This window comes from Streptomyces sp. NPDC005775 (assembly GCF_042871565.1).
In the GTDB taxonomy this organism is placed as follows: domain Bacteria; phylum Actinomycetota; class Actinomycetes; order Streptomycetales; family Streptomycetaceae; genus Streptomyces.
In genome coordinates this window covers 1-57,671 of record NZ_JBIAIU010000013.1, presented here as the reverse complement: position 1 = coordinate 57,671, position 57,671 = coordinate 1, and the positions used below count along the sequence as shown (strand labels likewise).

The 57,671-nt window shown below is 69.6% G+C and carries 47 protein-coding genes and 1 tRNA gene (1 of these 48 running past the window's edge); 29 read left to right on the top strand and 19 right to left on the bottom strand.

The window, feature by feature from the left end:
• Window positions 1-342, bottom strand: partial view of a P1 family peptidase gene (locus ACFYPA_RS27355; protein ID WP_389134734.1) — the start only. The gene continues 744 nt to the left of window position 1, outside the view; 342 of the gene's 1,086 nt are visible here — the first part of the coding sequence; its start codon is at window positions 340-342; its stop codon lies beyond the left edge, outside the window.
• Window positions 343-582: 240 nt separating this feature from the next.
• On the opposite strand from ACFYPA_RS27355, the gene ACFYPA_RS27350 reads away from it, so the two are divergent.
• The 6 genes from ACFYPA_RS27350 (at window position 583) to ACFYPA_RS27325 (ending at window position 6,070) form a co-directional block, all read left to right on the top strand.
• Window positions 583-1,728: an MFS transporter gene (locus ACFYPA_RS27350; RefSeq protein ID WP_389134731.1), complete on the top strand. Its 1,146-nt coding sequence runs from the start codon at window positions 583-585 to the stop codon at window positions 1,726-1,728.
• Window positions 1,725-4,049, top strand: a complete 2,325-nt coding sequence (locus tag ACFYPA_RS27345; protein ID WP_359086449.1) for a molybdopterin oxidoreductase family protein — start codon at window positions 1,725-1,727, stop codon at window positions 4,047-4,049. The genes ACFYPA_RS27350 and ACFYPA_RS27345 overlap by 4 nt, the downstream gene beginning before the upstream one ends.
• Before the next feature lie 7 nt (window positions 4,050-4,056).
• Window positions 4,057-4,659 carry a 4Fe-4S dicluster domain-containing protein gene (locus ACFYPA_RS27340; protein WP_359086450.1) on the top strand — a complete coding sequence of 201 codons (603 nt, stop codon included), beginning with the start codon at window positions 4,057-4,059 and terminating at the stop codon, window positions 4,657-4,659.
• Window positions 4,656-5,408 (top strand): Rieske (2Fe-2S) protein, encoded by a 753-nt coding sequence (locus tag ACFYPA_RS27335; protein WP_359086452.1) that lies wholly within the window; start codon window positions 4,656-4,658, stop codon window positions 5,406-5,408. The genes ACFYPA_RS27340 and ACFYPA_RS27335 overlap by 4 nt, the downstream gene beginning before the upstream one ends.
• Window positions 5,405-5,782, top strand: coding sequence for a hypothetical protein (locus tag ACFYPA_RS27330; RefSeq protein ID WP_359086453.1), 378 nt, complete (start codon window positions 5,405-5,407; stop codon window positions 5,780-5,782). The genes ACFYPA_RS27335 and ACFYPA_RS27330 overlap by 4 nt, the downstream gene beginning before the upstream one ends.
• A 78-nt stretch (window positions 5,783-5,860) precedes the next feature.
• Window positions 5,861-6,070, top strand: a complete 210-nt coding sequence (locus ACFYPA_RS27325) for a hypothetical protein (protein ID WP_359086454.1) — start codon at window positions 5,861-5,863, stop codon at window positions 6,068-6,070.
• A gap of 10 nt (window positions 6,071-6,080) precedes the next feature.
• On the opposite strand, the gene ACFYPA_RS27320 is transcribed toward ACFYPA_RS27325, so the two are convergent.
• The 6 genes from ACFYPA_RS27320 to ACFYPA_RS27295 all read right to left on the bottom strand — a co-directional run bounded on the left by ACFYPA_RS27320 (window position 6,081) and on the right by ACFYPA_RS27295 (window position 12,213).
• Entirely contained in the window at window positions 6,081-6,593 is a 513-nt protein-coding gene (locus tag ACFYPA_RS27320; protein WP_359086456.1) for an MscL family protein, read from the bottom strand.
• A 123-nt stretch (window positions 6,594-6,716) separates the two neighbouring features.
• Window positions 6,717-7,184, bottom strand: a complete 468-nt coding sequence (locus ACFYPA_RS27315; RefSeq protein WP_359086458.1) for a hypothetical protein — start codon at window positions 7,182-7,184, stop codon at window positions 6,717-6,719.
• A gap of 361 nt (window positions 7,185-7,545) precedes the next feature.
• Window positions 7,546-8,379 (bottom strand): S-methyl-5'-thioadenosine phosphorylase, encoded by an 834-nt coding sequence (locus ACFYPA_RS27310; protein ID WP_359086460.1) that lies wholly within the window; start codon window positions 8,377-8,379, stop codon window positions 7,546-7,548.
• Window positions 8,380-8,578: 199 nt separating this feature from the next.
• Window positions 8,579-8,935: an FmdB family zinc ribbon protein gene (locus ACFYPA_RS27305; protein ID WP_359086462.1), complete on the bottom strand. Its 357-nt coding sequence runs from the start codon at window positions 8,933-8,935 to the stop codon at window positions 8,579-8,581.
• A 66-nt stretch (window positions 8,936-9,001) separates the two neighbouring features.
• Entirely contained in the window at window positions 9,002-10,285 is a 1,284-nt protein-coding gene (locus ACFYPA_RS27300; RefSeq protein WP_389134725.1) for an MFS transporter, read from the bottom strand.
• A gap of 335 nt (window positions 10,286-10,620) precedes the next feature.
• Window positions 10,621-12,213, bottom strand: coding sequence for a potassium/proton antiporter (locus ACFYPA_RS27295; RefSeq protein WP_389134723.1), 1,593 nt, complete (start codon window positions 12,211-12,213; stop codon window positions 10,621-10,623).
• Between the two features lie 277 nt (window positions 12,214-12,490).
• On the opposite strand from ACFYPA_RS27295, the gene ACFYPA_RS27290 reads away from it, so the two are divergent.
• Window positions 12,491-15,241, top strand: a complete 2,751-nt coding sequence (locus ACFYPA_RS27290; RefSeq protein ID WP_389134720.1) for a penicillin acylase family protein — start codon at window positions 12,491-12,493, stop codon at window positions 15,239-15,241.
• Between the two features lie 18 nt (window positions 15,242-15,259).
• On the opposite strand, the gene ACFYPA_RS27285 is transcribed toward ACFYPA_RS27290, so the two are convergent.
• Window positions 15,260-15,844, bottom strand: a complete 585-nt coding sequence (locus ACFYPA_RS27285; RefSeq protein ID WP_359355366.1) for a 5-formyltetrahydrofolate cyclo-ligase — start codon at window positions 15,842-15,844, stop codon at window positions 15,260-15,262.
• Window positions 15,845-15,951: 107 nt separating this feature from the next.
• Here ACFYPA_RS27285 and galU point away from each other — a divergent pair, with 107 nt between their 5' ends.
• The 7 genes from galU to ACFYPA_RS27250 all read left to right on the top strand — a co-directional run bounded on the left by galU (window position 15,952) and on the right by ACFYPA_RS27250 (window position 21,491).
• On the top strand, window positions 15,952-16,854 hold the full coding sequence (gene galU, locus ACFYPA_RS27280) for a UTP--glucose-1-phosphate uridylyltransferase GalU (protein WP_359315241.1): 903 nt from the start codon (window positions 15,952-15,954) through the stop codon (window positions 16,852-16,854).
• 4 nt (window positions 16,855-16,858) lie between these two features.
• Window positions 16,859-18,169, top strand: coding sequence for a gephyrin-like molybdotransferase Glp (glp, locus tag ACFYPA_RS27275; RefSeq protein WP_359086472.1), 1,311 nt, complete (start codon window positions 16,859-16,861; stop codon window positions 18,167-18,169).
• Window positions 18,170-18,291: 122 nt separating this feature from the next.
• Entirely contained in the window at window positions 18,292-18,798 is a 507-nt protein-coding gene (gene moaC / locus ACFYPA_RS27270; RefSeq protein WP_359086474.1) for a cyclic pyranopterin monophosphate synthase MoaC, read from the top strand.
• On the top strand, window positions 18,795-19,313 hold the full coding sequence (locus ACFYPA_RS27265; protein ID WP_389134715.1) for a molybdenum cofactor biosynthesis protein B: 519 nt from the start codon (window positions 18,795-18,797) through the stop codon (window positions 19,311-19,313). The genes moaC and ACFYPA_RS27265 overlap by 4 nt, the downstream gene beginning before the upstream one ends.
• A 17-nt stretch (window positions 19,314-19,330) precedes the next feature.
• Window positions 19,331-19,942: a GNAT family protein gene (locus tag ACFYPA_RS27260; protein ID WP_359315234.1), complete on the top strand. Its 612-nt coding sequence runs from the start codon at window positions 19,331-19,333 to the stop codon at window positions 19,940-19,942.
• Between the two features lie 213 nt (window positions 19,943-20,155).
• On the top strand, window positions 20,156-21,319 hold the full coding sequence (gene glpR, locus ACFYPA_RS27255) for a gephyrin-like molybdotransferase receptor GlpR (protein ID WP_359086479.1): 1,164 nt from the start codon (window positions 20,156-20,158) through the stop codon (window positions 21,317-21,319).
• Window positions 21,320-21,417: 98 nt separating this feature from the next.
• Window positions 21,418-21,491: transfer RNA gene (locus tag ACFYPA_RS27250), tRNA-Ala, on the top strand.
• Between the two features lie 256 nt (window positions 21,492-21,747).
• Here the strand turns inward: ACFYPA_RS27250 and ACFYPA_RS27245 are convergent.
• Together ACFYPA_RS27245 and ACFYPA_RS27240 are read right to left on the bottom strand one after the other, a co-directional pair.
• On the bottom strand, window positions 21,748-23,424 hold the full coding sequence (locus ACFYPA_RS27245) for a hypothetical protein (protein WP_389134711.1): 1,677 nt from the start codon (window positions 23,422-23,424) through the stop codon (window positions 21,748-21,750).
• An 83-nt stretch (window positions 23,425-23,507) separates the two neighbouring features.
• The gene (locus ACFYPA_RS27240; RefSeq protein WP_389134709.1) at window positions 23,508-24,419 is read right to left on the bottom strand and encodes a hypothetical protein; all 912 of its coding nucleotides are present in this window, start codon (window positions 24,417-24,419) and stop codon (window positions 23,508-23,510) included.
• Between the two features lie 30 nt (window positions 24,420-24,449).
• Between ACFYPA_RS27240 and ACFYPA_RS27235 the strand changes: the two genes are divergently transcribed.
• Window positions 24,450-24,830, top strand: coding sequence for a helix-turn-helix domain-containing protein (locus ACFYPA_RS27235; protein WP_364650064.1), 381 nt, complete (start codon window positions 24,450-24,452; stop codon window positions 24,828-24,830).
• A gap of 223 nt (window positions 24,831-25,053) precedes the next feature.
• Here the strand turns inward: ACFYPA_RS27235 and ACFYPA_RS27230 are convergent, their stop codons facing one another.
• Entirely contained in the window at window positions 25,054-25,572 is a 519-nt protein-coding gene (locus tag ACFYPA_RS27230) for a hypothetical protein (RefSeq protein ID WP_389134706.1), read from the bottom strand.
• A 330-nt stretch (window positions 25,573-25,902) separates the two neighbouring features.
• Window positions 25,903-26,025 carry a hypothetical protein gene (locus ACFYPA_RS27225; RefSeq protein ID WP_389134704.1) on the bottom strand — a complete coding sequence of 41 codons (123 nt, stop codon included), beginning with the start codon at window positions 26,023-26,025 and terminating at the stop codon, window positions 25,903-25,905.
• Between the two features lie 909 nt (window positions 26,026-26,934).
• Between ACFYPA_RS27225 and pglW the strand changes: the two genes are divergently transcribed.
• From pglW to pglX, 5 genes are all read left to right on the top strand, one after another.
• Entirely contained in the window at window positions 26,935-31,344 is a 4,410-nt protein-coding gene (gene pglW, locus ACFYPA_RS27220) for a BREX system serine/threonine kinase PglW (RefSeq protein WP_389134701.1), read from the top strand.
• A 307-nt stretch (window positions 31,345-31,651) separates the two neighbouring features.
• On the top strand, window positions 31,652-32,128 hold the full coding sequence (locus tag ACFYPA_RS27215; protein ID WP_389134699.1) for a hypothetical protein: 477 nt from the start codon (window positions 31,652-31,654) through the stop codon (window positions 32,126-32,128).
• Complete coding sequence (locus ACFYPA_RS27210; protein ID WP_389134696.1) at window positions 32,125-33,519, top strand: KGGVGR-motif variant AAA ATPase; 1,395 nt, start codon at window positions 32,125-32,127, stop codon at window positions 33,517-33,519. The genes ACFYPA_RS27215 and ACFYPA_RS27210 overlap by 4 nt, the downstream gene beginning before the upstream one ends.
• Window positions 33,516-34,985: a hypothetical protein gene (locus ACFYPA_RS27205; RefSeq protein ID WP_389134693.1), complete on the top strand. Its 1,470-nt coding sequence runs from the start codon at window positions 33,516-33,518 to the stop codon at window positions 34,983-34,985. Before ACFYPA_RS27210 ends, ACFYPA_RS27205 begins: the two co-directional genes overlap by 4 nt.
• A gap of 143 nt (window positions 34,986-35,128) precedes the next feature.
• The gene (gene pglX, locus ACFYPA_RS27200; protein ID WP_389134690.1) at window positions 35,129-38,857 is read left to right on the top strand and encodes a BREX-2 system adenine-specific DNA-methyltransferase PglX; all 3,729 of its coding nucleotides are present in this window, start codon (window positions 35,129-35,131) and stop codon (window positions 38,855-38,857) included.
• A gap of 65 nt (window positions 38,858-38,922) precedes the next feature.
• Here pglX and ACFYPA_RS27195 read toward each other — a convergent pair whose 3' ends face one another.
• The 3 genes from ACFYPA_RS27195 to ACFYPA_RS27185 form a co-directional block, all read right to left on the bottom strand.
• Window positions 38,923-39,129, bottom strand: a complete 207-nt coding sequence (locus tag ACFYPA_RS27195) for a DUF397 domain-containing protein (RefSeq protein WP_389134688.1) — start codon at window positions 39,127-39,129, stop codon at window positions 38,923-38,925.
• Window positions 39,126-39,965: a Scr1 family TA system antitoxin-like transcriptional regulator gene (locus ACFYPA_RS27190; RefSeq protein WP_389134685.1), complete on the bottom strand. Its 840-nt coding sequence runs from the start codon at window positions 39,963-39,965 to the stop codon at window positions 39,126-39,128. Before ACFYPA_RS27190 ends, ACFYPA_RS27195 begins: the two co-directional genes overlap by 4 nt.
• Window positions 39,966-40,199: 234 nt before the next feature.
• The gene (locus tag ACFYPA_RS27185) at window positions 40,200-40,739 is read right to left on the bottom strand and encodes a hypothetical protein (RefSeq protein ID WP_389134682.1); all 540 of its coding nucleotides are present in this window, start codon (window positions 40,737-40,739) and stop codon (window positions 40,200-40,202) included.
• A 248-nt stretch (window positions 40,740-40,987) separates the two neighbouring features.
• Here ACFYPA_RS27185 and ACFYPA_RS27180 point away from each other — a divergent pair, with 248 nt between their 5' ends.
• The 4 genes from ACFYPA_RS27180 to ACFYPA_RS27165 all read left to right on the top strand — a co-directional run bounded on the left by ACFYPA_RS27180 (window position 40,988) and on the right by ACFYPA_RS27165 (window position 43,379).
• Window positions 40,988-41,434 carry an ATP-binding protein gene (locus ACFYPA_RS27180; RefSeq protein ID WP_389134679.1) on the top strand — a complete coding sequence of 149 codons (447 nt, stop codon included), beginning with the start codon at window positions 40,988-40,990 and terminating at the stop codon, window positions 41,432-41,434.
• Window positions 41,431-41,610, top strand: coding sequence for a hypothetical protein (locus ACFYPA_RS27175; protein WP_389134676.1), 180 nt, complete (start codon window positions 41,431-41,433; stop codon window positions 41,608-41,610). The genes ACFYPA_RS27180 and ACFYPA_RS27175 overlap by 4 nt, the downstream gene beginning before the upstream one ends.
• Window positions 41,611-41,673: 63 nt before the next feature.
• On the top strand, window positions 41,674-43,038 hold the full coding sequence (locus ACFYPA_RS27170; RefSeq protein WP_389134674.1) for a hypothetical protein: 1,365 nt from the start codon (window positions 41,674-41,676) through the stop codon (window positions 43,036-43,038).
• Window positions 43,035-43,379 (top strand): hypothetical protein, encoded by a 345-nt coding sequence (locus ACFYPA_RS27165; RefSeq protein WP_389134671.1) that lies wholly within the window; start codon window positions 43,035-43,037, stop codon window positions 43,377-43,379. The genes ACFYPA_RS27170 and ACFYPA_RS27165 overlap by 4 nt, the downstream gene beginning before the upstream one ends.
• A 121-nt stretch (window positions 43,380-43,500) precedes the next feature.
• On the opposite strand, the gene ACFYPA_RS27160 is transcribed toward ACFYPA_RS27165, so the two are convergent.
• Both ACFYPA_RS27160 and ACFYPA_RS27155 read right to left on the bottom strand, forming a co-directional pair.
• Window positions 43,501-43,830, bottom strand: a complete 330-nt coding sequence (locus ACFYPA_RS27160; protein WP_389134668.1) for a hypothetical protein — start codon at window positions 43,828-43,830, stop codon at window positions 43,501-43,503.
• A 290-nt stretch (window positions 43,831-44,120) separates the two neighbouring features.
• Window positions 44,121-44,351 (bottom strand): hypothetical protein, encoded by a 231-nt coding sequence (locus ACFYPA_RS27155; RefSeq protein ID WP_389134665.1) that lies wholly within the window; start codon window positions 44,349-44,351, stop codon window positions 44,121-44,123.
• Window positions 44,352-44,441: 90 nt separating this feature from the next.
• Between ACFYPA_RS27155 and ACFYPA_RS27150 the strand changes: the two genes are divergently transcribed.
• From ACFYPA_RS27150 to ACFYPA_RS27130, 5 genes are all read left to right on the top strand, one after another.
• Window positions 44,442-46,529 (top strand): hypothetical protein, encoded by a 2,088-nt coding sequence (locus tag ACFYPA_RS27150; RefSeq protein ID WP_389134662.1) that lies wholly within the window; start codon window positions 44,442-44,444, stop codon window positions 46,527-46,529.
• 146 nt (window positions 46,530-46,675) lie between these two features.
• Window positions 46,676-50,563: a hypothetical protein gene (locus tag ACFYPA_RS27145; protein WP_389134660.1), complete on the top strand. Its 3,888-nt coding sequence runs from the start codon at window positions 46,676-46,678 to the stop codon at window positions 50,561-50,563.
• The gene (gene pglZ / locus ACFYPA_RS27140; protein WP_389134658.1) at window positions 50,563-53,298 is read left to right on the top strand and encodes a BREX-2 system phosphatase PglZ; all 2,736 of its coding nucleotides are present in this window, start codon (window positions 50,563-50,565) and stop codon (window positions 53,296-53,298) included. Before ACFYPA_RS27145 ends, pglZ begins: the two co-directional genes overlap by 1 nt.
• A complete protein-coding gene (gene brxD, locus ACFYPA_RS27135; RefSeq protein WP_389134655.1) occupies window positions 53,295-54,626 on the top strand; it encodes a BREX system ATP-binding protein BrxD in 1,332 nt (443 codons plus the stop codon). Before pglZ ends, brxD begins: the two co-directional genes overlap by 4 nt.
• A complete protein-coding gene (locus tag ACFYPA_RS27130; protein WP_389134916.1) occupies window positions 54,626-56,767 on the top strand; it encodes a DEAD/DEAH box helicase in 2,142 nt (713 codons plus the stop codon). The genes brxD and ACFYPA_RS27130 overlap by 1 nt, the downstream gene beginning before the upstream one ends.
• Before the next feature lie 41 nt (window positions 56,768-56,808).
• Here ACFYPA_RS27130 and ACFYPA_RS27125 read toward each other — a convergent pair whose 3' ends face one another.
• Both ACFYPA_RS27125 and ACFYPA_RS27120 read right to left on the bottom strand, forming a co-directional pair.
• Window positions 56,809-57,207 (bottom strand): hypothetical protein, encoded by a 399-nt coding sequence (locus ACFYPA_RS27125; protein WP_389134652.1) that lies wholly within the window; start codon window positions 57,205-57,207, stop codon window positions 56,809-56,811.
• Entirely contained in the window at window positions 57,204-57,569 is a 366-nt protein-coding gene (locus ACFYPA_RS27120; protein WP_389134650.1) for a hypothetical protein, read from the bottom strand. Before ACFYPA_RS27120 ends, ACFYPA_RS27125 begins: the two co-directional genes overlap by 4 nt.
• Window positions 57,570-57,671: the final 102 nt, after the last annotated feature.

Sequence of the window (57,671 nt, the reverse complement as noted above, 5' to 3'; positions counted from 1 at the left end):
GGCCCCGACCCGCACGCCGCGCCCCTGCTCCTCCAGCCATGCCATCACCCCGGACGCCGCGTCCAGGCCGAACGCGCTGCCGCCGGTGAGCACCACGGCGTCGATGCGCTGCACCAGGTTGCGCGGATCCAGCGCGTCCGTCTCACGGGTGCCCGGCCCGCCGCCGCGTACGTCGACGGCCGCGACCGCACCGCCCTCGGGCGCGAGGATCACGGTGGTGCCGCTGAGCGCGCCCTCGCCCTCGACCCGCGCATGCCCGACGCGCAATCCGGCGACGTCGGTCAGCGCGTCCCGCCGGCGGGGCGACGGGGGCGGGGGCGGCGGGGTGTCCTGGCCTGTCATCCGGTGCTCCTCGAGGTGCGGGTGGCTGACTGCTGGGCCGTTCACGGTGAACGTACCCGGGGGTGGGCAGGGGCCCACTCGGGACTTCGCCCACCGCCTCGCCGGTCTCGGTAAGCAGACGCACGTCCGCTGTGAGCCATCCGTCCGACGCGTCGCGCGGAAACCGGCGGGCCGCGACGCGCTCACTCCGTAAGGCCGTAAAACAGGACTAATACCCCCATACGAACCTACGCTGACGGGGTGACCGAGCCACCAGAAGCCTCTGCCGCGGCAGCGCAACCCGGACCCGGTGCCAGCACCGATGCCGCCGGCGCGGCCATCGTCCCGCCGCCGGACGGCGAGCCCGCCCGCGCCACCGTCCCCCGGTCCGTCAACGCGCGCGCGACGGCGGCCGGTGTGATCGTCTCCCTGGTGCTGATCGTGGCCATCGTGCTCGGCAGCAGATTCCTGGAGAACTTCGACTCCGCGCTCCTGCCGTACGCCGTCGCCACGGTCTTCCTCGCCTTCGGTGTCGCCTACCGTTACACGGTCTGGGTCTCCGCACCGGGAGCCAGGCGGTTGTTCAAGAAGGGCTGGGGGAGTCTGTTCTCGGCCGAGAACTTCCGCCAGGCGCCCACCGCCCTGCCGAAGATGATCGCCACCTACCTCGGCTTCCAGAAGTTCCTGGGTGCCCGCTCCCACGCCCGCTGGGCCGCCCACCAGCTGATCTTCTGGGGCTGCATCCTCGCTTCCCTGATCACCTTCCCGCTGACCTGGGGCTGGTTCACCTTCACCTCCGGCAGCGGTTCCGGACCCGGCTACGAGATGCGTATCTGGGGCTTCAAGATCATCGGATTCGATTCCCTGGACGTCCTCGGCTGGCTGATGTTCCACGGCCTGGACATCGCCGCGGTCCTCGTCATCCCCGGCGCCTCCTACTTCCTCTGGCGCCGGATGAAGGACCGCGGCGCCATCACCGGCCAGCGGTTCGGCTACGACCTGGTGCCGCTGATCGCGCTGATCGTCATCTCCGTGACGGGTCTGCTCCTCACCTTCTCGTCGATCTTCCTGCACGGCGGCGGATACGAGTTCCTGGCGATCCTGCACATGGTGTCGGTGGTCTTCACCCTCATCTACATCCCGTTCGGGAAGTTCTTCCACATCGTCCAGCGCCCCGCCGCCGTCGGCATGCAGCTGTTCAAGTACACCGGCCGACAGGACCAGGAGGTCTTCAGCTGCCGGCGCTGCGAGGAACCCATCGACACCGCTCCGTACGTCGAGAACCTCCGCGGCACCATGCGCGACCTCAGGCTCGATTTCGACGAGTGGGCCGAATACTGCCCGCGCTGCAAGCGGGTACTGCGCGGCAACGCCTATCTCTCCCAGGTCAAGAAAGGCTTCAAGTGACCGCGGACCCGCGAGCAGCCGACACCCGTGCGGTCGTTCCCCTCGACCCCTCCCTCGCCCCGCCCGGTACCCGCGCCTTCCGCGACGCCGGCGGCATCCCGGCCGACAAGTGGCACGCCGACCAGAACGGCGAGACGCTCGTCCCCACCCACTGCTGCTTCTGCGGGGTGCAGTGCGGGATGTATCTGCGCGTCGACCGCGGCGGCAAGGTCTTCGGCGTCGAACCCCGCAACCACGACATCAACCGGATGCGCCTGTGCCCCAAGGGCATCAACGCCTACCAGCAGGTCAACCACCCCGACCGGCTCACCGCCCCGCTGATGCGCCGCTCCCGGGACGAGGAGTTCCGTGAGGTCTCCTGGGACGAGGCGCTCGACTTCACCGTCGCCGAGATCAAGCGCATCCAGCAGACCTACGGGAACGACGCCTTCGGGCTGCTCGGCGGGGCGAGCCTCTTCTCCGAGAAGACCTATCTGGTCGGCAAGTTCGCCCGGGTCGCCCTCAAGACCCGGCACGTCGACTACAACGGCCGGCTCTGCATGGTCAGTGCGGCGGGCGCCAACAAGCTCGCCTTCGGCATCGACCGGGCCGGCAACCCCTTCTCCGACATCCTGCTCACCGACTGCCTGCTCATCGCGGGCTCCAACGTCGGCGAGTGCTTCCCCGTGATGACCCAGTACGTGTGGGGTGCCCGGGACCGCGGCGCCAGCCTGATCGTCATCGACCCGCGCGAGACGGCCATCGCGCGGACCGCCGACATCCATGTCGCCCTCAAGCCCGGGACCGACGCGGCGTTCTTCAACTCCGTGCTTCACGTGATCATCGAGGAGGGCCTCACCGACGAGGCGTACCTCGCCGACCACGCCACCGGCTGGGAGGAGGTGAAGGCCAAGGTCGCGGAGTACCCGCCGTCCCGGGCCGCCGAGATCTGCGGAATCCCCGCCGAACAGGTCGTGCAGGTCGCCCGCACCTTCGCCCGCGCGCCCAAGGCCATGGCCTGGCACGCCCGCGGCATCGAGCACCACTCGCAGGGCGTCGAGAACTGCCTCACCGTGATCAACCTCTGCACCGCCACCGGACACATCGGCAAACCCGGTGCCGGCTACGGCACCATCACCGGCCAGGGCAACGGGCAGGGCGGCCGCGAGCACGGCCAGAAGTCCGATCTCCTGCCCGGCGGCCGCTCGATCATGAACGAGGAGCACCGCCGTCAGATCTGCGAGATCTGGGGCATCGAGGAGTCCGAACTCCCGCCCGCCGGGACCTCGATGATGGAAATGGTCTGGCAGATGCAGCGCCGCGAGATCCGCGGACTGATCGGCATCTGCAACAACCCCTTCGTCTCCCTGCCGAACTACAAGGTGGTCAAGGAGGGGTACGACGCCGCTGAGTTCCACGCGCAATTCGACTTCTTCCTCTCCGAGACCGCGGCCAACGCGCATGTGGTCTTCCCTGTCACCACCTGGGCCGAGGACGACGGTGTGATGGCCAACGCCGAAGCCCGGGTGGTCAAGCACAACAAGGCCCAGGACCCGCCCCCCGGCGTACGGACCGACACCTGGGTGATGTGCGAACTCGCCCGACGCCTCGGCGCGGGCGACAAGTTCGCCTTCGCCGATTCCCGCGAGGTCTTCGACGAACTCCGGATCGCCTCCGCCGGAACCGTCAACGACTACTACGGCATCACCTACGAACGACTGGAGGAGACCGGCGGCATCGCCTGGCCCTGCCCCTCCACCGATCACCCCGGCACCCCCCGGCTCTTCGAGGACGGCCGGACCTACCACCCGGACGGCAAGATCCATATGCAGGTCGTCGAATGGCACCTGCCGATGGACCCGTACGACGACGACCACCCCATGTCCCTCACCACCGGCCGCACCGTCGCGCACTTCCTCTCCGGCAACCAGACCCGCCGCCTGGGCGCCCTCGTCGAACAGACCCCGCGCCCCTGGGCCGAGGTCCACCCCTCCCACGGCTTCCGCAACGGCGAACCGGTCCGCGTCGTCACCCGGCGCGGCAGCGAGGTCTTCCCCGCCCTGGTCACCGAGGCGATCCGCCCCGACACCGTCTTCATCCCGTACCACTGGCCGGTCCCCACCGCGGCCAACGCGCTGACCATCGACGCCCTGGACCCCCGCTCCAAGATCCCGGAGTACAAGGTGTGCGCCTGCCGCATCGAGCACGCCGAGAAGATCGACGAGGTGCCCGCGCCTCCGGTCCCACCGGGCCATGTCGCCTACCCGGAGACCCAGGTCTCCCGCACCGACCCGCTGCCGCCCACCGCCCCGCAGGGCCGCGGCACCTCGGAAAGGAGCTGATGGCCCCATGATGGGCAGAACGATCTTCATCGACCCGGGGCGGTGCATCGGCTGCCAGGCCTGCGTCTCCGCCTGCCGGGAATGCGATTCGCACCGCGGCAAGTCGATGATCCACCTCGACTACACCGACGAGGGCCAGTCCGTCGCCTCCCTTCCCACGGTCTGCATGCACTGCGAGGACCCCGTCGCCCCCTGTGCCGAGGTCTGCCCCGCCGACGCGATCCTGGTGACCGCCGACGGTGTGGTGCAGCAGGCCGACACCACCCGCTGCATCGGCTGCGCCAACTGCGTCAACGCCTGCCCCTTCGGCGTACCGAAGATCGACCTCCAGGCGAAGCTGCAGCTGAAGTGCAACCTCTGCTACGACCGCACCGCCTACGGTCTCGCCCCCATGTGCGCCACCGTCTGCCCGACCGGGGCGCTCTTCTACGGAACGGTCGAGGAACTCCAGGCCGAACGGCCCGGCGTCCAGGTCGCCGACACCTTCGTCTTCGGTGAGACCGAGGTCCGCACCGGCGTCGCCATGGTCGTCCCCGCCGACCGGGTCCAGTGGCCCGTGCCCGGCGGTCTGCCCGTCGTGGAGATCAACGGGAAGGACGTCCGCCGATGACCGTCACCGAACAGCCGTCCCCCGGCGACCCGCGACAGCCGTCCTCAGGGGATCCGCGCGAGGCCCTGCACGACCGGATCGCCGCGGACTCCCTCACCACCCGCCGCGACTACCTCCGCATCGTCGCCACCGTCTCCGGCGGGCTCGCGATCGGCGGGCTCGGCGTCGCGGGCGGCATGCTGCCGCGCCACGGCGACCCCGAGGACGACAAGGCGCCCGCGCCCAGGAGGATCGTCTCGCAGCTGCTGCCCGGCGAGTCCCTCGCCTTCAGTTACCCGGACGAGGAGGACAAGGCGGTCGCCGTCCGGCTGGACGACGGCACCCTCGTCGGATACTCGGCGATCTGCACCCACCTCGCCTGCGCCGTCCTGTGGCGGAAGGACCGGGGCTCCGAGGGCGAGCTGTACTGCCCGTGCCACGAGGGTGTCTTCGACGCCCGCACCGGTGAGGTCACCGCGGGACCCCCGCCGCGCGGGCTGCCGAAGGTGATCCTCACCGAGCAGACGGACGGCAGCATCTGGGCCGTCGGCACGACCCGCTCCGGCGAGAGCATCGAGCAGGGGCTCTGCCGCCAGCTCGGCGACGACCGCCCGGACCTCGCCTCCCGGATCGGCTGCCCCGGTGTCCGCAGGGGCGCCGAAGCCCCCCAGGCCGCCGGCGACTCCCGTCCCGGGACCGCTGCCCCCGAGCCTTCCGGCGTCGCCCGCACCAGGGCCACTGCCCCCGAGACCCCCGGCAGGCGGACATGAGCGACGCCCAGCAGCCTCCCGGCCCGCACTACCCGGAGTACCACCCGGGCAGCGCACGGCCCGAACTCAACCGGCCCGTCCACGAGCGCTACCCGCAGATCCGGCCCACCAGCGGTTACGGCGACCCCCGCGTCCGCCACACCGGGCCGGGGCCGGGAGCGGGCACCGACCAGGAACCGGAGCGGTCCTCGAAACTGACGGCACGGCTGACCCTGGCCATGAGCGTCGTCATCGGGCAGCTCTGGGGGCTCACGGTCATCATCGACGAGTACATGGAGGGCAACACCGGCACCGCCTGGTGGGGAGCCGGATTCCTCTGCCTGTCGTTCCTCGTCGTCCTCGGCCTCTGGTGGCTCGACCCCAAGGACCGCTGACCTGCGCGGGGGCCGCCCTGCCCCGACGACGGGCGCAGGGCGCCGCCGGCCCCGCGGCGCAGCCGTACCCTGGGAGGTATGAGTACCGCCCCCGCCCCCGGACCGCGCGACGCGAAGCCGAGCCCGCCGGACCGGCCGAAGCCGAAGCCGGCACTGATCTTCGACGATCCGCTGGACCAGCAGTCCGCGGACGACACGGACCGGGGGTGGGGTGAGCGGGCCCCCTCCGGCGGCAGCGCCGCCGACCTGGCCCGTTTCCTCGACGAGAAGCCGCCCCACCACGTCTGAGCCGGTCGCCCTACGGTTGGCCGCCCCGCTCGGGGCCCTCGCCCCGGTTCCCCTCCGCCGGGGCGGAGCGCTGCGCGACCAGAGCGTCGCGGATCTCCTTCAGGACCTCCAGCTCGCTCACCTCCATCGTCTCCTGCACGCCTTCCTTCGCCGCCTGCATGGCGGCCCGCCTGGCGAGGTACTTCGCCATCGGGAGCACCAGCAGGAAGTAGACGACGGCAGCGGTGATCAGGAAGCTGAGGGCGGCGCTGAGCACCGAACCCCACAGGATCCGGATGCCCTCGATCGCCTCGCCGGTCTTCGGGTCCGTCACACACGGGCCCTTGAGGCAGGAGCTGTAGTTCTCCAGGTCCTTGGTGCCGAACGCACCGACGAGCGGATTGATGACGCCTTTGACGAACGCGTTCACGATGTTCGTGAACGCGGCGCCGATGACGACGGCGACCGCGAGGTCCACCACGTTGCCGCGCGTCAGGAAGGCCTTGAAGCCGTCCAGCAGACTGACCTTCTTCTTCTCGCTCACGCGTGAGCCGTCCTTCGTCAGTGCCGTAAGGGGAGCGAACCGTTCCGCAACTTACGGCAGCACAAGGGAAACCGGCCCTGTCCGCGGCTGATGCCGGGTGACGTGATAGCTCCTCAGTACGAATCAGCACAGGATCACCGCGAAACCGGCCGAGATCCCCGCGCCCGCGAGCGTCGCAGCCGTGGCCCGCGGCACGGACAGCACGATCAGCGCTCCGTTCTCCGTCGGACCCTCGGCCGACGGCGGAGGCACCTGGGTCACCCGCGCGCCTTTCGCCAGCACCCGGGAACCGGCTCCGGCGCCCTCGGACCCGATCACGTCGACCCGGTCCCCAGGCCGCAGCAGCCGGACCGTCGCCGCATCCGCGATCCGAACGGGCGCGGACACCAGACGGACGGGCGGTGACACCCGCCGCGCCGCGGTCCCGGCCGCATCGGCCTTCCCGGCCCCGGGCCCTCCTCCGCTCCCGGCCCCGCTGCCACCGAGCCCCGAAGCGGCCAGCGCGGCGGCCGTCAGCGCCAGCCCCGCGGCCATCGCCCGCCGCTGCCGCCACACCGCCCGCCGCAGCCGGTGCGCACTGCCCCCACGCACGCGCAGCGGGGGAAACGGCGGCACCCCGCAGGGCGGCGGTGCGGGGGTGGGCAGAGGCGGAGACGTAAAGGGGGAGGGAGAGGGAGACGAAGGGCCGTACGGGGACATGGCAAACACCGCCTGCGGTGAGGGAGTTCAGAGGGCAGAGGAACCGGACCGAGTGGTCCGGGTGAGCAGAGAACCGGACCGAGTGGTCCGGGTGAGCGGAGGAACCGGATCGAGTGGCCCGACCGAAGAGGACCGGCCGGACCACACCCACGATTCACCACTCACGAGATTCCCGCTGAGCCCTGTGGACGGCCCACACGATGTGGATAACTCCCTCACTCGCCTGAGGACTCCGGCGAGCCGGCCGAGCCCCCTACGGCAGCACGATCCCCGTATCGATCCCGTCCAGCGCATGCGCACACAGGCAGTCCCGGTCCGCCTCCGCCGGCAGTGCGGCCACCGCGTCGAACAGGACCGTCCGCAGCCGGTCGACATTGGCGGCGAAGACCTTGAGCACTTCGCCGTGCGAGACGGCCTCGCCGGCCTCCGCGCCCGCGTCCAGGTCCGTCACCAGCGTCATCGTCGTGTAGCAGAGGCCCAGCTCACGGGCGAGCACGGCCTCCGGGTGCCCGGTCATCCCGACCACCGACCAGCCCATCGCCGCATGCCAGCGCGACTCGGCCCGGGTCGAGAAGCGCGGCCCCTCGACGACCACGAGCGTCCCGCCGTCCACCGCGTCCCAGTCCCGTCCGCGAGCCGCCGCGAGGGCGACCTTGCGCCCCTCGGGGCAGTACGGGTCCGCGAAGCCCAGGTGCACCACATTCGGGGCCACGCCGTCCGCCCGGGTCTCTCCGTCGTAGAACGTCTGGACACGGGTCTTCGTACGGTCGACCAACTGGTCAGGCACGAGCAGCGTCCCTGGCCCGTACTCGGGGCGCAGCCCGCCCACCGCGCACGGGCCGAGTACCTGACGCACGCCGACCGAGCGCAGCGCCCACAGGTTGGCGCGGTAGTTGATGCGGTGCGGCGGCACGTGGTGGCCGCGCCCGTGACGGGGGAGGAAGGCGACCCGGCGGCCGCCGATCTCGCCGAGGAAGACGGAGTCGCTCGGCGCTCCGTATGGGGTCTCCACGCGTACCTCGGTGACATCCTCCAGGAAGGAGTACAGCCCCGAACCGCCGATCACACCGATCTCTGCGTTCACCATGCGGTCACAGTAGGCGCTCGCCGGCCGGTCGACGCGGGCGGGAGGACAACGCCGAGAACCCCGCCGAATGAATCGGCGGGGTTCTCGGTGAAGTCAGGCAGAACGTTCGGCAGTCAGGCAAAACGTCGACAGCCGGGCGAAACGCTCGGAAGTCAGGTGAGCCGACCGCCCGTCAGGTGAGACGGGCTGACAGTCGCACTCAGGCGGCCGACGAACCGCTCGACGAGGACGACGAAGAAGAAGAGGACGACGAAGACGCCGTGGACGAGCTGGAGGCACCGGCGGAGGACGTCGACTTCGCGTCCGATCCCGTGGAGGACGACGATCCGGAACCCGAGGCCTTCGCAGCGGCCGGGGCCGGCGTGCTGCTCGACGAGGACCCGCGACTGTCGTTCCGGTAGAAACCGGAACCCTTGAACACGATGCCGACCGCCGAGAACACCTTCTTCAGGCGTCCGTCGCAGCTCGGGCACACCGTGAGGGCGTCATCGGTGAACTTCTGCACCGCTTCGAGGCCCTCGCCACACTCGGTGCACTGGTACTGATAGGTCGGCACTTGTTCCTCCTGGCACTCTGACTCGATGAGTGCTAACGACGCTCCATACTGACGTATTCCGCGGCATCAGTCCACCGTGACCGGCCCGCGGTGACCGATCCCACGTGCCACGGTCCGCCCCGGAACCTTCGGGAGCAGTCGTGAACGCAGCGCCACCAACGTCACCAGCGCCAGCACCGTGCCCACCAGCGGCACCAGGAATCCGGTGCTCGCGCCATGGGCGTCCGCGAGCTGCCCGGCCACTGTCACCGCGGCCGCCTGGCCCAGTGCGACGGCACCCGTCAGCCAGGTGAACGCCTCGGTCCGCGCGGAGCCCGGCACCAGCGCCTCGACCAGGGTGTAGCCGCTGATCAGGGCGGGTGCGATGGAGAGGCCGACCAGGAGCCCCAGCCCGGCCAGCAGCGGCACCGAGTGCACCGCCCACAGGCCCGACGCGGTGAGGGTCAGAGCCGCGTATCCGGCGATCAGCCGACGCCGAGGACCGGTCTTCCAGACGATGGCGCCGCAGACGATGCCGGCCAGCATGTTGCCGGCCGCGAAGATCCCGTACAGCAGACCGTTCGCACCGGGGTTGCCGATCTCCTCGGCGAAGGCGGTCAGCGAGACCTGCATCCCGCCGAAGACGGCGCCGATCCCGAGGAAGGCCACCGCGAGCACGCGCACGCCGGGGATGGAGAGCGCGGAGGCGTGCCGCTGCGATCCGGCGGCCCCGGCACCCCGCACCGAGGGCTGGGTGGCGCGTTGCGCGGCGAACAGCAGCCCGCCGAACAGGGTCAGGGCGGCTTCGGCGAGCAGTCCCGCCGCCGGGTGCACCCCGGTGCACAGCGCGGTGGCGAGCACCGGACCGATGACGAAGGTGAACTCGTCCGTCACCGATTCGAAGGCCGCCGCCGTCGACATGAGCGGCGAGGCCTCCCGGCCGGGCGCCGCTCCGAGCACGGCCGCCCAGCGGGCCCGCACCATCGGGCCGACCTGCGGCACCGAGGCGCCCGCCGGAACGGCCGCGACGAACAGCGCCCACATCGGGGCGTCCGCCAGCGCGAGCGCGGTCAGGCCCGAGACGGACGCGGTGTGCACGAGGACACCCGGCAGCAGCACGGCGCGCTGACCGAAGCGGTCGGCGAGCTTGCCGGTCTGCGGGGCGAACAGGGCCATGGAGACCCCGGTCACCGCGGCTACGGCGCCGGCGCTGCCGTACGAGCCGGTGGTGTGCTGGACGAGCAGCACGATGCCGATGGTCAGCATCGCGAAGGGCTGCCGTGCGGCGAAGCCCGGCAGGAGGAAGGTCCACGCACCAGGGGTGCGCAGCAACTGCCCGTATCCGGGGCGGTCGGAGACCGTGGACGCCACGGTCCATGCCTTTCTGCCGCCTGGTGGCCGTGCTCCTGCGGGACGGGCCGGCACGTGGGTGCGGACCCGGTCAGGAGCTGCCGAGAGCTGTCCTCTTCGCGCGGAACTGCGGTAGATGCCGGGCGCTCGCAGCAGAGGCGGAGGACGCCACGACCGCCATACGGTCGCGCCAGCTCTGCGTCAGGCAGAGTTGGTGGATCAAAATGTTGATCAAAAGGTCGATCATACGCCGACCTGAGTTTCCTTCATGCTACAGGCACGGACGCCGTAGCACCTGCGATTGTGTCCGACACGACCCCTGCCGCCTGTGAACGCAGGGTGCACGCCCGCGATCCTCAGTGGTGCGCGTTGGCGTCCCGGGCGGCCCGGTCCTCATGCCTGCGGTCCTCGTGCTTGCGGTCCTCGTGTTTGCGGACGTCGTCCGTCCTGCCCAGCTTCTTCACTGCCTTGAGGGCGTTGGCCACGTTCGGCCCGGCGAGGGCCTCATCGGTGGCCTTCGCGCCCGTCCCCAGCCAGCCGGCCAGCTTGCCGCCCTCGCCGATCGCACGCAGCCGCGCCTCGGTCGCGTCGCGTTCGGGGTCGGTCGTCACGACCAGCAGTTCGTCGCCGCGACGCAGCACGGTCGAGGGCGCGGGCACGAAGCTCTTGCCGTCCCGGACGACCAGCGTCACCGCGGCTCCCGCGGGCAGGCGCAGTTCGCCGACCTCGACGCCGTGCATCTTCGACTTCGCGGGGATGGCGACCGAGAGCAGATGTCCGCGCAGCCGCTCCAGTGGTGCCGACTCGATGCCCAGGTCGGCCGTCTCGGACGGATCTTCGGCGATCTTGAGGGCCTTCGCGAGCCAGGGCAGGGTCGGTCCCTGGATGAGGGTGTAGACGACGACGAGCACGAAGACGATGTTGAAGACGCGGGTGGAGCCCTCGATCCCGGACACCATGGGGATGGTCGCCAGGATGATGGGCACCGCGCCGCGCAGCCCGGCCCAGGACATGAGGGCCTTCTCCTGCCAGGGCAGCCGGAAGGGCGCGAGGGAGATGAAGACCTCCAGCGGCCGGGCCACCACGGTCAGCACGAGTCCCACGATGATGGCGGGCCAGAAGTCGTCGAGCAGGTCGTGCGGGGTGACCAGCAGTCCGAGCAGGACGAACATGCCGATCTGCGCCAGCCAGCCGAGTCCGTCGGCGAAGCCGCGGGTGGCGGGCCAGTGCGGCAGTTTGGCGTTGCCGAGGATCATCGCGGCGAGGTAGACGGCGAGGAAGCCGCTTCCGTGCAGCATCGCGCCGGCCGCGTACGCGGAGACCGCGATGGCCATCACCGCGATCGGGTAGAGGCCCGAGGCGGGCAGGGCCACATGCCTCAGTCCGTACGAGCCGAGCCAGCCGACGGCGATGCCGAGCGCGGCCCCGATCACGAGCTCCAGGGCTATCTCGCCGACCAGTACGTACCAGTGGTCGACCGGCCCCACGGTCGAGAAGGCCACCACGAGGATCACCACGGGGGCGTCGTTGAAACCCGACTCGGCCTCCAGGACGCCGGTGATCCGGGCGGGCAGCGGCACCTTGCGCAGTACGGAGAAGACCGCGGCGGCGTCCGTGGAGGAGACGACCGCGCCGATGATCAACGCCTGGCGCCATTCCAGACCGACCAGGTAGTGCGCTCCGGCCGCGGTCACGCCCACGCTCACACCGACGCCGACGAGTGAGAGGACGACGGCCGCGGGCAGCGCGGGCTTGATCTCTTTCCACTTCGTGCCGAGGCCGCCCTCGGCCAGGATCACGACCAGGGCCGCGTAGCCGATCACCTGCGTCAGCTCGGCGTTGTCGAACTTGACGTCGAAGAACCCGTCCTGCCCCATGGCGATCCCGATGCCGAGATACAGGAGCAGGCTGGGGAGCCCGCTGCGCGACGAGATGCGTACCGCCGCCACCGCGACGAGCAGGACGAGCGAGCAGACGAGCAGGAGTTCGTTGAGCGCGTGGACAGTCAGTGGCCGACCCTTCCCTGCGTACGCCTGCCGGATCGGCTTCCGGCGGCTGGGTACTTCGTTACCTTACCTAATCTTTAACGTTTTCTTGATGCGTTCGAGTATTCGTACGATCGCTACGCAATTCGAACCATCCCGATACCGCGTCCGACCGGCCTCGACGCTGCGCCTATGGTTGCTCCTGCACTCCCAGGACCACCCTGCCCCTCGAAGGACAGCGATGCCCGCCAACACAACCGCCTCTTCCGGCTCCACCGGTACCGCCGGCGGCGGGCCGCGCAAGAAGAAGGGGCGACGCGCCCGCCTGATCGTGATCGTCCTGGTGCTGGCGCTCGTCGCGGGTATCGGTTACGGAACGTACTGGTCCGTATCCACCGTGCGCGCTTCGTACCCCCAGACCAGCGGGACGATCCAGCTCACCGGACTCGACAGCAACGTCGAGGTCAAGCGTGACAGCTACGGGATCCCGCAGATCTACGCGGACTCCGACGCCGACCTGTTCCGCGCCCAGGGCTTCGTCCAGGCGCAGGACCGCTTCTGGGAGATGGACGTCCGCCGTCACATGACGGCCGGCCGGCTCTCCGAGATGTTCGGCTCCGGCCAGGTCGAGACGGACTCCTTCCTGCGGACGCTGGGCTGGCGCAAGGTCGCGCAGGAGGAGTACGACACCGTCCTGTCCGACGAGACCAAGAAGAACCTCCAGGCGTACGCGGACGGGGTGAACGCCTACCTCAAGGACCGTGACGGCAAGGACATCTCCGTCGAGTACGCGGCCCTCGGCTTCACCAACGACTACAAGCCGGCCGAGTGGACGCCGGTCGACTCGGTCGCCTGGCTGAAGGCCATGGCCTGGGACCTGCGCGGCAACATGCAGGACGAGATCGACCGTTCGCTGATGACCAGTCGGCTGGGCGCGAAGCAGATCGAGGACCTGTACCCGCCCTACCCGTACGAGAAGCACAAGCCGATCGTCAGCGAGGGCGGCATCTCCCCGGCCACGGGCGAGTTCGACCCGAAGGCGACACCGTCCGACGGCATAGGTTCGTCGACCGCCCAGGGAGCCACCGACGGGCTCACCTCCCAGCTCGGCGCGCTCTCCGACACCCTCGACGAGATCCCCGCGCTGCTCGGCCCCAACGGCACCGGTATCGGGTCGAACTCCTGGGTCGTCGCGGGGAAGTACACGACCACCGGCAAGCCGCTGCTGGCCAACGACCCGCACCTCGCGCCGCAGCTTCCCTCGCTCTGGTACCAGATGGGGCTGCACTGCCGCTCCCTCTCGGCGACCTGCAAGTACGACACCGCCGGTTACACCTTCTCCGGCATGCCCGGTGTGATCATCGGCCACAACCAGGACATCGCCTGGGGCTTCACCAACCTCGGCGCCGACGTCACCGACCTCTTCCTGGAGAAGGTCTCGGGCGACGGCTACCTCTACGACGGCAAGGTGAAGCCCTTCACCGTCCGCGAGGAGACCATCAAGGTCGCGGGCGGCAGCAGCCGGCACATCACCGTCCGCGAGACGAACAACGGCCCGCTGGTCTCCGACCGCAGCGGCGAACTGGAGAAGGTCGGCCAGAAGGCCCCCGTCAGCAACGCGGCCCCCGACCGGGCGGACGGCTACGGGGTGGCGCTGAAGTGGACCGCGCTGGAGCCCGGCCACTCCATGGACGCCGTCTTCGAGCTGAACCGGGCCAAGGACTTCTCCACCTTCCGCGCCGCGGCCGAGCACTTCGAGGTTCCCTCGCAGAACCTGATCTACGCCGACACCAAGGGCCACATCGGCTACCAGGCGCCGGGGAAGATCCCGGTCCGCAAGTCCGGTGACGGCACGCTGCCCAGCCCCGGCTGGTCCTCGTCGTACGGCTGGAAGAAGGACCCGATCCCGTTCGACGAGCTGCCCTACGAGTACGACCCGGAGCGCGGCTACGTCGTCACCGCCAACCAGGCCGTGATCGACGAGGACGCGTACCCGAACATGCTCACCAAGGACTGGGGCTACGGCAGCCGCAGTCAGCGGATCAACGACCTCATCGAGTCGAAGATCAAGGGCGGCGGGAAGATCTCGACCGAAGACATGCAGAAGATGCAGATGGACAACACCAGCGAGATCGCCGCGCTGCTGGTGCCCGAGCTGATGAAGATCAACATCTCGGACAAGGACATCCGCGAGGCGCAGAAGCTGCTGGAGGGCTGGGACTACACCCAGGAGGCCGACTCGGCGGCAGCCGCGTACTTCAACGCGGTCTGGCGCAACATCCTCAAGCTGGCGTTCGGTGACAAGCTGCCCAAGGAGATGCGCGTCGAGGGCGAGTGCCTGAACGTGCCCCCGGCCAAGAGCTCGGGCCCGCTCGACGAGCAGGACCGGCTGGTACGCGAATGCGGCCAGCGCGACCCCGACTCGGCGCAGCCGGACGGCGGTGACCGCTGGTACCAGGTGGTCGCCAACCTCATGGACAAGCCGGACAGCGCCTGGTGGAAGGCGCCGGCCAACCGCAAGGACAGGGCGACCGACAACCGCGAGGAGCTCTTCGCCCGCGCCATGAAGGACGCCCGCTGGGAGCTGACGGCCAAGCTCGGCAAGGACATCACCACGTGGAGCTGGGGCCGGCTGCACCAGCTGACCCTGAAGAACCAGACCCTCGGTACAGAAGGGCCCGGTCTGCTCCAGCGGGTCCTCAACCGGGGCCCCTGGAACCTCGGCGGCGGCGAGGCCGCGGTGAACGCCACCGGCTGGAACGCGGCCGGCGGCTACGAGGTGGTGTGGGTTCCGTCGATGAGGATGGTCGTCAACGTGGGGGACTGGGACAAGTCCCGCTGGATCAACCTCACGGGCGCCTCCGGGCACGCGTTCAGCGCGCACTACACCGACCAGACCGACAAGTGGGTCAACGGCGAACTGCTCGACTGGTCCTTCGGGACGAACGCGGTGGCCGGAGCGACGAAGGACACGCTGACGCTGAAGCCGTAGGGGCGGGCCCGAGGACCTTCAGCCGTCGCCGAAGCGCCGCGGGCCGGCCGGTGTCACCACGGCATCCACGGGGTGGTCGTGCGGTTCCTCCGGGACTCGCGCGGCCACCTCGTCGTCGTACAGCAGGACGATCAGCGCGGGATGGGCCCCGGCCGCCGCGAGGCGTGCCAGCACCCGGTCGTAGCTGCCGCCGCCGCGGCCGAGCCGCATCCCGCGCCCGTCCACGGCGAGGCCGGGCAGCAGCACCACGTCCGCGTCCAGGACGGCGTCGGGGCCCAGGCGCGTCCCGGCGGGCTCCAGCAGCCCGCGACCGGCCTTCCTGAGGCCGTCCGCACCCTCGTACGCCGCCCAGTCCAGGTCGTTGTCCGCGAGGAGGACCGGCAGCAGGACGCGTACGCCTCGCGCGCGCAGCACGTCCAGGAGGGCTCGGGTCCCCGGTTCGCTCCCGACGGAGACGTACGCGGCGACGGTGCGGGCCCCGGCGACCTCCGGCAGTTCGAGTGCGCGACTCGCCAGAAGCGTGGCGGCCCGCTCGACGTCCTCGGCGGTCAGGAGGCGTCGCGCGGCGAGCAGTCCACGCCGCAGGAGTGCCTTTGCGGACATGTCGGTGTTCAACGGGGCACCTACGGCTCTCCTGTATGGGCATATTTAAGTACAAAGTTAACCGGAGGCTCATCTTCCGCCCATGCGCGCCGGTTAGGGTTCCGCACATGACTCAGTCGAACCCCAGGCTCAGCAAGGCTGTCATCCCGGCGGCGGGCCTCGGCACCCGCTTCCTGCCGGCCACCAAAGCCACTCCCAAGGAGATGCTGCCTGTCGTCGACAAGCCTGCCATCCAGTACGTCGTCGAGGAGGCGGTCGCCGCCGGACTCTCCGACGTCCTGATGATCACCGGTCGCAACAAGCGTCCCCTGGAGGACCACTTCGACCGCAATTACGAACTGGAGTCGGCGCTGACCCGCAAGGGCGACGCCGAACGGCTGCGCAAGGTCCAGGAGTCGAGCGACCTCGCCACCATGCACTACGTCCGCCAGGGCGACCCGAGGGGCCTCGGTCACGCGGTGCTGTGCGCGGAGCCGCACGTCGGCGACGAGCCGTTCGCCGTCCTGCTCGGCGACGACCTGATCGACCCGCGCGACCCGCTGCTGGCACGCATGGTGGAGGTCCGGGAGCGCGAGGGCGGCAGCGTCATCGCCCTCATGGAGGTCCCGCCCGAACTGATCCACCAGTACGGCTGCGCGGCCGTCGAACCGACCGCCGAGGGCGACGTGGTGCGGATCACCGGCCTGGTCGAGAAGCCCGAACCGGCCGACGCGCCCAGCAATCTCGCCATCATCGGCCGCTATGTCCTGGACCCCGCGGTCTTCGGCATACTGCGCAGGACCGAGCCCGGCCGGGGTGACGAGATCCAGCTGACGGACGCCCTCCAGCTCCTGGCCGAGGACGAGAAGGCCGGTGGCCCGGTGCACGGCGTCGTCTTCAAGGGCCGCCGCTATGACACCGGTGACCGGAGCGACTACCTCCGTGCCATTGTCAGACTCGCGTGCGAACGTGAAGACCTGGGCCCGGAGTTCCGGACCTGGCTCCGCAGTTACGTCACCGAGGAGATGTAGGACCTTGAGCAGCACGATCTGGTCGGTGGACGAGCACCTGGAAGACATCCTCGCCGCGGTGAGGCCGCTCGAACCCATCGAGTTGCAACTGCCCGACGCCCAGGGCTGCGTCCTGGTCGAGGACGTCGTGGTGGAGATCGCCCTGCCGCCCTTCGACAACAGCTCGATGGACGGTTACGCGGTCCGTGTTGCCGATGTGGAGGGCGCCACCGAGGAGTACCCCGCCGTCCTCACCGTCATCGGGGACGTCGCGGCGGGCGACGCCGGTCTCCTCGGCGACCAGCGCGTGGGCCCGGGCGAGGCCGCCCGCGTCATGACGGGCGCCCCGCTCCCGGCCGGCGCCGAGGCCGTGGTCCCGGTCGAGTGGACCGACGGTGGTTCGGGCGGCGGCCCCGCCGACGCGATGCGCGCCCACAGCGACGCGCCGGAGGGCGCGCGCGGAGAGGTCCGCGTCCACCGACCGGCCGAGGCCCGCGCCCACGTCAGGGACCGCGGCAGCGACGTGCGGCCGGGCGACCTGGCACTGCGCGCCGGTTCGGTGGTGGGGCCGCCCCAGATCGGCCTGCTGGCCGCCATCGGGCGCTCGACGGTGAAGGTGCGGCCCCGGCCGCGTGTCGTCGTCATCTCCACCGGAAGCGAACTGGTCCAGCCCGGCGAGGAACTGACCGGCGGCCAGATCTACGACTCGAACAGCTTCGCGCTGACCGCCGCCGCGCGCGACGCCGGAGCGATCGCCTACCGGGTCGGCGCCGTCTCCGACGACGCGGAGACCCTCCGGGCCACGATCGAGGACCAGCTGATCCGGGCCGACATCGTCGTCACCACCGGGGGCGTCAGCGTGGGCGCGTACGACGTGGTGAAGGAGGCCCTCTCCTCCGTCGGCGACGAGGACGAGCCGGGCGGCGGCGTCGACTTCCGCAAGCTCGCCATGCAGCCCGGCAAGCCGCAGGGCTTCGGCTCGATCGGCCCGGACCACACCCCGCTGCTGGCGCTGCCGGGCAACCCGGTCTCGTCGTACGTCTCCTTCGAACTGTTCGTACGGCCCGCGATCCGCACCCTGATGGGCCTGCCCGACGTGAACCGCCCGACGGCCAGTGCCTCGCTCGTCACCGACAAGGCCCTGTCCTCGCCCGCCGGCAAGCGGCAGTTCCTGCGCGGGACGTACGACGCCGAGGCAGGCACCGTGACCCCCGTCGGCGGTTCCGGATCGCATCTGATCGCCGCTCTCGCCCAGGCGGACGCGCTGATCGTGCTGCCCGAGGACGTCACCTCGGCGGAGCCCGGCGCGGACATCGAGGTGATCCTGCTCCGCTGACCGGCGCCCGGTGGCGGTACGGTGTCTGCCGCTGTGCCTTCCGGGGGACACCCCCCGGACCCCGGACCTGCACCCCGGTGCAGCACCGGGGCAACCGGCGCCCTACCGCTAGGCGGAGTTAGTTGAGTACGCAGAACAGGCTGACGCACATCGACGAGGCGGGTGCCGCCCGCATGGTCGACGTCTCCGCGAAGGACGTCACCGCGCGCGTCGCCCGCGCCGGCGGCCGGGTCCTCGTCTCGCCGCGTGTCATCGAGCTGCTCCGGGGCGAGGGGGTCCCCAAGGGTGACGCGCTCGCCACCGCGCGCATCGCCGGGATCATGGGCGCCAAGCGCACCCCGGATCTGATCCCCCTCTGCCACCCCCTCGCCGTCTCCGGCGTCACGGTCGACCTCGCCGTGGCCGACGACGCGGTGGAGATCACGGCCACCGTGAAGACGACGGACCGCACCGGCGTGGAGATGGAGGCGCTGACCGCGGTGACGGTCGCCGCGCTCACCGTCATCGACATGATCAAGGCCGTCGACAAGTCCGCGGTCATCACTGACGTGCGGGTCGAGGCGAAGTCGGGCGGCAAGTCCGGCGACTACCGGCGCACCGCGACGCCGGACGGGGCGGCGGACGCATGAGCGCCCAGGAGAGAGCTTCCGCCGAATACCGCGCCCTGGTGGTGACCGCGTCCAACCGGGCCGCCGCCGGGGTGTACGAGGACAAGGGCGGACCAATGATCGCGGAGGCCCTGGCCGGGCTCGGCTTCACCGTCGACGGGCCGCGGGTCGTCCCCGACGGCGACCCGGTCGAGCAAGCGCTGTGGGACGGGGTGGCCGCCGCGTACGACGTCATCGTGACCACCGGCGGTACGGGCATCTCGCCCACCGACGGCACCCCCGAGGCCACCCTCAACGTCCTGGACCACGAGGTCCCCGGCATCCCCGAGGCGATCCGCGCCGAAGGCCGGGACAAGGTCCCCACCGCCGCGCTCTCGCGCGGTGTGGCCGGTGTGGCCGGCCACACGCTCATCGTCAATCTGCCTGGTTCCACCGGCGGGGTGCGCGACGGGCTCGCGGTGCTCAACCGACTCCTGGTGCACGCAGTCGACCAGCTCCGCGGCGGCGATCACCCCCGACCGGGGAGCCCGAGCTGAACGTCCCGACCTGGCCGGTGATCCTGGTGGACGGTGATGTCACCCTCCGGCCGATAAAGGTGCGCGACCAGCGCGTGTGGCGCGAGGTCAACCGGCGCAACCGGGACTGGCTGCGCCCCTGGGAGGCGACGGTGCCGCCGCCCGCTCCCGGGGGGCCGGTGGCCCAGCGCCCCACGTACCGTCAGATGGTCCGCCATCTGCGCGCCGAGGCCAACGCCGGCCGGATGCTGCCGTTCGCGATCGAGTGCGAGGGCCGGCTGGTCGGCCAGTTGACCGTGGCCGGGATCACCTGGGGCTCGATGTGCTCGGGCCATGTCGGCTACTGGGTGGACCAGGAGGTGGCGGGCCGCGGGGTGATGCCCACCGCGGTCGCCCTCGCCGTCGACCATTGTTTCCGCGTGGTCGGACTCCACCGCATCGAGGTGTGCATTCGCCCCGAGAACGGGCCGAGCCGGCGGGTCGTGGAGAAACTCGGATTCCGCGAGGAGGGGCTGCGGCCCCGGTATCTCCACATCGACGGTGCCTGGCGGGATCATCTGATCTACGCGCTGACCGCGGAGGAGGTGCCGGACGGCCTGCTACGGAGGTGGCACCGGGCTCGTGCGCAGCGCGCGTCCGGATCGTCCTGAGCGGCCCGGGAGCCTGGGTGACCCGGAGCCCTGCGGACCACTCGAAATGAAATGTATGTTCGAAATTGATCGGGCGATGACCGCTAAGGAACGCGCAAACACCGACTGTTGATCCGAACAATCACAAAAAAAGTCCGTGATATCAGCCGGATCGTGCGACACACCGGGCCAATTGGCGGATGCCTCCACGCAAACCCCTCTACGGTGTGAGATGTGAGCAGCAGCGGCCTCATCTACGCAGTCATTGTCGGGGCCTGGGCCGCCTACTTGGTACCGATGTGGCTCCGCAGGCAGGACGAGCTCAACGAAGCCCGTCCGACGGAACGCTTCAGCACCGCCATCCGGCTGCTGTCCGGACGGGCGGCGATGGAGCGCCGGTACGCCAGGGAACTGCGGGAACGCACCGACGAGGAGGCGGCGCCCGACGCCGACCCGGACGCAGTCACGGACCGAATGGATTCCGTCGACGTCCGGGCCTTTTCCGCGCCCCCGGCGCACACCGAGGCCCGGGTCCACGACCCGGCTCGTGTGCCGGAGCAGCCCGCCCAGGAGCGCGCGGCGCGAAAGCGCCCGGCGCGCGAACGGCCCGAACCCCCCTCCGATACCTCCGCATCCGCCCGGCGCCCGCGCCCCGGCGGAATCGACGCGGAGCGCGCCCGGCGCGCGCAGCGCCTGCAGGTCCTCGCGCGCCGTCGGCGGACCACCGTCGTCCTCTTCCTCGGCTTCACGCTCGGTGCGGTGGTCGCGGCGGTCGGCGGCCTCCGCCTCCTCTGGGCCCCGGCGGTTCCCGCCGTGCTGCTGAGCACGTACATCGTGCATCTGCGTGCCCAGGAACGGCGCAGGTTCGCCTTCACCATGGACCGGCGCCGGGCCGAGGTCGCGGCGCAGCGGCTCCGTGAGAGCCGGCCCCGCCGCCACCAGCCGGCCGCGACGGCCCCCGCCGAGTCCGACGAGGACCCCGAAGCCCGCCACCCCGCACCCGAGCCCACCCCCACGGTCTCCCCGCAGGAGGCCGGCCGCCGCGCCCTGGTCGAGCAGACGGACCACGCGGAATGGGTCGACCAGCAGCGCGAGCGCGGCCGGGTCCAGGGCGACAGCTGGGAGCCGGTCCCCGTCCCGCTGCCGACGTACGTCACCGCCCCGGTCGCCCCGCGCGCCACGGGCGGCATCGAGGTCGGCAACCCGGAGACCTGGAGCGCGGCCCGCTCCTCCACGGCCGAACCCACCCAGCCGTCCACCGCGCAGCCCGCGACGGCCCCGGTCGACCCGGCACCGCGCCAGCGCTCGGCCCAGTCCCGCCGCGCCCGCGACCGGGGCCGCACCCCGCTCTTCGACCAGTACGACGAGGACGACCGCCCCCGCGCGGCCAACGAGTGAGACACCCGCCCCGCCCGCTGCGACAGCGACTCGGCTGACCAGCACGGAACGGATTACCGAGCACCCCGATCGGGGTGCTAAAGTTTCACTCGTTGCAAGGGCCTGTGGCGCAGTCTGGTAGCGCACCTCGTTCGCATCGAGGGGGTCTGGGGTTCGAATCCCCACAGGTCCACCGCAGGGCCGTTCACGGGTTCATCCCGGAATGGTTCACGAGATCCCGGTCAGACGGTCACCGTCTGACCGGGATCTCGTCGTTTGAGCTCCTGCTTGTGTGAAAGTCAGCCTGCCGGGCCGCCGGGAAGCGCGGCGGCCCGCGTCGGAACGGACCGGGGGTCGGGATGCGGACATGCCGCGGGGACCGCAGGCGTGGAGGCAGACTCCTGCGGTCTCGCGACGTGTCGATCTTCAATTACCCGGAACGTGCCCGCTCAAGGGCTACGGCTCAGCGCCTGGGAGCGGGGCGGGACCGTCAAGCTGATCGTCGGGTAGGGGAGAAGGACGTCGTTCGGCTCGAGATCGAGGCCTGTGATCGCGCTCTGTTTGCTCGCGGCCAGGTACTGCTCGAGTTCCTTGATGTTGTGGACCATGACGGTGATGGCGGACAGGAGGGTCTGGGCGACGCGGCCACGGGGCTGACGCCTCTCGCGGGCGTGCAGGGCGGAGTCGACGGACTTCAGTCGCCCGTTGCCACCTTCGATGTGGGCCCGCAGCGTCTGGTAGGCCAGGGCCCAGGAGGGCGTCTGCCAAGGCAGCTCCTGGCGCGTGCGGGGCATGACGTGCGCCTGCACGGTGACGGAGGACTGGCGGCAACATTTGGGGCGTTCGGCGAGCGGCAGGGTTGGGGGCTCTACGGTGGGCCGGCTGGCGGGGTGCGCGGTGCGCTCCCTGTGGGCATCGAGGTTGATGACGACCGGTACGGGCTCCCTCTTCGGTGGTGCGCCGCGACCCTCGCGCTCCTGTGCCCACGGGCAGTTGAGCTTGGTGATGGGGCAGGCGAACCGCTCGGTTCCGCGATCGTCGAGTGTGTCCTTACGGGTGAGTGCGTAGGCCTCGATCTCCTGCAGCCGCTCTCGAAGCGGGATGCGTTCACGCTCGTTCTTGGCGCTGCGGATCTGCGAGTACAGGTCGAGCAAGCGGCGTGGCGTGAGGGGGCAGAAGAGCCGGCCGACTTTCGTGATCGCGCCCTGGTGATGGCCTTCCGCCCTGGCGGAGGTGACCTGGGGCCCAGTGAAGTCGAGCACGGGCATGTAGCCAAGGGCGCGCATCGGCCGGTGGAAGTTCTCGGGGAGGAGCTTGGTGTAGGCGCGGTCGGCCGCCGTGAAGCCACGGAGCTCGGTGATCTGCGCCAGCACAGCGCTGACGTAGTGGGCGTGGCGGCCCATGTCCTTCTCCGGTGTGTGCAGCACCATGCCGAGGATCAGCTGTGGGTAACGACCGGCTCGGTCCGGGTCGGCGTGGGCCGCGATGGCGAGCGTGGCGCTGTAGCCGAACTCCCGGTCGCCGCCCCCCTTGTAATGCCAGTTCGCGCTCGCCTCCAGAGCGGAGCGCTTGCGTGTGTGGGGACGGGCCCAAGTTGGCACGCAGGTGGTGTCGATCGCGGTGTCGCCGCGCCAGTGACGCATCAGACCTTTCACGAAGGCGATGCGGGCCGGAGCGGTGACCAGCCGGTTGGCGAGTTCTTCCAGGTGACGGAGAGCGGGCTGCCCGTGTTCACCGTTCCACTGAGCGGCCACTTTGAGTCCCGCCGCCCTGGGAAGCCGACTGCGGCGCTGGTGCGGCGCAGCGTCCAGCAGCCGGTTCATGCGGGTCCAGGCGCGGTGGAAGCGGTTGTAGAGCGCGTTGACCGCGTCCTGGTCCTCGATGTCGCAGGTCGGAATGGCGAGGTGCGCGCGCAGCCGTTCGCTGGTGCCGAACGTCATGATCTCGAAGGCGTCGTCGAGGTTGCCACTGGTCCTCTCGTAGCTCGCGCAGACCAGACCGAGCAGAACCAGACGGACGGGGTATCCGGGCGGGCCCGGAAGCCCTGCGAACTGGGCCTCGATCATCTCAACAACGCCGCTCTGATGGAGCGTGCGCCGAAGCTTCATGATCTTGCTGTCAGCCATCTCGGACGGCTCGTGTGAACGAGGGTAGGGGCGGCGGGGGCGGCCGTTGCCAGGTTGGTAGCGGGGGTCATCGGCGGGCGTTCTCATGCCGAGCCGCGCAGCATGCGGGCGGTGGCCGCGGTGGTGAGCGGGGGTACCGATGCTCGGTAGGGGGCCAGGGCGGCGGTCGACTTCATGCCCGCCGCCCTGGCGATGACATCTTCTGGGACACGTTGGCGAAGGAGCTCAACGATCCAGGTGCTGCGCAGCCGGGCCAGCTTCAGTTCGGGAAGCCCCGATGCACCCTTCAACGTGCGCTCGGCCCAGTTGGACACACCGTTCTTCGGGTCGGCGACTTGGCGTTGGGGCAGGAACAGGTATCCGTCACCTGCGGCACACGCCCTTGCGGCGAGGGCCTCCTCCCACATCGCTCGGCAGACGACCAGCCGATCGCTGCCCGGTACTGCGACGACCACCGCCTCCGACGGCAGCACGGTGATGTCGGACCCGCGGGTGGCCAGTACCTCGCGGCGTGCCAGTCCGCAGCCGGCGCCGAGGGCCAGCAGCGCCAGGGCGCTGCCGCCGAGGGCGGACGTAGGGGGCAGTGTGCGGGCCCACATCAGGTAGCGGGCGAGTTCCGGCGGGGTGTACGGGGCGGCACGCTGGCGCTTGGCGCTCATTCGGGGTGTGGGCTGTTGGCCGTACTCCAACCACAGCAAAGCCTCGCGGATGCGCAGGAGGATGCTCCGGTAGGTCTGGACGGAACTTCCTTCGAGTTTCGTCCGTGCGAGCAGGTAGCGCGTCATCACCTCTGGCGCCAGCCATGCCAGAGGGTCACGGGCAATGCCGACGCGCTCGGCGTACATGGCCAGACCGGAGAGAGCCAGCATCACTTTCGGTACTGGATATGGGACGGAATCGCAGGTCGCGGCGGCCACCATGCGAACGCCATCGGCGACCAAGGGCCACTCCGATGGCTTTTCCAACGGCTGGTAGCCGAGGATCGCGCCGCTCATAGCCGTCTCCAAAGGAACGCACCACGAAAAGTGGCTACACAAGTGGCCACCTGTTTCGTGAGTGTGCACTTCGACTGTCAGGAGCGCATGCGCATGACCGGAGGACGAGGCCGCAGCAGGCCGCCGCGGGAGCTGGCTCGGGACCCGGAGAACTGGCCCGAGGCGACGTTCGTTGACCAGCCCCAGGCCAGGGTTGTGCAGGCGGTCGCACAAGCCCTGACCAGGCAAATGACCCTTCAGGGGCTGGGTCTGCGACGCGTTGCCGCTCTCAGCAGCGTCAACCGTCAGGCGGTCGCGAATCTCCTCGCCGGCAGTAGCTGGCCGGACGTGGCGACGTTGAGCCGTCTGGAGGACGGGCTCGGCGTGGGTCTCTACCCGGGTACCAATGATCCGGGATCGATGCATTGCTGAACCTCCGGAACCTGCACGTCATCCGTGCAGGCAGGACGGATTGGGCTCAGCACGCCACAGGTGGCCCGACGGTGGGCTACCCTCAAAAATGGCATGCAGAAGCCCCTAGTCGGACTCACATGCTCGGTGCCGCCGAGACTGATCCCTTGGCGGCACCACCAATTCACCGTCCAGCGCCGTGCTGATCCTTCACGGCAACGGACGCGCTGCTAGGCGCTGCTACTTATCGATCCACCTCCGCCCCGGTGTACAGGCCCGGTCCAACCTGCTTCAGGTATCCCTTATTCACCAGGCGGTTGAGCCGGTGGCGCATCCGCTCGATCTCTGCTCGAGGCGCACTCTTGTCAATGAGCGGGATGACTACGTCCTTGGGGCTCATCGGTCGATCAGCCGAGCCCACCAAAGTGACTACCTTCCGGTTCAGCTCGGTAAGTCGACCAGAGTGTTGCGTACCCGGCTGCCCGCCGGGGGCCGACCCTGTATCCGACTCGGACTCGGTGGCTTCTGAAGCGCCATCCGTGGAGGACTGTGTATGACCCCCGTCGCGGCCTCCGGCGGATCCTCCACTCGCAGTCGGTTTCCCAGGAGGCGCCTCTTCGAGAAGCTGCGCTGCAGTACGCCGCGTGATTGCAAGTTCTGCCAGCCGCTCCTCGGCCTCGGCGATCTCAGCGCGCAGCCGGGCAACCAACTCCAGAGCAGCGTGTTCCTCCGCGTCGAGACGATGGAAGAGCATCTCGCTCATTGCCGACCTCCCATCAAACTCCTTACACCCCAGCAAAGTTGAACGCAGGTCCGCCCGCAACCTTGCATGCAAGCGTCACTCTAGAGCCACCGTGTGCCACCGCGGGGCGCCTTGCTAAATCTTGCCTACGCAAGGGAGGGGGCGCGCAAACCATCACGTCGAAGGGGAGCTTGCGTAGCCACGGCGGTGATGCTCTTCGGGGCGTTCGTTGGTCTCCGCGTCCCCCGTAGGGCGGGGCCGCGCACGGGTCTCTTTGATCCGGGGTTGCGTTTGGTGGACTGGCCCTGCGACGTCGATGAGGGCTCGTTCAGGCGAGCGCCAACATGCCATTCAATCCAGGGTGATTGGACCGTCGGGTAGCCAGCCGTTGAGGTAGCCGTCGATCAGAGTCGCCGTGCTGTCGAGGTGGGGTTCCTGCAGGAACGACGAGAGCCTCGCTCGTGCTGCCCACATGACAGCCAGCCCAGACCGTCCTCCTCCATGGATCGAGGTGGTGGCCAAGGGTGCCCTGGTGCGAGTGAGGAACACATGCTCCTCCGTTCGTACCCGTGGCAAGCTGCTCGAGGGAACGGTGGCCCATCTTCGTCCGACAACTGGCCCCAATCGGATGACCGAGCCGCTGAAGCAACGTGTTCCTAGCCTCAGGGCGGCCTCGGCATAGGACTCGACCAGCCGGACCGGGGCGCGTGGCAGGGTCCAGCGCTTGTGGACGGAACCAAAGAGTGGAAAGAGGGCTACGCGCTCTTGTGCATCGATCACGACGAGGGTCACTGTGCGATGAAACCGGGGTCCGGGGAGTTGCATGGAATAACCATCGGTGGCGGCTATATGAATAGCCAGCGGGCTGGACTGGATGGCGGTGCTGACGGCGAAGTAGGTCGGTCGCCAGTCCCTGTTCCAGGCGGTCGCGAACGCGCCACCGCAGCTCAGAGCCCCCTGCCGCAGAACCCGGCAGGGGCTCTGTGGCGTCATGGGGATGTTTGCGCGCGCCACCGGCACTCCGGAGAGATGGGGAAGCGGGCTCCTCGCCCCCTGGGACAGCCGGCTTGATGATTCCCTCGCCCCATGCTGGTGCGCGCAGGCGCTTGGGGCTCTGGAATGCCGGCCCCGGTTGACGGTCTTGTGCGCCACGACGGGCCTGTGCCAGGGGCCCCGGCTTCGCGCCGTACCCAGCGGTCCTCGGCAGTCCGCTGAGGGCCCCTGAACTGTGCAGCCGGACGACTAGGATGCCGGTCGGGGCGCCGAGAGGATGGGCGTGGTGACCGTGTGGTGAGGCTCGCCGAGCCGCACGAAGGCTGACCGCGTCGAAGGTGCCTTCCGCCCTGTTCGCGCCCACGCCAACCAGACCCCAGGAGGTTTCCGGTGACGTCAGTTCCGCGGCCGCCCGCTCCGAAGCCGGGTCCCCCTGCGCCACGTGAGCACTGGTACCAGCCACGCCGTTCCGGCTTCCGGTGGGAGCAGGAAGGGCTTGATCACGTCCGGCAGCTGATGCCGAGGGCCGAGCCGTACCGGGCGTGGGCGACGTTTCAGTTCACGGCGGACTCCGGCCGGGTCAATGAGTGCGACCTGCTGATCGCCGTGCCGGGCGGCCTGTATCTGGTGGAGCTGAAGGGGCACCCGGGGCGGGTGGTGAACCACGGGGACACGTGGCAGTTCCACGCCGACCGGGTGCGGACCTTGAAGAACCCGCTGCATCTCACCGATCTCAAGGCCAAGGAGCTCAAGGGCCGGCTGGAGCGGGCCGCGCGTGCCATGAAGGAGGACCCGAAGCGCATTCCGTACATCAAGCCTGCGGTCTTCCTCCATGACGCGGACCTGGTGAGCGAGCTGGATGAGTTCCAGCGCACGGCGGTCTTCGGGCGCAACGACGGTGCGAGCGGGCTGCCGGGCATCTGGGACGGTCTGCTGGCCCTGCCGCCCGAGCGGGAGAGCTGGCGGGTCACCCCGCAGGACAGCCAGTTGCTCGAGAAGCTGATGAAGCGCATCGGCGTCAGTCAGTCGACGGCTCATCTCCGCTTTGGGGACGGCTGGCGCCTGGAGCCGCGGGCCCTGGATGCCGGGCCCGGATGGGAGGACCGGCTCGCCGTACGCGACGACGGCCTGGTCCAGGAAGGCGGCCGGGTCAGGATCTATCTGGCCGGCGAGGCCGCCTCAGGGCAGCAGCGGCGCCGCGTCGACCGGGCGGCCCGCCGCGAGTACCAGGTGCTGCAGGGCATCAACCACCGTGGCATCGTGCAGGCCGTTCAGATCCACGAGCACCAGGGCGGCCCGGCGATCCTGTTCCGGCACCGTGAGACGGATCTGCGTCTGGACGCCTACTTGGATGCGTACGGGGGCCGGCTCACTCCGTCGGTCCGCCTGGACCTGGTGCGGCAGCTGGCCGAGGCCGTGCGCTACGCCCACAACCGGTCGCTCTACCACCGTGCCCTCTCCGCCCGCTCGGTGTACGTCTCCGCGCGGGAGGACGGCAGCGAACCGGTCCTGCGCATCGCGGACTGGCAGACCGCGGCCCGCGACTTCGAGACGTCTCTGCACCGGTCGCTCGGAGAAACACCGCTGGATGCCGGCCTGATCGCGGACATCGCCCAGGTGTACCTCGCCCCCGAGACGGATCAGGAGTTCGCCGATCCTGTCGACCTCGACGTCTTCGGCCTGGGCAGCCTCGCCTATCTCCTGCTGACCGGCCGCTCGCCCGCGGACCGGCGCAGCACCCTGGTCGACCGGCTGGCCGCCGAGGGTGGACTGCACCCGTACGCCGTTGCGGACAGCGTCTCGGCCGCCCTGGACGATGTGGTCTTCCAGGCGACCGCCGCCGACTTGCAGGAGCGGCTCTCATCGCCCGACGACTTCTTGCGCCTCCTGGATGCCGCGGAGGCCGATGCAGCACCGGCCGACCAGCCGGGGGGTGTGGTCGAGGATCCGCTGACCGTGCAGCCCGGTCAGCCGCTGGACGGCACCTGGACGGTCACCCGGGTGCTGGGCACCGGAGCCACCGCACGTGCGCTGCTCGTGCGGCGCACGGAGGCCGACGGGCCGGCCGATCAGGATTTCCCGCGTGTCTTCAAGGTCGCCCTGGACCATGAGAAGGGCTCCCGCCTGTTCGCTGAGGCGGAGGCGCTCAAGGAGGTGGGTGGTGGCCACATCGCGAAGCTGCTCGCGGAGCCCCGCGAGGTGGCCGGCCGTACCGTCCTGGAGATCGAGTACGCCGGTGGATTCCGCCCACCGGGTGACCAGGATCCGGTCAGTCTCGGTTCCCGGCTGCGCGGTCAGGGGTCGTTGGGGTACGACCAGCTGGAGCGGTTCGGGAACGACCTCCTCGACGCGCTGGACAGTCTCGCCGCCCGTGGGGTGCGCCACCGGGACATCAAGCCGGACAACCTGGGGCTGTTCAAGCGCAGTGACGGTTCCTGGCAGCTGATGCTGTTCGACTTCTCGCTGGCGAACGCCCCCGACCAGGACATCCACGCGGGCACGCGCGGCTATCTCGATCCGTTCCTGGGTGACAGCCGCCGGGCTCGTTACGACGATCACGCCGAGTGGTACGCCGCCGCCGTGACACTGCACGAGATGGCATCCGGTGAACGCCCGGTGTGGGGAGACGGCCAGGGAGACCCGCGCACCGTCCTCGACGCCACGCTGTACGTGGCGCGTGAACTGTTCGATCCGGCACTCAGCGACGGGCTGACCGCCTTCTTCGAGCGCGCCCTGCACCGGGACGTCGAGGAGCGCTACGACAGCCTGCGCCAGATGACCGAGGCATGGCGGCAGTTGTTCCGGACGGCGGACTCAGCCCGTCCGGCGACCACTCCGGCCACCGTCGGTGTGAACGCCGAGGACGTCGAGGATGCACGCGAACAGGCAGCCGCCGCTGCGGGCCCGACGACTCCGCTGGAGGCCGCCGGCCTGTCGCCGCGGGCCGTCTCCGTCGCGGCCGGGCTGGGCGCGGCCACGGTTGACGCGCTGCTGGACATCCCACCCCACACGATCTCCCGCGCCCGTGGTGCGGGCAACGTGATCCGTAAGGAACTCAACCGGCGCCACCGTCAGTGGACGCACGACCTGCGCAGGAAGCCCGCGCCCAAGGCACTCGCCCCGGTCGCCGCGGACGCTCCCGAGGTTGCGCTGGAGTCGGTGGACACGCTGGCGGCCCGCCTCACTCCGGCGCAGGGCAACAGCCGTACCAAGCCGCGGCCCGACGTCGTACGTACCACCCTTCAGCTTCCGGACGCCGAACTGCTGGAGCCCTGGCCCGCCCAGTCGGTCATCGCGAAGGCGCTGGGTGTCAGCCAGACCACTGTGTCGAAGAACCAGCTCGCCGCGATCGAGCAGTGGGCGCTCCTGCCGTGGCTCGGCCGTATCCGCGACGAACTGGTGACGATCCTGGCCGAGCAGGGCAGGGTCATGACGGCCGAGGAGCTGGCGACCGAGCTGCGTGCCCGGCACGGTGCGGGGGACGCCGGTCCCGCCGACACTCTGGGCATGGCGCTCGCCGTGGTCCGTGCGGCGGCCGAGACCGAGGCCCGCAGGCGGCCCGATGACGCGGGTGGTGCCACGGTCGAGGCCCCGGCCAGGCTGGCCGTGCTACGGCGTGCGGGGCGCGTCGTCCTGGCGCTGGAGGACCAGCCGGGCGCCGATGACCCGACGCCGGTCGAGCTGGCCGAGTACGCGGCACGCCTCGGCGAGACCGCGACGACGGTGGCGTACCGGGACCCGCTGCCGGGCCGGGCGACCGTGCTGCGTGAGCTGCGCGCGGTGAAGGCGCCCGACGGAATAGTGCCGCCGGCCGATACGCGTTTGGTGGAGCTTGCCGCGGCCATGGCCCGCGGTGTCGGTTTCTCCCCGCGGCTGGAGCTCTTTCCGCTGGATCTCGATCTGCCGCGTGCCCTGCGGATCTCGCAGGCGCCTGCCGGGGTTCGGGCCCACGTCGGTATCTCCACCACCGATCTGCTGGCCCGGGTCCGTTCCCGGTTCCCCGGTCTGGCGGTCCTGGCCGACACCACGTACGTCGAGCTGGCGGAGGCGCTGACGCAGGCGGACTTCCCCCTGGAGTACGTGGCGCAGCGCAAGCGTTTCCTGCCGCGCGTCCCGGAGCCTCGTGGGAGTCGTCACGAGGTGTCCGTGTCGGCGCTCACCAGCACGGGCGCGCTGCTCACCGCCGCGCAGGGCGAACTGGCCAGGGGCAGGGACCCCCGCCAGGTGCTCGCCGCACGGCTGGACACCGCTCGCAGGCGAGGCGGCTTCTTGGCGCTGACGTTCAAGGGCGCGGAACTCCCGGGCCTGGCGCACAGGTTGGCCGTTCGCTACGGAGTGGTTCCGGTCTCGCTCGATGAGCTGTTCCTCACCGCGATGCGTGAACTGGCCGAGGAGCAGGGGGTGCGGTGGCCCGCGCTGCTGAAGGCGGACGCGAAGTTCGCGGCCAGCGGGGTCATCGGTCCGGCGCTCGCGTCCTACACCCGTCTCGCGGCGGAGCGCGTCACCGAACGAGTCACCGCGCTCGCCGAGCAGGCGGGCACGCGCACGGTGCTCCTGGCTCATCAGGCCGGTCTGGCCGCCCGCTACTGGGAGGCCGGAGGCCGCGGTCTCCTCGTCGCGTTGCAGGAGGCCGCCCGGCGTCCCGCGGACGCCCCGCACGGCCTGTGGCTGCTCGTACCGGCGGAGGACGCGCACGCGACACCGGCGCTGGACGGACGCACGGTCGATGTCGTGGACCGGGCGAGTGAGTGGGCCGTACTGGACGGGCTGTCGCTGAAGGAGTTGCGGGCGGTGGCGTAGCGGTCCCGCGCCGCCCTTGCCCACGCTGCGGAGAGGGTTGCGTCTCGGGTCCCGGGCTCCGAGGCCCGAGCGGCGGTGTCCGAGCTCCGACAGGCTCCGTGCACTCCTTCGTGGGTACGCGGAAGAGGCCCCGGCCCGATCCCTGGGCCTCGGGCCCTGAGCGTCGGGCTCGGAGCTTCGATCCGGCCTGCGGACGAACCGCGCATTGAGCGCGATATCATTCCCACGTGGCAGGTATCCGCGCGCAGTTGAGGTGCGTTGACGAACCATCACCCCGCCCCTGCGCGTTCACCATATGATCCGCAGGGTGTCGAACCGTTCGGTAGAGGACCACTTCGCCAGCGCCGCAGAGCGCCACTTCCGGGACGCCGAGTACCTCCAGGACGACGGCAGGTGGCCCAACGCGGACCACCATCTCGGCTTCGCGGCGGAGTGTGCGCTCAAGAGCCTCCTGCTGCTCTTCACCGAGGCGAGCCTGGACCCCAAGCCGAACGGCAAACCGGCCAAGATGCCTTGGATACGCAAGGAGACCGGCGGGACGCAGGAGTACGGGCACCTGCCCTGGACCGAGACCGACTTGGCCGTGCTGGCACACGGTCCGCTGGGCAACCAGCTGCTCGTCGCCCTGGAGGACCACCTCGACGCCTTCGGGAACTGGAGCGAGCAGGACCGCTACCTGCACTGCGAGCACATCACCGAGGAGACGGTCGCCGCGCTGTACGAGGCGACCCGTGCCATCGTCGGCCTGCACGAATCCGCCCTGATCAACGGAAGCCTGTCATGAGCCCCCGCACCACCTCCGTCCGCTTCGACGAAGCCGGACCGCTCGCCCTCTCCCTCGCCCGCTCCGTGGCCGACGAGGAGTTCACGGTGCTGCTCGTGCGGGACGTACGGGGACGCTTCACCCTGATCGTCGACGACCGCGAGCAGCCGGTGGACGAGAACCGGCGCGACCGCTGGCACGCCGCCCTCGTCAAGCAGCTCACCCCCTACGTCACGGGCCGCCCGCTCACCCTCGCCTCGCAGATGATCACCGCCGACGCCCTGCTGAACTCCCCGCGCGCGACCTCCGACATGCTGCGCCCCTCCGGCGGTGCGGGCAGCGTCCGGCTCCTCGACAACACCGTGGTCGGCGAGGACTGGGCCAAGGTCTCCACACCCGGCCCCGAGGCCGACGGCTCCCGCACCCACCGCACCGCCCTGTACGGCTTCAAGGGCGGGGTGGGCCGCACGACGGCGACCTCGATGCTGGCCCGCCGGCTGGCGGACGACGGTCACATCGTGCTCGTCGTCGACCTCGACCTGGAGTCCCCGGGAGCGGGCCCGCTGCTCGCGGGACCGGACAGCCTGCCGCGCAACGGAATCGTGGACCATCTCGTCGAGGCCGCCGTGGGCAACGCCGACGGGCTGGAGCTCGTGACCCGTACCGCCTACGCCCCGCGCAGCCGCAGCGGCGAACTGTGGGTGGCGCCCGCGCGCGGGCTGGGGACGGACGGAGTCCCGTACGCGTACGTCGACAAGCTCAACCGGGTCTACGCCGACCTTCCGGGCTCCTCCTTCGCCGACCGGCTGGCCGAGGCGGTCGAGGCCTGCGAGGAGGCGGTGGCGCTCGGGGACAGCGGCCTGCGCCCCGACGTGGTGCTCCTCGACAGCAGGGCCGGGATCCATGACGTGGCCGCCGTCACCATCTCCCGCCTGTGCGACCTCGCGCTCCTCTTCGGCGCGGACAACGCCCAGACGTGGGCGGGCTACGGCGACCTCTTCGCGGCCTGGCAGTCCTCCGGCCGTGCGCCGGACATCCGCGAGAAGCTCCGCATGGTCGCCTCGATGGTGCCGGACACGGTGCACCACTCCATGGACGACTATCTGGACGCCTTCACGGCCCGCTCGTACGAGTGCTTCGCCGCGCTGTACGACGAAGTGGCCCCGGGGGAAGCGCTGTCGCTCTCCACGGACGACACCGCACGCATCGCGTTCGCGCCGAGCGAGAAGGATGACGCGGCCCCGCACCACCCCATCCCGATCCTCTTCGAGCCCGGCCTGGTCGGGCTGGGGGCGGGCGACGCCCGCACCTGGCAGGACCGCGCGTTCGTGAAGGCCGCGTACGGTGAATTCCTGGACACCGCCGCCCGGCTGATCACGGCCGGCCCCGGCGACGAGGAGGGAACGCGATGACGGAGCCGCTGACCGCGCGCGAGTACCGCGACCTGGTGTCGGACGCGCTGAGGGACGCCGCCGAGGCCGACACCCGGCGGCCCACCGCGCACACCCTGTTCATGCCGGACTCGCACCGCACCGCCCTCTACGTCGACAACACCGTGGTGCAGGGCGGGCGGGGAGTCGGCAAGACGTTCTGGTACCGCTCGCTCCTCGACGGAGACCTGCGGGGCTTCGCGGCCGACGAGTACCGCATCGCGCGGCTGCGGCGGTTGAACGTGGCCCCGGGGCACGGTGCGGACCCGAAGATCGACTGCTACCCCAGCCACCTCGTCCTGCGGAACCTGGTCGAGGAGGGGGCGCCCCCCTACGAGATCTGGTACACGGTCCTGCTGACCGCCCTGGGACAGGCGGAGCTGAAGGACCTGCCCGAGTGGCGGGACAAGGTCGCCTGGGTGCGGGCGAACGCGAGCACGGCCCAGCGCACGATCGAGCAGGCGGACCAGCAGGCACGTGACGCGAACACCGTGCACCTGCTCGTCTTCGACGCGCTGGAGCACCTGCACGGTGATCGGGAACAGGCCGACCGGCTGGTCGCCGGCATTCTCCAACTGGCCCTGCAGATGCGGATCGGCACGCGCAACATCCGCTTCAAGGTGTTCATTCGGCCGGACATGTTCGACGGGGCCAAGCACCACTTCCCCGATGCCTCCAAGCTCTCGGGCAACGCGGCACGGCTCGAATGGTCACAGACGGATCTGTACGGTCTCCTCTTCCACTGTCTGGGCAATGGGGAGGGCGAGCCGTCCGCACGCTTCCGCAGGCTCATCGGAGGCTGGGAGGACGACGCCGGTGGACTGCGCTACGTACCGCCGATGGCACTCCGCAACGACGAGCGGGCGCAACTGGATCTGTTCGAGCAGATCGCCGACCCCTTCATGGGCGCGAACTTCCGCAAGGGCCGGCCCTACACCTGGCTCCCCAACCACCTCATGGACGGCCGCGAGCAGGTCAGCCCCCGCAGCTTCCTCCACGCCCTGTTCGAAGCGGCCGAGGCGACCCGCTTCGAGCGTCCGTCCCACGACCGCGCCCTGCACCACCAAGCCATCCGCAAGGGCGTGCAGTCGGCCTCGGAGATCCGGGTGTACGAGGTCAGCGAGGACACTCCGTGGGTGAGTCTCGCCATAGAGCCGCTCAACGGCTGCCAGGTTCCCATCGAGGAGCCCAAGGTGATCGGGATCTGGAAAGAGCGGGACCTGTCCGCCGCCCTGCGCGCCGACTCCGCCCAGTACACGCAGGCCGACGGGCCCGAATTCGTCCGCACCGGCCCCCGTCATCCCGACGACCTTCCCCGCCTGGTCGAGGAGCTGATCGACCTCGGCGTCATGCGCCGCCGCCGAGACCTGCGCCTGGACCTGCCGGACGTGTACCGGATCGCCTTCCGGGTGGGACGGCGGGGCGGGGTGCCGATGTCGGCGGGCTGACGGCTGCGGGCTGCGGCTCCCGGTGGCCTCGTCCGGGCTGGCAGGATGGCGGTATGCATACTCCGCGTATGCATGAACGTGTGCGTACGCGTATGCCGTGAGGTCACGGCAGGCTCGCCAGGGAAGTGGGAGAGGTTCCGCCGGTGTCGTCCGAGGAAGACCGTACGAAGGCCGGGTCGCTCGACCAGGCCGCCCTGCTCAAGGATCTGCAACGCCAGGTCGTCCTGTTGCAGGAGGACCTCCGGGAGCGCACGGAGTCGGTGCAGGAGTACGCGACGACCCTGCACGCCGAGTACGACCGCGCCCTGCTGTCCGAGCGCACCGGCTCCCCGTACGAGACGTGGCGCGACGAGCGCGTGGTGCAGATCGCGGCCGCCTGGATCCTGGCCTGTGTCTTCGTCCGCTTCAGCGAGGACAACGGCCTGGTCCCCGATGCCTGGCTCTCCGGCCCCGGGGAGCGCCTGGCCGAGGCGCAGGACCGGCACGACGACTTCTTCCGCCGCAGCCCCGAGCTGAACGACCGCGACTGGCTGACGGAGTCCTTCGACGCGCTGGGTGCCTCGCACCCCACGGCGGCCGGCCTCTTCGACCGCCGCCACAACCCGCTGTGGGAGGTCACGCCGTCCTACGAGGCGGCGACCCGCCTGCTGGCGTTCTGGCGCGAGCGCGGGGCGGACGGTGAGGTCCGCTACGACTTCTGTGACCCCGAGCTGAACACTCGCTTCCTCGGCGACCTGTACCAGGACCTCTCCGAGTACGCCCGCAAGACGTACGCCCTGCTCCAGACCCCGGTGTTCGTCGAGGAGTTCATCCTCGACCTGACACTGGACCCGGCGATCGAGGAGTTCGGCCTCGACCCGGTCTGGAAGCACCGGCCGGACGGCTGGCGCGGCGAACTCACGGACGGCGAGGTACGCGGCCTGCGCTGCATCGACCCCGCGTGCGGCTCGGGCCACTTCCTGCTGGGCATGTTCGAGCGCGTGCTGGCGCGGTGGCGCGAGCTGGAGCCCGGCACGGACGACTGGGTCCTGATCCGCCGCGCCCTGGAGTCGGTCCACGGCGCGGACAAGAACCCGTTCGCGGCGTCGATCGCCCGCTTCCGCCTGCTGGTGGCGGCACTCAAGGAGTGCGGCGTACGGGAGCTGCGCGGCGCCCCGGAGATGCCGATCCGCGTGGCGGTGGGGGACTCGCTGCTGCACGGTCGGGGGGCGGAGGGCGTCACGGAGTCGCTGTTCGCGGAACGGGAGACGTTCTACTACCGCACGGAGGATGCGCAGGAGTACGCGCGGGACGTGGACCTGCTGGGCCGGGGGACGTACCACGTGGTGGTGGCGAACCCGCCGTACATCACGGTGAAGGACAAGCAGGAGAACGCCAACTACAAGGCCGCATACAGTGCTTGCTACCGCCAGTACGCGTTGTCGGTGCCGTTCGCCCAGCGGATCTTCGAGCTTGCGGTGCGGGGTGGGGGCGGCGAGCGCACGGGTGGGTTCACGGGGCAGATCACCGCGAACTCCTTCATGAAGCGGGAGTTCGGGAAGAAGCTGATCGAGGAGTTCTTCCCGAAGGTGGACCTGACGCATGTGATCGACACGTCGGGGGCGTTCATCCCGGGGCACGGGACGCCGACGGTCATTCTGGCGGGGCGGAACCAGAACCAGTTGCAGGCGGACAAGGTGCGGGCCGTGCTGGGTGTGCGGGGGGAGCCGAGCCAGCCGGATGACGCGGCGCGGGGGCTGGTGTGGCAGGCGATCGTGAAGCAGGTGGGGAGGGCGGGGAGCGAGTCGGATTGGGTGTCGGTGGAGGACGTGGGGAGGGGGCGGTTCGCATCGTTTCCCTGGTCGCTCTCCGGGGGCGGTGCGTCTGATGTCATGGCTGTGCTGGAGAAGGCGCGTGGCCGCTTGAAGGATGTGATCGAGGAGTCTGGGCGAACCACGCATACGGGCCTTGATGAGGCCTACTACATGCCGCCGGCCGCTGCTGCCACGCGGAGCATGACCCCCGGGACGGTGCCTGTGATTCTGGGAGAAGAGGTACGCGAGTACGGGATTCGGTCGACGACCCGTACCTTCTTTCCCTACACCACGGTCGCGCCCGTGAGCGTGCGCGGGCGCGGGCGGGACCTAGTGCCGTCGGAAGAGAAGTTTGCGTGGCCGAACCGCACTGTTCTGCGAGAGCGCCTTGATTTTGGTGAGACTCCGGAAGAGCGAGGGCTGAGCTGGTTCGCCCACAGCATGTTCTTCCCGAAGCGATATCGCGCCCAGATGTCGATCGCTTTCGCTTTCGTCGCCACGCACAATCACTTCGTGTTGGACCGGGGTGGGAAAGTGTTCAATCGTTCCGCGCCGGTCATCAAGCTGCCTGAGGGGGCCAGCGAGGAGCAGCACCTGGAGCTGCTGGGGGTGCTGAATTCCTCGGTGGCGTGCTTCTGGTTGAAGCAGGTGAGCCAGGGCAAGGGCGGCAGCGGCCTCGGGCGAGGCCTTCAGGACGAGGAGTGGGAGGAACGCTACGAGTTCACTGGCACCAAACTTCAGGAGTACCCGCTCCCCGCTGCGCTTCCACTGGCTTACGGGTACGAACTCGACGTTTTTGCTCAGAAGCAAACCGAATACGAGCCCTCAGTCCTCGCGACTGACGCCGTTCCGAACCGTGCCGCATTCGAGCAAGCGCGCGGCGCACAAGACCGCGTCCGCGCTCGGATGATCGCACTCCAGGACGAGCTGGACTGGACTGTCTACGGGGCTTACGGACTGCTCACACCGTCAGAGGTCGCGCGGACCACGCTCCCGGGTGAACCCGCTGAGCTGGCTGATGCCGACGTGCCGCAACTAGCGCTCGGACAGCGCGCATTCGAGATCGCCCTAGCGCGCAGAGTGCGAGACGAAGAGGCTGAGACCGCCTGGTTCAGCCGCCACCGCTCCACGGCGATCACCGAGATCCCCGCCGAATGGCCCGACGCCTACAAGAAGGTCGTCCAGGCCCGCCTCGACCTCATCGAGTCCAACAAGGACATCCGACTCATCGAGTGCCCCGAGTACAAGCGCCGCTGGAAAGTCGACCTTTGGGAGGACCGTGAGGCGGCTGCCCTCCGCGCCTGGCTGCTCGATGCCGCCGAGCGCAAGGACCTGTGGTTCGAGGAGCGTGACGGGTTCACGTCTCCGCGCCCTCTCACCGTGAGCCAGCTTGCCGACGCCCTCCGCCACGACGAGGACGTCCAGTCCGTCGCCGCGCTGTACGCGGCCGACCACCTCGGCAAGCGGGAGGCCTCCCTGGCGACTGTGCTCGCCGCCGTGATCGAGCCCGAGCACGTCCCGTACCTCAGCGTCCTGCGCTACAAGGAGACCGGCCTCCGCAAGCGCGTGCAGTGGGAGCACGTCTGGGAGCAGCAGCGGGAGGAGGACCGTACCGGGCAGCGGCTCGACATCGCGGTTCCGCCGAAGTACACGGGCGCCGACTTCCTCAAGCATTCCTACTGGTCGAACAGAGGCAAGCTCGACGTACCCAAGGAGCGGTTCATCTCCTATCCGGACGCGTCGACCGACAACGACCAGTCGCTCCTCCTCGGTTGGGCCGGCTGGAACCACCGTGAGCAGGCGGAGGCGCTGTCCAACCTCGTCCACGACCGGGTGGAGAAGGACGGCTGGCCGAAGGAGGACCCTCGCTTCGTGCCGCTGCTCGCCGGTCTCCAGGAGGCCCTGCCCTGGGTGCACCAGTGGTACGACGAGTTCGACGCCGAGTGGGACGGCAACCCGGCCGAGGAGTTGCAGAGAGGGCTCAACCTGGGCCGTACCGAGCGCCACCTGTCCGAGGCCGACCTGCGCGCCTGGCGCCCGGAGAAGAAGCGGGGCGGCCGAAAGAAGGCCGCCGAGTAGGTCCGCACACATGAATGTGGGCGGGACCCGGCCTCCGGTCCCGCCCACCTACACGTACGGGCGCGTCAGCCGCCTGCGGCCATCCGCACGAACCGCGCCCATCCGGCGCTTCCGACGCTCAGGACCGGCCCGTCGGCCTGCTTGGAGTCGCGGATGTACACAGACGGGTGGACAGCAGCAATCTCTACGCAGTCGCCCCCGTTGCCCGCGCTGTAACTGCTCTTGAACCAGCCTCGCACGCCTGCGCTCGTCGCCGGTGCTTCCTTGCTCATTGTTCTCCCCACAGCCTCTTGATGAAGGCCAGCGACTCCCTCGGCGTCAGTGCCTGGGCCCGGAGGACGCCGTAGGTCGATTCGTACGCGCCGACCTTCTTCGGTTCCGCGTGCAGTGCGCTCTCGTCCTGCACTTCAACGTAGCCCATCCTGCGCTGATCACCGATGTGGAGCAACGTGAACGCCCCTGCCAGGCCGGCGTGTTCTTCGCGGTCGGTCGGCATGACCTGGATCTCGATGTTCCGTTCGTGCCCGAACAGCAGAAGCTGCTCCAACTGTCCTCGTAATACGGCTCGCCCGCCGAGCGGACGCCGCAGCGCGGATTCCTCGATGACGAAGCTCAGGAGCGGCGCCGGGCGTCGGGAGAAGAGCTTCTGGCGATCCATGCGAGCGGAGACGCGCTGTTCGACGGTGTCGGAGTCGAGCAGCGGGCGCCACATCTCGAAGACCGCTCGCGCGTATTCCTCCGTCTGCAACAGGCCCTTCACCACATGGTTCTCGTACGCGTGGAGCTGCGTGGCCTCCGCCTCCAGTTGCGCGTATCGACGGAAGAACGACGGATACCGAGCCCGCTCCACCTCCCCCTTCATCGCCACCAGCACGCCCCGCGCGCCCACGGCCAGGTCCACCGCGTCCACCATCTCCGGCTTCGGGATGCGGCGCCCCTGCTCCACGGCGGCGATCTGCGCCTCGCCGTACCCGACGAGGGCGCCCAACTCCGCCTGCGTCAGGCCCGCGGACTCGCGCAGGAGCTTCATCTGGCGGCCGAAGCAGCGCAGGAACCCGCTGCCCGGTTCCGCGGCACTCTCGACGGGGTCGGCCACCGCAACATCCATCGCTCCCGCGCTCCTTCGGTCGGCAGGCAGTGGCAACGAGGCTAGGACCGTGCGAGGCGCTGAAGGGCGGGTTCCGCGTAAACGTCCGTCGTGTGGGTGAGCGCCCGGCCCTCCCGGCAAGTTCCTGCCGGGGAGTTCCGCTCTGGCGTCACTGGCCAATGAGGTCGCTGACGACGTGGCCCCAGAAGTCGCCACAGGACGATCTCGGGAACGGGTGGTGCAGGGCGACCAGGCTCAGTCGATGTCCATGACGGCGTCCGTCGCAGCGGCCCTTCGGGCGTTGTTCCTGAGGTTGGCGAAGGGCAGAGCTCCACCGTGGAGTTCTTTGAACTCGTCGATCAGATCCTGCTCGGCCTCACCCGCGTCGTCCTCGGTCATCGGCAGCCAGGCGACGAGCAGCGCGTCCGAGTCGGTCAACTGCCAGATGTAGCGGCCTCCCCAGTGGCCGGCCAGCAGCCCGGCGCCGTGGCGGCGGTAATCGGCGAGGCGCTGCTTCAGTCCGTCCTGGCCCGCGGCCTTGCCGATGTACACGACCGCTGCCCCGTCCACCCAGGCGGCGCCGAGCTTGTCGGCGGTCACCGATGGGTCGCGGCCCTTGCGGTGTCCGGCAGGGCTGAGGGGAAGGAACGAGGGGAGCGAGGCGTCCGTACGGATCACCACGTAGATTCCGTGCCCGGCGGAGACGTTGCTGTCGGGCAGCGCACGGAACGGCACGAAGCCGCGGAAACCCCGCGCGGTCAGGGTTTTCTGCGTCAGCTCTGGTGTCGGGCTCATGCCAGGCATCGTGCCAGGCGCAGCTGACTGTGCCTGGCTGAACGTGCGAAAGGCTCCGTCCTTCGGGCCGCCCGGACGTGGTCTGCCGGAGTGGACCGGAGTTCAGGCGAGGAGGCCCGGCGGAACCGCAGGCGTCGTAACGGACAGGTCCACAGGGCCCCGACAGCGCCGCCCCCGCCCCCTACAGGCCCTCTCTGTAGGGGTGTCACTCCTGGCCGGGGCGGGTCACCCGTCACGAGACTTCTGGCATGACGACGACCGGCCTCCCCGCGCCGCCCACCGACGACCTCTTCGAGCTGCGCTTCTCCTCCACCGCGCGCGGCGCACGCCTGGCCCGGCGGCTGGCGTCGCACCGCGTCCACACCTGGGGCCATCGCTACGGCTCCGAGGTGAACGACACGGTGAGCCTGATCGTGGGCGAACTGGCCGCGAACGCCGTCACCCACGGGCTGGTCCCCGGCCGGGACGCCCAGGTGCGGCTGGTCCGGCTGACCCGCGAGCGGCTGCGCGTGGAGGTCAGCGACACCCGGGGCGAACGGATGCCGGCGGTGCGCGCGGTCCTGCCCGCGGGCGACGAGGTGGCGGGGCGCGGACTGGTGCTGGTCGCGGCGCTGTGCCAGGAGTGGGGCGTGAGTGACCGCAAGGGGGCCCCGGGGAAGACGGTCTGGGCTGTGGTGGTGACGGCGACGCCATGAGTCGGCCCCCTCCGGCCGAAGGGCTCTACCGCGTTGCTCCCGCGCCGGGCGAGCACTCCATCGAGACGTACATCCCGCTGATCAACCACAGCGTCGATCTCGATGATGGCAGGATGGCCGAGCAACTCGCCCTTGGCTTGGCCGATTTCGCGTGCCGCGAACCGGCGGGCAGGTAGTCGCAACGTTCTCACCACGTCGCGCGTCCCCAGCGACTGCTGCTGCGGCCGCAGCAGCAGTCCGTGTCGGACGCGTTGCTGCCGCAGGCCTCTGTGGAGCGAGTCGACGAACAGGTCGATTCGCCTGCCGACATCGCCGCGCGGGCCGGCCCGAGCCATGAAGCTGTGCGCCGAGTTTCACCTGTTTCCGTCGCCGATTGGCCGAATTCCCCTGTGGCCATGGTCTTCACGCCGCGAGGGGAACGTCCGTATGATCCTCATATGCAAGTAACAAAAAAAGCGCTTGAGCAGCACATTGCCGTCTTTGGTGAGGGCGGCAGCGGGAAGACCGTCATGCTGTCCTCCTTTTATGGGGCTACGCAGGAGCCTCAGCACGTGCAGAAAAGTCTGTTCCACGTCGTAGCGGACGACATGGGTCAGGGAACTCGGCTTCATCGAAATTATCTCGGCATGAGAGAGTCTGCGCGAGTTCCCGCAACCACTCATTTTGCCTCCACGTCCTATTCTTTCTCGGTCAGGCTGAAGGACGGCTCGGACGCCAAGGCGAACAAGGCCAAACCTTTCGATGTCCTGCGGCTTGTCTGGCACGATTATCCGGGAGAGTGGTTCGAGCAGGGTGTCAGTGGGCCCGAGGAGGCCCAACGCAGAGTTGACGCGTTCATCTCCCTGCTGGGCTCTGATGTCGCTCTCCTGCTGGTGGACGGTCAGCGATTGCTGGACAACGCCGGAGAGGAAGAGCGGTACCTGAAGTCTCTGCTGGCCAATTTCCGCAACGGATTGCTGTCGCTCAAGGGTGATCTGTTGAAGGACGGAAAACCTCTCGTCGACTTTCCGCGTATCTGGATCATGGCGCTGTCGAAGTCCGATCTGTTGCCGGAAATGGACGTGTTCGGGTTCAGGGATCTCCTCGTGGAGAAGGCCGGCGACGACCTGGTCGAATTCCGGGAGGTGATCGCCGGGCTGGTGGAGGCCGACGATGCGCTGTCCGTGGGCGAGGACTTCGTGCTGCTTTCTTCGGCGCAGTTCGGTGCGGAAAGAATTGAGGTGACCAAGCGTGTAGGTCTGGAGTTGATTCTCCCTTTGGCTGCCATGCTTCCTTTCGAGCGCCACGTCCGATGGGCCCAGTTGAAGAACATCCCTGCGAAGGTGGCCGAGAGTCTGCTGGTCGGTGCCGGGGCTCTGTCCGCTGCACTGCTCGGGAACAAGATCAAGCTGGCCGGCCCCGCAGGTGTTCTGCGTAACCTCGTCAGCCTCGTGCTCTCGAAGGAAGTCCTGAACGAGGCGGTCAAGGTGACGGGAGGCAAACTCAAAAATCTCAACTCCGAAGCAATGGCCAAACAAAACTATCTCGCAGCAACACTGACCCGATTCCGGATGGACTTGGACAGGGGCGAAGAGGAGAAGGTCCTTCTGAGGAGCGCGAAGTGAGTCTCATCTGGGCCACCCGTGGACGGACCTGGGGTTTCAGGTTTCTTCGTGACGGCGGATTCACAGATCCGCTCCGGGTCTATGACGAAGCCTTCTCCGGTGTCGGGGACCAACCGGAAGTCTGGCGGCGCGTCGCGGAGAAGGGGGCGCTGCGTTTCCCCGATCCTCTGGGACGGAAGGACAGGGCCGGCAGAGTCATCCCCCACGAGTTCGTCGTCCTCGGACCCTTGGCCGACGAGGTCGACTCGGCCGATGCCGCTCGTCAGTTGGTCTGGCCGCAAGTCGCCGACGTATTCGCACGGGTCTGGGACATGCCCGAGCCGCCCTCGGCCGACACGTGACGGCGGCGACACAATCCTCGCGGCGGCGCCCTGGAGGCCTCTGTTCCGGCACGCCGCGTCACGTTCGCTGCCTGGGGCGAGGCGGCAACCGCTGTAGGTGATGCCCAGAACGAAGTCGTCGTCACGCGCGTTGCCTGCGGGCGAGTCGGTAGACGCCGTAGGTGATGCCCAGGATGAGGTCCACGGCCACCCACAGGGCGATGACGAGACCCACGCCGATCGTGGTGCCGACGTCGCCGGCGTTCTGGCACGTGGTGAGCGCGTCGCCGACCATTCCCTTGCAGGAATCGTGGTCGTTGCCGTTGGCGCCGGCGATGATCCAGAAGAGGAAGAGCGCCTGCACTGCCAGGAAGATCCAGAGGAAGATCCGGTGGTGCTTCCTACTGTTGCGGGTGCTCGGCGGATGCTCTCCATCGGGAGGTCCCCAGGCAGGGGTTGGTGCGGTACTCATCAGCAGACGCCTCCTCAAACAGGCGAACGCCCCGAGGCTGTGGCTGAGAGTCAACGCTACGCCCATCCCAGCTGCTCCGCCTGTCTGTACTCCTGGGCACACGGGTGCCGATGGCAGGTCACGGCACCGGATCGAACGAAATCGGAATATGAAATTCCGCTGTGGCGGCGACCCCGAGGGCTGGTTCTGTACCCGCCCGTGGAACAACTCCGCCCGGCCTCGGCCGGGCGGAGCTGTGGCGGTCAGCGGCTGCTGTCACCCGGCGGGCGTCGACAGCGCGGTCTCGAAGGTCACAGGGAGGCGAAGCAGGAGATGGCCACGAGCAGCAGCGTTGCGGTGCCGGCGAACGCGGCGCCTGCGAAGATCGCGGACTGGGCGATGGAGGTGGCCGGGGTGAGTCGGCTCACCATGGCAGCCACCAGCGCTACGATCGTGGCGACCGTCAACACCAGCGCTGCCAGCAGGAGTTTGATGGCGAACAGGTCCAATCCTCCCGTGGCTGAGGAGCTGATAGTGATCACGTATTCCTCCCTCGTGATTTCCGATGATGTCCTCAGCGTGCGGGCGGGCGGGATGAATGGCCGCCAGGCCTTTGACTGGTTGCTGACGCCGTGACAGAGCCGCACGAGGTGATCGCGCGGTCCGCGGACCAGGTGTCGTTCTCCGTGGTTCTGCTGGCAGGTGAGCTTCAGCAGCTCAAGCGCCGTACCTTCGGGCAGCTGAGTGAGCAGGAACTCGGCAGTCGGCTACCGGCGTTGGCGGCGATGGCCCGGGCTCTGCATCCGGTTCCCGACTCGGCCGCCCCGGCTCTGCGGAAGCTTATGCGGGTGGGTGTGGCGGAAATGGAGGACCGGGAGCTCGGTGCCGCGGCCGCCGCGTTGTTCGGGCTGGCGCCCGAGTCCTACGGCATGAATCTGACCGCCCGGCAGAACGCCGCGACGACCTGTTTCACCCCGAGGCCCTCGGTCAGTACCTTCCGGCAGAGTCCGCAGTACTCCCAGCGTGTGATCGAGGAACTGGCTGCCGCCCTGGGGAATTTCAACACGCCGGTCACGCCGACGGAGATGCGAGACCGGCAAGCCGGGATGACGATCGCGCGTACCGATCTGCTGGCCGAAGCACAGGCCCTGCTCCGTGATGCCGGGAAGGTGCTGTGGATCTGGGGCGAACCCGGCACCGGCAAGACCGTGCTCGCTCAGGAGATCGCCGGGCGGGTCCGCACCCATCTGCCGGTGGTGACGGTCCGGTTGGGCAACTCCCACGTAGCGGAGGCCGACGTCCTGTCGGCGGTCGGGCACGATGGTGTGGACGCACGTTCCTGGAGTCAGGCGGCATGCCGACTGCATTTCAGGGAGATGCTCGAAGCAGGCCGGAGCGTCAGCGTCGTGGTGATCGACGGCGTGATCGACGAGCCGGCTCTGTGGGAACTGGTCCCGGATACGCTCCGTGTGCCGTTGATCGTGACCAGCCGCACGCGTTCGGACCACGGGAGCGTTGCCTGTCTGAAGCCCGGCGCCTACACCCCGGAGCAGGCCCGAGCCGTAGTGGGGCTGCTGCTGCCACACCTGCCCGCCGACGACGCGGAGGCGCTGTCGGCCGCTGTCGGCCACCACCCCTTGCTGGTCGACCGCATCTGCCGCCATGTGCTCGGCGGATCGGGTCACTCCGTCGATGAAGTGTCGCAGGCTCTTGTCGCCGACCTTCTGGTGACGCTGGACGCCGTGGGCTCCCTCAGTTCCACAGGGGTGAGCCTTACCCGCGTCTACCAGAAGACGTTGGCCGCCCTGCGGGAGGAGCACGAGGGCATTCTCGAGGTCCTGGCCTCGATCCTTTGGATCTCGTCCGGAGGGTCGGTCCCCGCATCACTTGCGGACGACTATCTCCGCCATCGCTTCTCCGGCGCGGTCGGCGCCCTGCAGGTCACGGCGGCCCGGCGCATCCTGGCCCGATGGGCGATCGTCTCGGAGGAGAACGACGCCGTCGTCATGCATCCGCTGACTGCGGTCATCCTCCAGAACCTGCTGGCGGACAGCTTCAGTGCGGTGGTCACCGACCTCCTCGTCTTCCTCCGGACAACCGCCCGCGACTCCACCGTGCCGCTCACCAGGAGGCTGCATCACGAGGTGGTGGTCATGGACCATGTGCTTCGGGTCTACTGGGGGAACGGGCAGTCCCTGCTGTGCCTGGCATCCGACGCCTGGTTGTGGTTCGACCACACCGGCCGACGCGAGCCCATTCGCTACGAAGCCCACGAGGACGGGCTCTTCGTCAGGCAGGGCGGGACGTGGGGCAAGATGGCCGAAGACGCTGCCCTGGACGTGCTGGTGGAGCAGACCCAGGACTACTACCGGGCCCAGCTCACGCTGATGCGTTACCGGGTGCCTCGAAATGCCGATGCCCACGTGAGCGAACCGGATGGTTTCGCGCACTTCGTGAGGCGGGGCGGGCCGGCGGAGGACGGCCTGACCCAGGCGGTCTGCGGCAAAATATGGGTGAGAAGCGCAGCCGATGTCTCCAAGATGCCGATCTGTGCTCGCTGCTCGGTCCTGCTGGAGCCCTATAGCGACAGGACACTGGGACTGGTGGTCAGGAGTCTTCCATTCCGCCTTCACAGGCTGGTGAGGCGTTCCGGCTGGTTCGATCGCGGTTCGATCTTCTGGAAAGAAGAGCTGTTGCCGCCGGGTGTTCCGTCTCGCTGATCCACCCCGGTCCGCACCGCTCCCCCCGCACACCCGAGCTGGCAGGATGGAGGGGTATACGGGCGGGGCGCGGGTGACGGCGTGACTCCGGTGTGTGTCCGGCCGGGGCGGCCGGGCGGGGATGTCTTGGGGAGCGGGAGCGGCTGATGGCCAGGGGCAGTGACATCGTGCTGAGGGACGTCCTCGACATCAAGGAGGACGTCCACGCAGGCGACTTCAAGATTGAACTGTCGAAGGGCTTCACCGGGTCCTCCGCCGGCACGGTCGAGGAGTACGTCGTCACCCCGCAGCTGCGGGAGCAGTTCGACACCGCGCTGAAGCTGATCCGCGGTGCCGTGCGGAAGAACAGCTCGTACGCCGCCTACCTGCACGGTTCGTTCGGTGCCGGTAAGAGCCACTTCCTGAGCGTGCTGCACGCTGTGCTCAACGGTGAGCCCGCCACCCGCACCAAGCCGCGGTTGCGCGAGGTGGTCGCCGAGCACGACGAGTGGCTGCGGGGGAAGAAGTTCCTCATGGTCCCGTATCACCTGATCGGGGCGGCCAACCTGGACTCCGCCCTGCTCGGGGGATACGTCAAGACGGTGCGCGAGCGGCATCCCGACGCGCCGACGCCGCTGGTCTTCAAGGCCGACTCCCTGCTGTCCGACGCACGCAACCTGCGGGCCACCCTCAAGAACGACGAGGAATTCGCGAGGCTGCTGCCCACCGCCGATGCCGCACCCGAACCTGCGGTGGACGACGAGGACGATGACGGACTCAGCCCGATCGGTGCCGTCGCCGACACCGCTTGGACCACTGCGGAGCTCGATGCCGCCTTTGCCGCGCCCCACGGTGACGAGCGGCGGGCGCGACTCGTGTCGGCCCTGGTCAGTGGGCCCTACACGGCGTACGTGGACAGCATCCGGGGCGACGCGGCGGCGTATGTGTCCCTGGACGACGGTCTCAGCGCCATGAGCGTGCACGCCCAGTCGCTCGGCTACGACGGGGTGGTGCTCTTCCTCGACGAACTGATCCTTTGGCTGCAGGCCCGGATGCGGGAGAGGACCTTCGTCAACGACGAGATCCAGAAACTCGTCAAGCTGATCGAGTCCAGCAACCCGAACCGGCCCGTTCCGATCGTCTCTTTCATCTCACGCCAGCGCGACCTCTCCCAGCTCGTCGGCTCCGACATCCTCGGCTCCGACGTGCAGAACATGGAGCAGGCGCTGGAGTACCTCAAGGAGCGCGTCACCGTCGTCGACCTGGAGGACCGCAACCTCCCGGAGATCATCAAGGAGCGGGTGCTCAAGCCCAAGGCCGGGCAGGAGCACGTGCTGGACGCCGCCTTCGAGGGCGTCGACCGGTTCAGCCCGCTGGTGAAGGACGTCCTGCTGGACGACGGCGGTGCGACGCACGCGGGCTGGGACGACTTCCGGACCGTCTACCCGCTCTCGCCCGCCCTGCTGAACGTCCTCGTCGCCCTCTCCGGCGCCCTCCAGCGCGAACGGACCGGCCTCAAGCTCGTCCAGCAGCTCCTGGAGAGAAACGCCGATGCCCAGCTCGGTCAGCTGATCCCCCTCGGCGACTTGTGGGACGTCCTGATCGACGGGACCGGGGCCGCCTTCACCGACAAGCTGAAGCACGAGTCGGAGGCGGCCCAGCGGTTCCACGCCAAGGCCCGCCTCCACCTGCTGGAGAAGTACGGGCGGGACGACCACCCCGATTTCCTGGCCGACGACCGCTTCGTCAAGACCTTGCTGCTGGCCGCGCTCGCCCCCGACGTGCCCGCGCTGCGCCGCCTGACCGGCGCCCGGCTCGCCGCCCTCAACCACGGGTCCGTACGGTCGCGGACCGTGCCCGTCGGGCAGAAGGTCATCGACCGGATGCGAGCCCTGCAGGGCGAGTACCCCACCGAACTACGGGCCGAGGGAGACACCGACCCCGTCTTCTCGCTGCACCTGTCCGACCTGGACGTCGAACCCCTCCTCAACGCCGTCGCCGGTGAGGACCGGTCGGGCGGACGCCGCGTGTGGCTGCGGGACCGGCTGTGGGAGGAACTCGGAGTCAAGGAAGGCCAGCTCGTCCCCGAGAAGGAGATCATCTGGCACGGGACCCGGCGCACCGCGGAGTTCGTGTTCGGCAACGTACGCGACCCGCGTGACCTGTCGGACGAGCAGTTCACCCCGGCCACTCCGGGCAACATCCGCTTCGTCGTCGACTACCCCTTCGACGACGACGACAAGTACCCGACCGACGACTACCAGCGCGTGGTCGAACTCATCAGGGACGGGTACAGCGCCCCCACCCTCGTCTGGCTGCCCGACTTCTTCTCCGAACAGCGCAAGGCTCAGCTCGGCCGGCTCATGCGGATCAACTTCCTGCTGGAGCGCGACCGGCTCGCCGACTACACCCGCAACTACCCGCCGGACGACCGGGCCAAGGCCCGCCGCCAGCTGGAGGTCGGCCGCGAGACCCTCACCCGGACCCTCACCGGCTCGCTCGCCGAGGTGTACGGCATCGCCGAGGCCAAGGACGGCACCAGGGCCGCCGAAGTGGTGGAGGGCCGCCATGTGCTGAGCATGGACCCTCGCTTCCCGCGCCCCCAGCCGGAGGGCGGGAAGCCCTTCGCCGACAACGCCCTGCACCTCGCCGGCGGGCTCCTTGCCGCGCTGTACCCCAAGCACCCCGACTTCGGCCGCCACCACAGCGGCCAGAACAAGGCCGTGACCACGGGTGAGCTGCGGACGGCGCTGGAGTGGATCACCCGGGCCATGGACGAGGGCGGACGGGCGGAGGTCGACAGCCACCAGCTGAAGACCGTCAAGCGCATCGTGGAACCCCTGGAGCTCGGCACCGTCCACGACGGTCCGCTCGTGCTGCGCGCCGACTGGCGCACGCGTATCAAACAGGCCGCGGCCCAGCACAAGGAACGCGGGCCGCTCAACGTCGAGGACATCCGCGGCTGGATCACCAAGGACCTCGGCTACGAAGGCCTCGACAAGCAGACGACGAACCTCCTGATCGCCGCGTACGCCCTGCTCGACGACCGCGCCTGGATCTACCACTCCGGCCCGGAGACCGCCGCGCCCGAGCTCACCGCGATCGGCCCCGGCTGGGCGCTGCGTTCCCAGCCGCTGCCCAGCGAGGACGAGTACGCCCGCGCCCGGGACAGGGCCGGGCGGCTCTTCGGAGCCCGTGCCAAGCCCGCCCTGTTCGCCCGGAACGTCAACAAGCTCGCCGAAGAGGTCCGGGCCAAGGCGGCGGAGTACGAGACCTTCGTGACGGGGGTCCGCGCCTCACTGGACCAGCACGCGGCGCTGCTCGGCCTCGACGGCGACGCCCCCGCCGCGCGTACGGCGATGCTGCGCGAGGCCGCCGGGGTGCTCGCCCGGCTCAGCCGTCACGGCAGCGATGCGACCGCCCTCGTCCGGGAACTCTCCGGTCTCTCCTACGAGACCCCGGACCGGGACCTGGCCCACACCATGAGCACCGCGGAAGCGGTGCTCAAGGCCCTGGACGACGCCGACGCGGCCTGGCGGGTCCTCAAGAACGTCCGGCGCCTCAGCGACCGCGACGACAGCCTGGGCGACCGGGCGCGCCGGCTGCTGACCCAGGTCGCCGAGGCGGCCCGGGCCTCCGAGTTCGAGCGTTCCCTGGTGCCCGTGCTCGGCGGCGTCCCGGAGACCGGCATGGCCATCGTCGAGGCGGCCCTGCACGTGGAACAGGCAGCCCCACAGCCGCCGTCCCCTGCCCCCGGGCCGGACCTGATCGCCCTTTCGCAGCACGGGAACCCGCCCGTGCCCTCCGACCCCGCACCCTCCCCGCTGCTGCCGAAGCCCCAGCAGCCGCAGGGAGAGGGCGGCCCGGGTACCCAGTCCGCCCGGCGGGTCATCGCCTCCGGTCCCTCCGCGCTGGAGTCACTGCTCAGTGACGAACTGGAAGCCGTCCGCGGGGAGATCGAACAGTTCCGTGCCGCCCACCCGGACACCTCGGTGGAGATCATCTGGCGTGCGGTGAAGAACGGCGACGAGCAGCACGTGGAAGAGGGCAACTGATGGCCCTGCGCCCCGCCGCCGGCCGCCGTGCCATCGAAGTGCTCCTGGAGAGCGAACTACCGCACGCCGAGGGGCAGCGGCTGGTCCTGGTCGACGCCACCTACGAAGGAGGGGACCGGGAAACCGAGTTCACCGTCCGGATCAACGGCCGCAAGCGCCACGTACGCATCACCGAACAGAACTCCCCCCTCGGTATCGTCGACGCCTGGCAGCGCCACCGGTCCCAGGAGGACCCGGACAACGACAGCGTCCTCGTCGTCACCGGGGCGGTCCCCGCCGACCAGCTCGGCTGGGACCTGCGCGCCCACGCCGTCCGCAGGCGTTCCCTCGCCGTCGACCCGGCGGACATCGTCAAGCAGCTCTTCGGCGCCGCGGACCTCGACGCCCGGATGGCCGGCGAGAAGTGGCTCCTGGACGCCCTGCTCGAAGCCGAGCCCGCGGACCACTGGCCGCGCAGCGGAGCCGTACTCACGCGTGACCGTGCCGTACGGGCCCTGCTCGCCGCCCGGCTCGGACTCGGCGACACCACGTCCGACACGCTGGACTTCGACGCCGACACCCTGTTCGCCTGGACCCGGACCGGAGCGGGCCCCGCCCTGTTCGCCGCACTTCCCGCCGCCGAGCGGGCAGGTCTCAGCGAGTGGCTGGAGAAGACCGTCGGGCCGGCCGCGCCCACACTCCTCGCGCTGGCCGCCGACCAGCGAGGTGCCGACGCCCTTCCGCTGGGAGCCCTCGCATCGGCTGCGCTCGCCGCTTCCTCGGCGGAGGCAGCCGGGTTCGCCCTGGGCACCCTGTACGGCTCCGCCCTCGCCTCCTTCGACGCGCTGCGGCCCTTCGCCGACGCCGCCACCGGAGTCGTCACCCGCTGGATCGCGCAGGCCGAAGGCGGCGGTCCCCACGGGAACGAGGCGCGCAGCCGCGTCCTCGCCGTCCTCGACCGGGCCGATCAGCTGGCCGCCGACGCCCGGCTCAGCCCGCTCATCGGCACCGACCGCATGCTGCCCTCCGGCTACCGCGCCAGGCTGCGCGCACTCGCGGCCACCCTTGACGGCGACGTCGCGCACGCGGAGGCCGCCCTGCGTGAACTGGCCGAACACCAGCTCGCCGAGCTGAACGCAGAGTCCACGGACATGGCACGCACCGCCGTGCGCCTGGTGCGCTGGCTCAACGGGCCGATGCCGAAGACGGTATCGACGGGCCAGGCCGTGCAGGAGCACATGGCATCGGCGGGCTGGGCCGACCTGGCTGTCGGCATCCTCTCCGAGGGCGACACCTCACTCGACACCGCCGTCGGCGAGGCCTACCACCGGCTGATAGGAGCGGTCCGCGAGCGTCGCACCCGGCTCGACGAGGCATTCGCCCGCACCCTCGCCGACTGGACGGAGACCGCGTCCCAGCAGTCGACCGGAGGGGCGCTCCTCATCGAGAACGTACTCGCCGAAGCAGCGGCGCCGCTCGCCCGCGACGGAGGCCGGCCCCTCATCCTCGTGCTCGACGGCATGAGTGCGGACGTCGCGGTCCAGCTCGCCGGTGAACTGGACCGCAAGGTGTGGACCGAGGTGATCCCCAAGCCACGCCCCGGCAAGGAAGCGGCCCGCCAGGCGGCCGTATCCATGCTGCCGTCCCTCACCACGATCAGCAGAGCATCACTCCTGAGCGGTGAACCGGCCCAGGGCGGGCAGAGCGTGGAACGGACCGGGTTCACCACGTTCTGGCGCAAGCGCCACCGTGACGCCCACCTCTTCCACAAGGGCGGCTACGAAGGGCCGCCGGGACACCGCCTGGCCCCCGAACTGCTGGACACCCTCGCGTCCGACGACGTCGTCGCCGTCGTCGTCAACACCATCGACGACGCGCTGGCAGACGGCCGCGAGGGCGCCCGCGGCCGGTGGAACATCGGCGACATCGCCAAACTCTCCGACCTGCTCAACGCGGCACGCGACTACGGCCGCCCCGTCGTCCTCGTCTCCGATCACGGGCACGTCCTGGACCGCACCCCGCGCGGCCACCAGCAGACCGATGCGGAAGGGGTGGGCGGCGCACGCTGGCGCAGCGGCAACCCGCAGCAAGGGGAGATCGCACTGGCGGGCCCCCGTGTCCTCGCGGGCGGCGGACAGATCATCGCCGCCTGGCGGGACGACCTGCGCTACACCGGCAGACAGGCCGGATACCACGGCGGTGCAGCTCCGGCAGAGGTCACCGTTCCCGTGATCACCGTCGTTCCGTCCGCCGACCTGATCCCGGCCGGCTGGACGCTGCTGCCTGCGGAGCGCACCGCTCCCCACTGGTGGCGAGGCGGCGGCGACGCCGCGCCCGTGCCGGCCGGCTCCGCAGCCCCCGCAGAAAAGCCGCGCGGCAGGAAGACGGTGCAGGCCCCGGAGGGCGAAGGGATCTTCATGCTGCCCGGACGGGGCACGCTCGGCGAACAGGCCGTGCAGTCGCCCCTGTTCAAGGCACAGCGTGAGTTCGTCCGTCTCGCCCCGACGGAGAAGGCCGTCGCAGCGGTTCTCGATGCCCTGCTCGCAGCAGGCGGAAAGCTCTCCCCGGGCGCGGTGGCCGCCGCGGCTCAGGCCGCCACCGGCAAGTCGCAGCGCAACCCGGAGCGCTTCGCGACCGTCCTGGAGCGGCTGCTGAACATCGACGGATACCCCGTACTCCAGCTCATCGAATCCGGACGGACCGTCCAGCTCGACAAGTCCCTGCTTCAGCAGCAGTTCCTCGGAGGGGCCGCATGACCGCCGGATCCTCGGAGATCAGCACCGCACGCCGGCGCGACGTGATCGACGCCCTGCGGCGCGGAACGGTGCCACAGGCCGGGCTCGGACTGTTCGCCGTAGGCCTGAACCGCTTCGAAGCCACTCTCGACGACGACCTGGACACCGTCGCCCGCGGAGGCTCCGCCTTCCACGCCCTGCGCGGCGAGTACGGCTCCGGCAAGACCTTCTTCGCCCGCTGGCTCGCCGAACGCGCCAAGCGACGCGGTCTGGCCGTCAGCGAAGTGCAGATCTCCGAGACCGAGACCCCGCTGCACCGGCTGGAGACCGTCTACCGCCGGCTCACCGAACGCCTCACCACCGCCACCCACCAGCCCTCGGCCCTCCGGTCGGTGATCGACTCCTGGTTCTACGCGCTGGAGGAAGAGGTTCTGGCGGGAGGTGACATCACGGAGGACGACGAGGACGCGTTGGCCGCGGCCGTCGACGAACTCCTGGAGCGCCGTCTCGCCGATGTCGCCCGCACCACCCCGGCCTTCTCTGCCGCTCTGCGCGGCTACCGCCAGGCCGTCGCCGCAGGCGACGGCGCCCGGGCCGAAGCACTCATCGCGTGGCTCGGTGGCCAGAAGTCCGTGGCAGCCTCGGCGAAGCGCGCCGCGGGTATCCGGGGCGACCTCGACCACTTCGGCGCCCTCGGCTTCCTCCAGGGGCTCCTCACCGTCCTGCGGGACTGCGGACACCCCGGCCTGCTGCTCGTACTCGACGAAGTCGAGACCCTGCAACGGGTGCGTGGCGACGTACGCGAGAAATCCCTCAACGCGCTCCGTCAGCTCCTCGACGAGATCGACGCCGGACGCTTCCCCGGCCTCTTCCTCGTCATCACCGGCACCCCCGCCTTCTACGACGGGCAGCAAGGCGTCCAGCGCCTCGCGCCCCTCGCCCAGCGCCTCGCCACGGACTTCACCACCGATCCACGCTTCGACTCCCCGCGCGCCGTGCAACTGCGCCTGGCAGGCTTCGACCTGGAGTCACTGACCGAACTGGGCGCCAAGGTGCGCGACGTCTACACAGGGGCGGCTCGCCACCCCGAGCGGCTGGCCACGCGCGTCGACGACGCCTATCTCGGAGAACTGGCCCGCGCGGTCACGGGCTCGCTCGGGGGGAAGGTCGGCATCGCCCCGCGCCTGTACCTGCGCAAACTCGTCGCCGATGTGATGGACAGGGTCGACGAGTTCGACGACTTCGATCCACGCGCCCACTACGCCCTCACCCTGAACAGTTCCGAGCTGAACGAGACCGAACGCAGCGCGGCCACCGGCGCGGGAGACATTGAACTGGACCTGCCGTGATGGAGCCGACCGACCCCTTCGATCTCCTCGACCCCGTCCTCGGCCATCACATCGTCAACTCCCTCGGCTGGCGCTCCCTGCGTGCCCTGCAGGAAGAGGCCGTCGAGCCGCTCCTCACCGGCGAGGACGCGGTGCTGCTGGCGCCCACCGCAGGCGGAAAGACGGAAGCCGCCGCCTTCCCGCTGCTCACCCGTATGAACCGGCGCGGCTGGAAGGGCACCAGCGTGCTCTACGTGTGCCCCCTCAAGGCCCTGCTCAACAACCTCCACCCCCGCCTGGAGACGTACGCGGGCTGGCTGGGCCGCACGGCCTCGCTCTGGCACGGCGACATCACCACCGGTAAACGGCGCCGCATCCTCGCGCAGCGCCCGGACATCCTGCTCACCACTCCCGAGTCGCTGGAGTCGATGCTGGTCAGCACGCACGTCGACCACCGGGCCTTCTTCTCGGGGTTGAACGCAGTCGTGGTCGACGAGGTCCACGCCTTCGCGGGTGACGACCGTGGCTGGCACCTGCTGGCCGTACTGGAGCGCCTGAGCCGCGTCGCCGGCCGCCCTCTCCAGCGGATCGGTCTGTCCGCGACGGTCGGCAACCCCGACGAACTGCTGGCGTGGCTCCAGGGCTCCGGACACGGCCGCCGCCCGGCCCGGGTCGTCGCGCCCCACCTTCGTGAACAGCCGTCGGACGGGGCGGCACCCGCCGCGCCGCCCCCCGGCGACATCGAACTCGACTACGTCGGATCCGTCGCGAACGCCGCCACCGTCATCGCAGCCCTGCACCGGGGCGAGAAGCGGCTGGTCTTCTGCGAGAGCCGCCGCACGGTCGAGGAGTTGGGCGAGAAGCTGCGACTGAAGGGCGTGACGACGTTCCTTTCCCACGCCTCGCTCTCCGTGGACGAGCGACGACGTGCCGAAGCCGCGTTCGCCGAAGCACGTGACTGCGTGATCGTGTCCACCAGCACGCTGGAACTGGGTATCGACGTCGGAGACCTGGACCGCGTCATCCAGCTCGACGCGCCTTCGACCGTCGCCTCCTTCCTCCAGCGCCTCGGGCGTACCGGCCGCCGCCACGGCACCGCACGCAACTGCCTCTTCCTTGCGCTCGATGCCGATGGCCTGCTCTCGTCGGCCGCCCTCCTCCTGCAGTGGTCCCGCGGCTGGGTGGAAACGGTCGTCGCTCCTCCCGAGCCACGCCACCTGGTCGCCCAGCAACTCCTGGCCCTGTGCCTGCAGGAGCATCGGGTGGGCGAGAACCTGTGGCAGGAGTGGTGGGGCGGCATCGGGCCCTTCGGGCCGGGAGCTGCCCCCGTCGTACGCCACCTCGTGGAGCAGGGATACCTGGACCACGACGGCGGACTGCTGTTCGTCGGCCCGGAAGCCGAACGCCGATACGGGCACCGCCACTTCATGAACCTGACTGCGGTCTTCACCGCCCCGCCCGAGTTCACCGTCCTCAACGGCCGCACAGAGATCGGGCGCACCGACCCCGACTTGCTCACCGAAGAGATCGAGGGCCCGCGCAAACTGTTGCTGGCCGGCCGCAACTGGCTGGTGACGTACATCGACTGGACCCGCAAGCGCTGCTTCGTGGAACCCGCCGACGCGGGAGGGCGTGCCAGATGGAGTGGATTTGGCGCGGAGCGCATCCGTTCGTTCGCCCTCGCTCGCGCTGCCCGGGACGTTCTCCTCGGCGAGGACCCGCCAGTGCGCCTGACCAAGAGGGCCACGGCCCAGCTCGCTGAGGCGCGGGAAACGTACCTGCACAGCGTCCACCCCGGAGGGACAGTCATCATCCGGCACACCGACGGCGACATCCGGTGGTGGACCTGGGCCGGCCACCGCGCCAACGCCACCTTGGCCGCCTCGATGGCCTCCGTTGTCGCCCCGCGTCGGCGTGTCAACGATCAGTGGATCAAGCTCCGCGACGGCCTCACCCGGGAGGACTGGCGGATCGCCCTCACTGATACCGGGACGGGCCTGTGCCTGCCCGAGATCGATGGCAGTGCGGTCCGTGGCCTCAAGTTCGGTGAAACTCTCCCTCCCCGACTGGCGGAAGCGACCCTCGCCGCCCGCACCGCGGACGAAGAGGGCGCAGGCAAGGTCCTCGCAGAGCCAGCGCGCTTCATCACACTCAGCAGCTAGTGCAGCGCGCCAAGGTCTGCACGTGGCAACGACTTCGGGACTCAGACGATCGACTTGATGGTCTTGTCCGCGTACCGCAGCGTCTCGTCGATGGCCTTGTCCATCTCGCGCAAAGCGTCGGGCTCTGCCGAGAGGAGAGCACCGACGGGGATGTTGCTCACGGCGAGGAGGCATGCCGCCACGGTCAAGAATTCCTTGTACCGTTCCTGCCCCTCACGCCCGAGCGATTCCCAGTCCCGGGGCTCCGGCGGCAGACTTACCTTCCACTTCTCGAGGGCGTGGGTGCCGTGGACCCTGACGTATTCCATGATGACCGCTGCGCGTTGTAGTGCGTCGATCATCACGTCGAAGCCTTGCTGTGACTGATCCAGAGCCGCCTCCGCAGCCTCGACCTCGGTTCGGAGACGCTCCTCCTCCTTCTTGTTCCGGCGCTTCCTCAAGACGTAGAAGTCGGCGCCCGCCAGCGCTGCCGCCGGGGCGCCTGCAGCCAGCGTGCCTCCCCCAGGAAGGCCAGAGTCGCGTTGGTCGCGGCAACCCCGTACAGCGTCGAAATAGCTGGTCCAGTGGAGGCGGTCCCGAACATCGCGGCGGCCGTGAACGCACCGTAGGCCGCGGCGCCTCCGGCTGCTGCCCCGACCGCACCTACGGCGGCTCCAGCGGTGGCATCGCGGATCGCGTTGGCAATCCCGGCGGACATGGCCTCGATACGAATCGCAGTAGGGATCTCGCCCGTGCTCTCGATCTCCTCCTCACTCGGCCTTTCTGCCTCGGGCGCTCCGCTGATGCTCTCGGCCAGCTCCACGAACCTCAGTGTGCGGTTCGTGAGTTGATGTCCGTTCCTGGTTTGGCTAGTGCTGCTTACTGAAGGTGCCGGGCTCAGTTTCGGTGAGGATTCCTAGTGTGA

What these genes read in the sequence shown, in the direction of transcription:
- ACFYPA_RS27340 (WP_359086450.1), top strand. Translation starts at nt 4,057, where the DNA reads ATGATGGGCAGAACGATCTTCATCGACCCGGGGCGGTGCATCGGCTGC.
- ACFYPA_RS27335 (WP_359086452.1), top strand. Translation starts at nt 4,656, where the DNA reads ATGACCGTCACCGAACAGCCGTCCCCCGGCGACCCGCGACAGCCGTCC.
- ACFYPA_RS27330 (WP_359086453.1), top strand. Translation starts at nt 5,405, where the DNA reads ATGAGCGACGCCCAGCAGCCTCCCGGCCCGCACTACCCGGAGTACCAC.
- ACFYPA_RS27325 (WP_359086454.1), top strand. Translation starts at nt 5,861, where the DNA reads ATGAGTACCGCCCCCGCCCCCGGACCGCGCGACGCGAAGCCGAGCCCG.
- ACFYPA_RS27310 (WP_359086460.1), bottom strand. Translation starts at nt 8,379, where the DNA reads ATGGTGAACGCAGAGATCGGTGTGATCGGCGGTTCGGGGCTGTACTCC.
- ACFYPA_RS27290 (WP_389134720.1), top strand. Translation starts at nt 12,491, where the DNA reads ATGCCCGCCAACACAACCGCCTCTTCCGGCTCCACCGGTACCGCCGGC.
- ACFYPA_RS27285 (WP_359355366.1), bottom strand. Translation starts at nt 15,844, where the DNA reads ATGTCCGCAAAGGCACTCCTGCGGCGTGGACTGCTCGCCGCGCGACGC.
- galU (WP_359315241.1), top strand. Translation starts at nt 15,952, where the DNA reads ATGACTCAGTCGAACCCCAGGCTCAGCAAGGCTGTCATCCCGGCGGCG.
- ACFYPA_RS27265 (WP_389134715.1), top strand. Translation starts at nt 18,795, where the DNA reads ATGAGCGCCCAGGAGAGAGCTTCCGCCGAATACCGCGCCCTGGTGGTG.
- ACFYPA_RS27245 (WP_389134711.1), bottom strand. Translation starts at nt 23,424, where the DNA reads ATGGCTGACAGCAAGATCATGAAGCTTCGGCGCACGCTCCATCAGAGC.
- ACFYPA_RS27240 (WP_389134709.1), bottom strand. Translation starts at nt 24,419, where the DNA reads ATGAGCGGCGCGATCCTCGGCTACCAGCCGTTGGAAAAGCCATCGGAG.
- ACFYPA_RS27230 (WP_389134706.1), bottom strand. Translation starts at nt 25,572, where the DNA reads ATGAGCGAGATGCTCTTCCATCGTCTCGACGCGGAGGAACACGCTGCT.
- ACFYPA_RS27225 (WP_389134704.1), bottom strand. Translation starts at nt 26,025, where the DNA reads ATGTGGGCAGCACGAGCGAGGCTCTCGTCGTTCCTGCAGGAACCCCAC.
- ACFYPA_RS27210 (WP_389134696.1), top strand. Translation starts at nt 32,125, where the DNA reads ATGAGCCCCCGCACCACCTCCGTCCGCTTCGACGAAGCCGGACCGCTC.
- ACFYPA_RS27205 (WP_389134693.1), top strand. Translation starts at nt 33,516, where the DNA reads ATGACGGAGCCGCTGACCGCGCGCGAGTACCGCGACCTGGTGTCGGAC.
- ACFYPA_RS27195 (WP_389134688.1), bottom strand. Translation starts at nt 39,129, where the DNA reads ATGAGCAAGGAAGCACCGGCGACGAGCGCAGGCGTGCGAGGCTGGTTC.
- ACFYPA_RS27190 (WP_389134685.1), bottom strand. Translation starts at nt 39,965, where the DNA reads ATGGATGTTGCGGTGGCCGACCCCGTCGAGAGTGCCGCGGAACCGGGC.
- ACFYPA_RS27185 (WP_389134682.1), bottom strand. Translation starts at nt 40,739, where the DNA reads ATGAGCCCGACACCAGAGCTGACGCAGAAAACCCTGACCGCGCGGGGT.
- ACFYPA_RS27180 (WP_389134679.1), top strand. Translation starts at nt 40,988, where the DNA reads ATGACGACGACCGGCCTCCCCGCGCCGCCCACCGACGACCTCTTCGAG.
- ACFYPA_RS27175 (WP_389134676.1), top strand. Translation starts at nt 41,431, where the DNA reads ATGAGTCGGCCCCCTCCGGCCGAAGGGCTCTACCGCGTTGCTCCCGCG.
- ACFYPA_RS27160 (WP_389134668.1), bottom strand. Translation starts at nt 43,830, where the DNA reads ATGAGTACCGCACCAACCCCTGCCTGGGGACCTCCCGATGGAGAGCAT.
- ACFYPA_RS27145 (WP_389134660.1), top strand. Translation starts at nt 46,676, where the DNA reads ATGGCCAGGGGCAGTGACATCGTGCTGAGGGACGTCCTCGACATCAAG.
- pglZ (WP_389134658.1), top strand. Translation starts at nt 50,563, where the DNA reads ATGGCCCTGCGCCCCGCCGCCGGCCGCCGTGCCATCGAAGTGCTCCTG.
- brxD (WP_389134655.1), top strand. Translation starts at nt 53,295, where the DNA reads ATGACCGCCGGATCCTCGGAGATCAGCACCGCACGCCGGCGCGACGTG.
- ACFYPA_RS27130 (WP_389134916.1), top strand. Translation starts at nt 54,626, where the DNA reads ATGGAGCCGACCGACCCCTTCGATCTCCTCGACCCCGTCCTCGGCCAT.